Source organism: Microbulbifer maximicatervae (SeqCode), from assembly GCF_052467955.1.
On sequence record NZ_CP174329.1, the window covers coordinates 4,855,001 to 4,912,671 of the forward strand.

The 57,671-nt window shown below is 50.9% G+C and carries 49 protein-coding genes (2 of these 49 running past the window's edge); 15 read left to right on the plus strand and 34 right to left on the minus strand.

The annotated features are described in order from the left end of the window. The 4 genes from pssA to ACJJI5_RS20895 form a co-directional block, all read right to left on the minus strand. Positions 1–617, minus strand: the 5' portion of a protein-coding gene (gene pssA, locus ACJJI5_RS20880) for a CDP-diacylglycerol--serine O-phosphatidyltransferase (RefSeq protein ID WP_282934338.1). 259 nt of this gene lie to the left of the window's left edge; the window shows 617 of its 876 coding nt (coding positions 1–617); it begins with the start codon at positions 615–617; its stop codon lies beyond the left edge, outside the window. Positions 618–730: 113 nt separating this feature from the next. Next, positions 731–1,756, minus strand: a complete 1,026-nt coding sequence (gene ilvC / locus ACJJI5_RS20885) for a ketol-acid reductoisomerase (RefSeq protein WP_282934339.1) — start codon at positions 1,754–1,756, stop codon at positions 731–733. A gap of 22 nt (positions 1,757–1,778) precedes the next feature. Next, entirely contained in the window at positions 1,779–2,270 is a 492-nt protein-coding gene (gene ilvN, locus ACJJI5_RS20890; protein WP_282934340.1) for an acetolactate synthase small subunit, read from the minus strand. Between the two features lie 11 nt (positions 2,271–2,281). Further along, complete coding sequence (locus tag ACJJI5_RS20895; RefSeq protein ID WP_413664326.1) at positions 2,282–4,018, minus strand: acetolactate synthase 3 large subunit; 1,737 nt, start codon at positions 4,016–4,018, stop codon at positions 2,282–2,284. Positions 4,019–4,469: 451 nt separating this feature from the next. Here ACJJI5_RS20895 and ACJJI5_RS20900 point away from each other — a divergent pair, with 451 nt between their 5' ends. Next, a complete protein-coding gene (locus ACJJI5_RS20900) occupies positions 4,470–4,943 on the plus strand; it encodes a DUF4124 domain-containing protein (protein ID WP_444934846.1) in 474 nt (157 codons plus the stop codon). Positions 4,944–4,967: 24 nt separating this feature from the next. Here the strand turns inward: ACJJI5_RS20900 and ACJJI5_RS20905 are convergent, their stop codons facing one another. Together ACJJI5_RS20905 and ACJJI5_RS20910 are read right to left on the minus strand one after the other, a co-directional pair. Next, entirely contained in the window at positions 4,968–6,047 is a 1,080-nt protein-coding gene (locus tag ACJJI5_RS20905; protein ID WP_445355096.1) for a DUF4785 family immunoglobulin-like domain-containing protein, read from the minus strand. 30 nt (positions 6,048–6,077) lie between these two features. Further along, positions 6,078–7,295 (minus strand): hypothetical protein, encoded by a 1,218-nt coding sequence (locus ACJJI5_RS20910; RefSeq protein WP_413664323.1) that lies wholly within the window; start codon positions 7,293–7,295, stop codon positions 6,078–6,080. A gap of 255 nt (positions 7,296–7,550) precedes the next feature. Here ACJJI5_RS20910 and ACJJI5_RS20915 point away from each other — a divergent pair, with 255 nt between their 5' ends. After that, on the plus strand, positions 7,551–8,615 hold the full coding sequence (locus ACJJI5_RS20915; RefSeq protein WP_444895245.1) for a helix-turn-helix domain-containing protein: 1,065 nt from the start codon (positions 7,551–7,553) through the stop codon (positions 8,613–8,615). Positions 8,616–8,631: 16 nt separating this feature from the next. On the opposite strand, the gene ACJJI5_RS20920 is transcribed toward ACJJI5_RS20915, so the two are convergent. From ACJJI5_RS20920 to rluD, 5 genes are all read right to left on the minus strand, one after another. Next, on the minus strand, positions 8,632–11,697 hold the full coding sequence (locus ACJJI5_RS20920) for an efflux RND transporter permease subunit (RefSeq protein ID WP_445355097.1): 3,066 nt from the start codon (positions 11,695–11,697) through the stop codon (positions 8,632–8,634). An 18-nt stretch (positions 11,698–11,715) separates the two neighbouring features. Beyond that, entirely contained in the window at positions 11,716–12,822 is a 1,107-nt protein-coding gene (locus ACJJI5_RS20925) for an efflux RND transporter periplasmic adaptor subunit (protein WP_444895247.1), read from the minus strand. Positions 12,823–13,029: 207 nt separating this feature from the next. Then, entirely contained in the window at positions 13,030–15,633 is a 2,604-nt protein-coding gene (gene clpB, locus ACJJI5_RS20930) for an ATP-dependent chaperone ClpB (RefSeq protein WP_413664319.1), read from the minus strand. A 283-nt stretch (positions 15,634–15,916) separates the two neighbouring features. Then, positions 15,917–16,684: a peptidoglycan editing factor PgeF gene (gene pgeF / locus ACJJI5_RS20935; RefSeq protein WP_444895248.1), complete on the minus strand. Its 768-nt coding sequence runs from the start codon at positions 16,682–16,684 to the stop codon at positions 15,917–15,919. A gap of 75 nt (positions 16,685–16,759) precedes the next feature. Continuing rightward, a complete protein-coding gene (gene rluD, locus ACJJI5_RS20940) occupies positions 16,760–17,713 on the minus strand; it encodes a 23S rRNA pseudouridine(1911/1915/1917) synthase RluD (protein ID WP_445355098.1) in 954 nt (317 codons plus the stop codon). Between the two features lie 100 nt (positions 17,714–17,813). Here rluD and ACJJI5_RS20945 point away from each other — a divergent pair, with 100 nt between their 5' ends. Continuing rightward, a complete protein-coding gene (locus ACJJI5_RS20945; RefSeq protein WP_444906458.1) occupies positions 17,814–18,764 on the plus strand; it encodes an outer membrane protein assembly factor BamD in 951 nt (316 codons plus the stop codon). Positions 18,765–18,821: 57 nt separating this feature from the next. On the opposite strand, the gene ACJJI5_RS20950 is transcribed toward ACJJI5_RS20945, so the two are convergent. Continuing rightward, positions 18,822–20,450 (minus strand): NAD+ synthase, encoded by a 1,629-nt coding sequence (locus ACJJI5_RS20950; protein ID WP_445355099.1) that lies wholly within the window; start codon positions 20,448–20,450, stop codon positions 18,822–18,824. 92 nt (positions 20,451–20,542) lie between these two features. Between ACJJI5_RS20950 and ACJJI5_RS20955 the strand changes: the two genes are divergently transcribed. After that, positions 20,543–22,123 carry a sensor histidine kinase gene (locus ACJJI5_RS20955; RefSeq protein WP_444895252.1) on the plus strand — a complete coding sequence of 527 codons (1,581 nt, stop codon included), beginning with the start codon at positions 20,543–20,545 and terminating at the stop codon, positions 22,121–22,123. 116 nt (positions 22,124–22,239) lie between these two features. After that, a complete protein-coding gene (locus tag ACJJI5_RS20960; RefSeq protein ID WP_444898262.1) occupies positions 22,240–23,631 on the plus strand; it encodes a sigma-54-dependent transcriptional regulator in 1,392 nt (463 codons plus the stop codon). Positions 23,632–23,697: 66 nt separating this feature from the next. On the opposite strand, the gene ACJJI5_RS20965 is transcribed toward ACJJI5_RS20960, so the two are convergent. The 6 genes from ACJJI5_RS20965 to ACJJI5_RS20990 are packed head-to-tail and all read right to left on the minus strand — an operon-like array spanning position 23,698 to position 30,330. Next, a complete protein-coding gene (locus ACJJI5_RS20965; RefSeq protein WP_445355100.1) occupies positions 23,698–24,120 on the minus strand; it encodes a type IV pilin protein in 423 nt (140 codons plus the stop codon). A gap of 13 nt (positions 24,121–24,133) precedes the next feature. Beyond that, complete coding sequence (locus ACJJI5_RS20970) at positions 24,134–27,673, minus strand: pilus assembly protein (RefSeq protein ID WP_445355101.1); 3,540 nt, start codon at positions 27,671–27,673, stop codon at positions 24,134–24,136. A gap of 24 nt (positions 27,674–27,697) precedes the next feature. After that, positions 27,698–28,246 carry a pilus assembly PilX family protein gene (locus ACJJI5_RS20975; RefSeq protein WP_445355102.1) on the minus strand — a complete coding sequence of 183 codons (549 nt, stop codon included), beginning with the start codon at positions 28,244–28,246 and terminating at the stop codon, positions 27,698–27,700. Positions 28,247–28,260: 14 nt separating this feature from the next. Continuing rightward, a complete protein-coding gene (locus ACJJI5_RS20980) occupies positions 28,261–29,310 on the minus strand; it encodes a PilW family protein (RefSeq protein WP_445355103.1) in 1,050 nt (349 codons plus the stop codon). 11 nt (positions 29,311–29,321) lie between these two features. Then, complete coding sequence (pilV, locus tag ACJJI5_RS20985; RefSeq protein WP_445355104.1) at positions 29,322–29,759, minus strand: type IV pilus modification protein PilV; 438 nt, start codon at positions 29,757–29,759, stop codon at positions 29,322–29,324. Positions 29,760–29,769: 10 nt separating this feature from the next. Beyond that, positions 29,770–30,330, minus strand: a complete 561-nt coding sequence (locus ACJJI5_RS20990) for a GspH/FimT family pseudopilin (protein WP_445355105.1) — start codon at positions 30,328–30,330, stop codon at positions 29,770–29,772. A gap of 198 nt (positions 30,331–30,528) precedes the next feature. Between ACJJI5_RS20990 and ACJJI5_RS20995 the strand changes: the two genes are divergently transcribed. Next, positions 30,529–31,041, plus strand: coding sequence for a GspH/FimT family pseudopilin (locus ACJJI5_RS20995; protein ID WP_445355106.1), 513 nt, complete (start codon positions 30,529–30,531; stop codon positions 31,039–31,041). Positions 31,042–31,082: 41 nt separating this feature from the next. Here ACJJI5_RS20995 and ispH read toward each other — a convergent pair whose 3' ends face one another. The 6 genes from ispH to murJ form a co-directional block, all read right to left on the minus strand. Further along, positions 31,083–32,015, minus strand: coding sequence for a 4-hydroxy-3-methylbut-2-enyl diphosphate reductase (gene ispH, locus ACJJI5_RS21000; protein ID WP_445355107.1), 933 nt, complete (start codon positions 32,013–32,015; stop codon positions 31,083–31,085). Positions 32,016–32,058: 43 nt separating this feature from the next. After that, positions 32,059–32,499, minus strand: a complete 441-nt coding sequence (locus ACJJI5_RS21005) for an FKBP-type peptidyl-prolyl cis-trans isomerase (protein WP_282934364.1) — start codon at positions 32,497–32,499, stop codon at positions 32,059–32,061. A 6-nt stretch (positions 32,500–32,505) separates the two neighbouring features. Further along, entirely contained in the window at positions 32,506–33,033 is a 528-nt protein-coding gene (lspA, locus tag ACJJI5_RS21010; protein WP_444895261.1) for a signal peptidase II, read from the minus strand. Continuing rightward, entirely contained in the window at positions 33,026–35,830 is a 2,805-nt protein-coding gene (gene ileS, locus ACJJI5_RS21015; protein WP_445355108.1) for an isoleucine--tRNA ligase, read from the minus strand. The genes lspA and ileS overlap by 8 nt, the downstream gene beginning before the upstream one ends. Before the next feature lie 51 nt (positions 35,831–35,881). Further along, positions 35,882–36,862, minus strand: coding sequence for a bifunctional riboflavin kinase/FAD synthetase (ribF, locus tag ACJJI5_RS21020; RefSeq protein WP_238152115.1), 981 nt, complete (start codon positions 36,860–36,862; stop codon positions 35,882–35,884). Positions 36,863–36,961: 99 nt separating this feature from the next. Then, entirely contained in the window at positions 36,962–38,572 is a 1,611-nt protein-coding gene (murJ, locus tag ACJJI5_RS21025) for a murein biosynthesis integral membrane protein MurJ (protein ID WP_445355109.1), read from the minus strand. A gap of 468 nt (positions 38,573–39,040) precedes the next feature. Between murJ and ACJJI5_RS21030 the strand changes: the two genes are divergently transcribed. The 4 genes from ACJJI5_RS21030 (at position 39,041) to rpsT (ending at position 43,098) form a co-directional block, all read left to right on the plus strand. Continuing rightward, a complete protein-coding gene (locus tag ACJJI5_RS21030; protein WP_108731695.1) occupies positions 39,041–39,727 on the plus strand; it encodes an OmpA family protein in 687 nt (228 codons plus the stop codon). 211 nt (positions 39,728–39,938) lie between these two features. Beyond that, on the plus strand, positions 39,939–40,628 hold the full coding sequence (gene pdsR, locus ACJJI5_RS21035; RefSeq protein ID WP_108735148.1) for a proteobacterial dedicated sortase system response regulator: 690 nt from the start codon (positions 39,939–39,941) through the stop codon (positions 40,626–40,628). A 35-nt stretch (positions 40,629–40,663) separates the two neighbouring features. Beyond that, positions 40,664–42,688: an ATP-binding protein gene (locus ACJJI5_RS21040; protein WP_445355110.1), complete on the plus strand. Its 2,025-nt coding sequence runs from the start codon at positions 40,664–40,666 to the stop codon at positions 42,686–42,688. Positions 42,689–42,831: 143 nt separating this feature from the next. Then, on the plus strand, positions 42,832–43,098 hold the full coding sequence (rpsT, locus tag ACJJI5_RS21045; protein WP_108731693.1) for a 30S ribosomal protein S20: 267 nt from the start codon (positions 42,832–42,834) through the stop codon (positions 43,096–43,098). Positions 43,099–43,165: 67 nt separating this feature from the next. Here rpsT and proB read toward each other — a convergent pair whose 3' ends face one another. The 4 genes from proB to rplU all read right to left on the minus strand — a co-directional run bounded on the left by proB (position 43,166) and on the right by rplU (position 46,357). Continuing rightward, positions 43,166–44,302: a glutamate 5-kinase gene (proB, locus tag ACJJI5_RS21050; protein ID WP_444895267.1), complete on the minus strand. Its 1,137-nt coding sequence runs from the start codon at positions 44,300–44,302 to the stop codon at positions 43,166–43,168. A 70-nt stretch (positions 44,303–44,372) separates the two neighbouring features. Continuing rightward, entirely contained in the window at positions 44,373–45,581 is a 1,209-nt protein-coding gene (cgtA, locus tag ACJJI5_RS21055; RefSeq protein WP_108731691.1) for an Obg family GTPase CgtA, read from the minus strand. Positions 45,582–45,770: 189 nt separating this feature from the next. After that, positions 45,771–46,028, minus strand: coding sequence for a 50S ribosomal protein L27 (gene rpmA / locus ACJJI5_RS21060; protein WP_073277572.1), 258 nt, complete (start codon positions 46,026–46,028; stop codon positions 45,771–45,773). Positions 46,029–46,045: 17 nt separating this feature from the next. Then, a complete protein-coding gene (gene rplU / locus ACJJI5_RS21065; RefSeq protein ID WP_444936710.1) occupies positions 46,046–46,357 on the minus strand; it encodes a 50S ribosomal protein L21 in 312 nt (103 codons plus the stop codon). A gap of 249 nt (positions 46,358–46,606) precedes the next feature. On the opposite strand from rplU, the gene ispB reads away from it, so the two are divergent. Both ispB and ACJJI5_RS21075 read left to right on the plus strand, forming a co-directional pair. Then, on the plus strand, positions 46,607–47,569 hold the full coding sequence (gene ispB / locus ACJJI5_RS21070) for an octaprenyl diphosphate synthase (RefSeq protein ID WP_445355111.1): 963 nt from the start codon (positions 46,607–46,609) through the stop codon (positions 47,567–47,569). 253 nt (positions 47,570–47,822) lie between these two features. Next, complete coding sequence (locus ACJJI5_RS21075) at positions 47,823–48,452, plus strand: hypothetical protein (protein ID WP_445355112.1); 630 nt, start codon at positions 47,823–47,825, stop codon at positions 48,450–48,452. Positions 48,453–48,543: 91 nt separating this feature from the next. Here the strand turns inward: ACJJI5_RS21075 and ACJJI5_RS21080 are convergent, their stop codons facing one another. Together ACJJI5_RS21080 and galU are read right to left on the minus strand one after the other, a co-directional pair. Beyond that, positions 48,544–49,890: a phosphohexomutase domain-containing protein gene (locus tag ACJJI5_RS21080; protein WP_444912068.1), complete on the minus strand. Its 1,347-nt coding sequence runs from the start codon at positions 49,888–49,890 to the stop codon at positions 48,544–48,546. Next, positions 49,887–50,738: a UTP--glucose-1-phosphate uridylyltransferase GalU gene (galU, locus tag ACJJI5_RS21085; protein ID WP_444895271.1), complete on the minus strand. Its 852-nt coding sequence runs from the start codon at positions 50,736–50,738 to the stop codon at positions 49,887–49,889. The genes ACJJI5_RS21080 and galU overlap by 4 nt, the downstream gene beginning before the upstream one ends. 317 nt (positions 50,739–51,055) lie before the next feature. On the opposite strand from galU, the gene fabA reads away from it, so the two are divergent. Then, a complete protein-coding gene (gene fabA / locus ACJJI5_RS21090; protein WP_108731685.1) occupies positions 51,056–51,580 on the plus strand; it encodes a 3-hydroxyacyl-[acyl-carrier-protein] dehydratase FabA in 525 nt (174 codons plus the stop codon). A gap of 67 nt (positions 51,581–51,647) precedes the next feature. Continuing rightward, positions 51,648–52,871: a beta-ketoacyl-ACP synthase I gene (gene fabB, locus ACJJI5_RS21095; RefSeq protein WP_444895272.1), complete on the plus strand. Its 1,224-nt coding sequence runs from the start codon at positions 51,648–51,650 to the stop codon at positions 52,869–52,871. A gap of 59 nt (positions 52,872–52,930) precedes the next feature. Here fabB and ACJJI5_RS21100 read toward each other — a convergent pair whose 3' ends face one another. The 4 genes from ACJJI5_RS21100 to ACJJI5_RS21115 all read right to left on the minus strand — a co-directional run bounded on the left by ACJJI5_RS21100 (position 52,931) and on the right by ACJJI5_RS21115 (position 57,239). Next, complete coding sequence (locus ACJJI5_RS21100; RefSeq protein ID WP_445355113.1) at positions 52,931–53,779, minus strand: sugar nucleotide-binding protein; 849 nt, start codon at positions 53,777–53,779, stop codon at positions 52,931–52,933. 15 nt (positions 53,780–53,794) lie between these two features. Then, positions 53,795–54,418 carry a single-stranded DNA-binding protein gene (gene ssb / locus ACJJI5_RS21105; protein ID WP_282934376.1) on the minus strand — a complete coding sequence of 208 codons (624 nt, stop codon included), beginning with the start codon at positions 54,416–54,418 and terminating at the stop codon, positions 53,795–53,797. A gap of 172 nt (positions 54,419–54,590) precedes the next feature. Then, positions 54,591–55,742: an MFS transporter gene (locus ACJJI5_RS21110; protein ID WP_444934820.1), complete on the minus strand. Its 1,152-nt coding sequence runs from the start codon at positions 55,740–55,742 to the stop codon at positions 54,591–54,593. A gap of 90 nt (positions 55,743–55,832) precedes the next feature. Further along, entirely contained in the window at positions 55,833–57,239 is a 1,407-nt protein-coding gene (locus ACJJI5_RS21115; protein WP_445355114.1) for a mannose-1-phosphate guanylyltransferase/mannose-6-phosphate isomerase, read from the minus strand. A 159-nt stretch (positions 57,240–57,398) separates the two neighbouring features. Here ACJJI5_RS21115 and uvrA point away from each other — a divergent pair, with 159 nt between their 5' ends. Then, on the plus strand, positions 57,399–57,671 hold the beginning of the coding sequence (gene uvrA / locus ACJJI5_RS21120) for an excinuclease ABC subunit UvrA (protein WP_445355115.1). It continues 2,553 nt past the right edge of the window; 273 of the gene's 2,826 nt are visible here — the first part of the coding sequence; its start codon is at positions 57,399–57,401; its stop codon lies off the right edge, out of view.

The following is a 57,671-nucleotide window of genomic DNA, read 5'->3' on the forward strand; positions in this document are numbered from 1 at the left end:
AGACCCGAAACCGCAGTAACCAGTGCCGCCACTATAGCCAAGCCTGGTCCTACTTCAGCATTGTGGCCTGCCCACACCATGCTCGCGACGATCGCAGCAGCTGTTGGGCTCGCCAATCCAATAAAGACCCCTTTATCAACGGTATCTACCTGTGTATTGAAACGCGCAAGCCTCAATGCCGCACAAGCTGCATATAAAAATGCTATAGCCCAACCAAATTTACCCAGGTTTCCCAGCGCCCAACTGAAAACGACCAAGGCAGGAGCCAGGCCGAATGAAACCATGTCTGAAAGCGAGTCATATTGAACACCAAAGGCACTTTGGGTATCTGTCAGGCGAGCGACGCGCCCATCCAATCCATCCAGTACCATCGCGACAAAAATCGCTATCGCAGCCGATTCAAAATGCCCACTCATACCTGCGACAATGGCATAAAAGCCGCTAAACAGTGCACCTGTTGTCACAAGATTGGGCAGCAGGTAGATACCTCGTGCGCGCACTCTTTTACCACTGGAAGAAACCTCTTCCTCAACATGCTCATCGACAGGCAAACGAATTTCCTCAGTAGCCTCACTACTTGAGTCTATGGGCTGTTTTTCGCCCCCTTGACCGCTCATATACTCTCCATTGATGCATTGTGCAGTCAGCGAGTTTAACGCCAATTTACCACCCGAGCCCAGAGCAAAAAAAAAACGGCAGGGTCGCCCCTGCCGTTTTTGCCAACCTTAAGTCAGCTATTACCTTCGGTGCGATCAATAATTTTATTCGCTTTGATCCACGGCATCATGGCGCGGAGTTTTGCCCCCACTTGCTCAATCTCGTGTTCACTACCAATGCGACGCTCTGCTTTCAGACGCGGCTGCCCCGCCAGGGACTCGAGCATAAAGTCTTTGGCAAACTTACCGGTTTGAATATCTTTAAGAACCCGTTTCATTTCTGCCTTGGTTTCTTCCGTAACAATACGCGGGCCAGTTACGTAGTCACCATACTCTGCGGTATTGGAGATAGAGTAGCGCATATCGGCAATGCCCCCCTGGTACATCAGGTCGACAATCAGCTTCAACTCATGCAGACATTCAAAATACGCCATTTCCGGAGCATAGCCGGCTTCTACCAGAGTCTCAAAACCAGCCGTTACAAGCGCAGAAACACCCCCACACAGAACAGCCTGCTCACCGAAGAGATCTGTTTCAGTCTCTTCTCGGAAATTGGTTTCAATAATACCTGAGCGGCCACCACCATTAGCTGAAGCATAAGACAGCGCCAAGTCTTTTGCTTTACCTGTCGCATCCTGATAAACCGCAATCAAGGTAGGGACACCGCCTCCCTCAAGGTAGGTCGATCGAACGGTATGGCCGGGCCCCTTGGGAGCAACCATAATGACATCGACATCCGCTGGTGGCTCAATCAATTCAAAGTGCACATTAAAACCATGTGCGAAAGCCAGTGCTGCACCAGACTTTAAATTTGGAGCAACTTGCTCTTTGTAAATATTCGCCTGGTATTCATCCGGAGCGAGTATCATAACCACGTCGGCATCTTTCACCGCATCGACAACTTCAGCTACCTTCAAGCCCGCGCCTTCAGCCTTTTTCCAGGAAGCAGACCCCTCGCGCAACCCAACAACAACATTCGCTACGCCAGAGTCTTTCAGGTTATTGGCATGGGCATGACCTTGAGATCCATAACCAATAATGGCTACTGTTTTTCCCTGAATTAAAGAAAGGTCACAATCTTTGTCGTAATAAACTTGCATCGCTCAATTCCTGCTTTTTGCTCTATACACTTAATACTTTTTCACCGCGGGCAATCCCGGAAACTCCGGATCGCACCACTTCCATAATTGTGTGCTCCCCCAGCGCCTGGAGGAACGCATCGAGTTTTTCGCCGGTTCCTGCCACCTGTACCGTGTACATACTGCTGGTGACATCAACGATCTGCCCGCGAAAAATATCGACACTACGCTTCACCTCATCGCGCTGGGCACCATTGGCTCGCACTTTCACCAATAGCAGCTCCCGCTCGATATGAGAGCCTTCAGTGAGGTCCACCAATTTCACAACATCGATAAGCTTGTTTAGGTTCTTGGTAATTTGCTCAATCTTGTGATCGTCACCAATCGTCACCAAAGTGAGACGCGATAAAGTCGCATCCTCAGTAGGCGCCACGGTGAGGCTTTCAATGTTGTAGCCACGCTGGGAAAATAAGCCAACAACACGAGACAAAGCCCCTGGTTCGTTCTCCATCAGAACCGAAATTATTCTACGCATCGCCCTACCCTTTAAGTTCTCTCAGTTTTGCTCAGCCACATGTCACGCATGGAGCCATTTGGTAGCACTTGCATGGGATAGACATGCTCAGATGGGTCGACGTATACGTCGATAAATACAGTGCGATCCTTAATTGCAAAAGCTTCTTGTAACTTGTTGTGTAGGTCTTCACGACGCTCCACTTTCACTCCGACGTGACCGTATGCCTCGGCGAGTTTCACAAAATCAGGCAGCGATTCCTCGTAAACACTATTGGAAAGCCTTCCTTCATATTGCATCTCCTGCCACTGCTTCACCATCCCCAGAGCCTGGTTGTTAAGGCAGAGGATTTTTACTGGCAGATGATATTGGGTAGCCGTAGAAAGCTCCTGAATACACATCTGGATACTTCCCTCGCCAGTTACGCACACAACCTCTTTATCCGGGTGAGCTATTTTCACCCCCAAGGCTGCCGGTAAGCCGAAACCCATAGTCCCCAGCCCACCGGAGTTAATCCAGCGGCGCGGCTTATCAAACAGGTAATATTGCGCAGCAAACATCTGGTGTTGCCCTACATCGGATGTCACAAAAGCATCACCCTCAGTAATGTCATACACCGCCTTGATCACATCCTGCGGCATTATCAGAGCACCATTAGTCTGATAACGAGGAGCCGTGTAGAGCCCGTGACGCTCACGCCAATCATCGATTTGGCGCCACCAGTCAACTATCGCGGAGTGATCCGGCTGCTCATCGTTGGCTTTCAACGCTTCGAGCATCTCCCGAAGGACAGCCTGGACCGTGCCAACAATCGGGATATCGGCAACAATCGTTTTAGAGATCGAAGCCGGATCGACGTCGATATGAATAATTTTGGCACCCGGGCAGAATTTGCCTGGAGTATTAGTCACCCGGTCATCAAAGCGTGCACCTACAGCCAGAATAACGTCGGCGTGATGCATGGCTGTATTTGCCTCGAAAGTGCCGTGCATACCGAGCATTCCCAAGAAACGCCTGTCACTTCCAGGAAATGCTCCGAGCCCCATCAAGGTATTAGTCACCGGGTAGTTCAACTTTCTAGCCAGCTCGGTGAGAAGCTCGGCGCCGCCACCCTGCACCACTCCCCCGCCGGCATAAATCACCGGGCGGCGAGCTGATAGCAACATAGCAATCGCTTTGCGAATCTGGCCGCTATGCCCCTTACCTGCTGGGGTATAGGAGCGCATCCGCAATTTTTCAGGGTAGTGGTAGGGGAATCTCTCCGCCGGGTTGGTTACATCCTTTGGAACATCGATCACTACGGGACCGGGACGGCCAGTATTGGCGATAAAAAATGCCTTTTTGACGATCGTAGGAATATCTTCAGCATTTTTTACCAAAAAGCTGTGCTTCACGATCGGTCGCGAGCAACCGACCATATCTGTTTCCTGAAACGCATCCTCACCGATCTTATCCCTGGGTACCTGGCCAGATATCACCACCATAGGGATAGAATCCATATAGGCCGTTGCGATGCCAGTAATCGCGTTCGTAGCACCGGGACCAGACGTCACCAGTACCACACCCGCCTTACCAGTAGACCGTGCATAGCCATCGGCAGCATGGGTCGCACCCTGCTCGTGACGCACGAGAATATGCTTTATCGACTTCTGCCGAAAAATAGCATCATAGATATGTAACGCTGAGCCGCCCGGGTATCCAAAAATCAGATCCACCCCTTCATCCTGCAGCGCGCGAACCAACATATCGCCGCCGGAAAGTAATTCCACTTGAGTCTCCTCAATTTTCCTGTTTTATAGGATAGCCATCACCGAAAACGTATAAAACGCCTACCAGCAAGAATGCCAGGCAGCAATTATAGGGGAAAATGGTGACAAATATCAGCCTGTTGCGTGTTTAGCTGCCGATTTTTAGGATGAACTGATCGCGCATAAACACCCAACCCCAAGTAAATCTACAAAGGTTCACTACGGGGTTAGCAGGCCTCCAGGGGTGGGGAGGGCCACTCAGTGGAATTTCGATGGAGGATGTTCCACCAGGGTTAGACTCAAAACCACGGGTTTGCGGTGAAATCTAGTCACTGAGTAAACCCCCGATTTTGCCAATTGAGTCCTAGCTGTCAATAGGTGTCTGCGAAAGTGTTAAGACAGTTACAGGAAAACCCGCCAGTACCGGTACAATAAGGGGACGGAAGGAACATCAACACAAGGGGTAAGCACCATGCGCATCTTACTGGCGCTATTGATTGCAGTAACAGCTACGACCACTCAAGCCGATGGCATCTATAAATGGGTAGATGAGAATGGTGTTGTCCACTTCGGTGAGCAACCTCCAGGAGACGCTCAAGTGGACGTGATCAAAAAGCCCAAGTCAGAGCGCTATAAGAAATGGGAAGCTGAACAAAATGCGATAGCCGCACGTGAAGCACAGAAAAATGCACCTCAAGTGCCTCAACAGTCAAAGGAAGAACAGCTGCCCGACGCTGAGCAACAGAGACAACTGGAGGCCAGAGCTAAAGAAGAGGCAGCAAAACGAGCAGAGCTCTGTGTCGCGTACCAAAAGAACCTTAAGAGCCTGACCACACACGCGAGAGTGCGCGAAAAAGATAAAGATGGAAACTATCGCAGGCTCGGAGAAGATGAGCGGCAAGAACGCATTACCAAAGCCCGCGAGCAAATCAAGAAAAACTGCTAGTCGCCCTTCTAGCGATACCGATCCCTAAGGCTCACGGTAGGGACTATCAGTAAATTGATCCAGGCTATAGCGTTCAGTGTAATAGCCTGGTTCAAAAGCACTATCCCTGGCCATAGGTACCGTCACCCTGGCAATACTCAATTGCTTCACCAGGTAGGGGCCGTCCTGCCCGGCATCGCGAATTAAGAGCCCGTAAAACTCCAGGGGAACCCAGTGCCGCCCCGCCGTTAACTCAAGAGCATTTTGCGTTGTGCCTATCGGGGATTGCTCATCGTTATACAGGGAGCCCTGAAAATAGTAGCGCCCCTCTCTGCTGATATCGACTTCCGCCTCAATTAATAAATTGCCATCGGCGGTAACGGAATCCCGCAACGAGCCCGTATAACTTCCCGTATCCTCAGATAGGGTGAATGCTGCCGCATCTCGAAGACCATCAATATCCGTATCCACAATGACCTTAAAAATGCCCGCCTCCAGCACCTGGCTATTAAAGGAGCCCGCCTCCATCAATACTTCGTAGACTAAGTCTCCATCCGAATCACCGAAAGCCAAGGTACCCACGACTTCTTGGTCTTCGTAAACCAACAGCGCAGTCAAGTCAGCACTGACCCGATCTCCATCACTATCGGCCTGATAGGCAAAAACCCGAATAGTATCCCCACGCAAATAAAACTTTTCATCTGTCCATATAGTCAGAGAATCCCCTTCCTCACTGTGAGTGGTTCTTTCATCCACCGCGAATGTCTGAGTAATCGGGTCTTGCTCAGGAGTTTTAATTGCTCGGTTTTCTGGCGGATAGCGATGAAAGCGGGCTAGATCCGAGAGAAGGGATTCGTGTAACTCAGTCTTGTTGGGCAGGGACTGAATTCCCTTCCATAGTTTTACAGACTGATCCTCTTCCTCTTGCTCCAGTTCCGCCGGCTTAACGTTATCAGGCTTGCGGCTTCGGATAGATTGCTCTTCAGCTTTTGCTTTAGCTACAACAGAGGGCGTCGCCTCTTCACTACCAGCCAGGGCCCAGTAACCCACCAACCCAGTAACTACGGCCAGTACACCCCAGCCTGCCAGCCGGGCCTTTGAGCGATCTTTGCTTGATGTGGACATCAATACCTCCGAAGCCTTTTATTTTTTTAGTTAATTTGTGCAGGCTGAGATTCTACCCGCGCTGTTCTTTCCTGAGCCACAGTCCAGTCCATCGGGAATAGAATCATAATCAGGGGATAGAATACCACCGTTACGCTGCGCATCATGATCTGTATAGATACTGGCCAAATTGTAAGATCGAGCAGTGCCTTTACTGTCGTTATCACAAGAGAAAATCGCGCTGCCGTAAGCTACGCCAAACAGGGTTTCATATTCTTTGAGATTCGACCACAGGTTGCGCTTGGCAGATCCGGAACAGTTCATTTGCGAAGCCAAATTAATGTAACCGTCATCCTCACCATTCAGCAGCATGGAGGTAGCACTTTCCACACCAGGGAAGCCCGCATAACCCCCAATGGTGTACACCGGCGCACCGAGATTAGTCCCTACATAATTTCTCACAGTGTAAACATCATTAGTCTGCATATAGCGAACCGCCGAACACTCACGCCCAAGAAATAGTGCATTGACCAAATCGTCATACCAGCTTCCATTACATATCCGATCAACGCCTTCAGTACCGGTAATTGCACCTCCTGTGGTGAATATTGCAGCAACACCGCTGATAGCCGCATCAAAATCAACGCTCACTGCATAGCTCTCGTTAAGCCCGGCAACTCGAACTTCTTCTTCAACCGTTTTACAGGATTTACTGCCATACCAAGTCGTGGAACATTTTTTTACTTCTTGAATTTCTGTATTGCTATCGAACTGGTTGTAGGCGCGATTGTAGTATGGGGATCCTTCAACAGCGTTACCCGCGATATACATCATTTGGGCTGCACCCTGGCTGTGGGAAATAATCCAGAAAGTGTCCTCTGCTGAGCACTGGTTTTCGTGTTCAAACCGATCTCCCTGGCCAGAGCGGATCTCTATAATTTGACGAGCAATTTCACCCGCAGTCTCATCATGCCAATAGGGGAATTCACCTTCATCAGTTGAGTTATAACCGACAACGCCGTAATTGCCGCCATCAACTAACAATTGCTCAATAAAATCACTGCTAGAATATTCGTCGAAAACCGCCTCACTCCAATAGTCCAGTGCTGGCTGCACTAAACTCCCATCATTACTTTCACTTGTAGTGTGTCCTTCGACTCCGTGTCCATGAACCAGGATATAGCAGTTTTCCGCTACCGCTGATGAAGCTCCAATTATCGCCGAGAAAAAAATAGACAGGCTTGTACCCAGCCTTTTAGACAGTGCCATTGTTATTTTCCTTTATTGTTTTAGTAAGTGGTAACTCTCGTGACTGAAGAGTTTTAAAAAATCTGAATAACGCAATGTACAGCAGACGACTAAAACTTATCCTTAACGCTCTATTTCGGAATAGGATTAAAGGCGCCAGAGGGGGGTCGAATCCGCCACGCGAAGCGACCAATTCGTCATATTCCTCAATTTATACTCGTGCTTTGAGGCGCCTTTGCTATGATGCCGGCAACGCCACCCGGACGGCAGTAAGTCATGAGAGACCAAAATAAAAATATGTCCGGCCATGCCGGCGTGCCCAAGATATTTGCGCCTTACTTTGTGGTTGCCGCCGCCAGGCTCGGCATCCCCACCGAGACGCTAATTGAACGATTGCCATTCTCATTTAGCTGGAATCCAGGAGAGAGTGAATGGCTTAATTACAGTGAATTCAATGCTCTAATTGAAAGCATACTGGCGCTATCCCCTGTTACTTCACCAGGTCTCAGCTTTAGTCGCTTCCCAATTATGCTTTGGCTTGAAGAAACTATTATCGAAGCTCAGCCCTCCTTGAGACGGCCGAGGGAGATCTTTCGCCCTGCAGAAATTGTACTCTCACAAACTCTGGCCCCCCTCCTGCGGTTCCAGACTTACCAGGAAGCCGATGCGGAAGTACTCACACTCAACTGGCAGCAGGAACTCTTTAGCGCTCCGGTCAATCATTTTATTGCTGAAATGCTGATGAGTCGTGGAGTAGACCTATTGCGCACTCTTAACCCCAGGTTTCCCGAGGTCCGGGGATTAAAGTTACGCAGTGAAAAGCCAGAAGATGACTCTATCCACAAGAGGATTTTCCAGTGCCCGATTGAATTTTCCGCTGATGAAAATGCGATTATCCTGGGATCCCAGATACTGGACTTCCCTATACCCAGTTACCATAAAATCATTCGCAGCCAGAGCAGAAATATTTTAAAGGCAGTTTTGCACAATACTTTGACCAGCTATAACCTGGCAGCCAGTTTGCGAGCTTGGCTCGAAAAGCACTTGCTCAGTGAAGAAATTACTATCAAACAAGCCGCAGCCCACTTCCGCACCAGCGGCCGTACTTTACAGCGCAGACTGAGAGAACAGGGAGTAACATTCCAGCAGCTTAAAGACAGTGTTACGCTATCTCTGACCAAGAAACTCCTTCTCTCAACCAATGATTCCGTAGAAAGTATTGCGGTACAACTTCATTTTGCCGAACGAGCAGTATTTACTCGCTTCTTTAAAAAACATGAGGGAGTCACCCCTTCTGAGTTCCGTCGCAGCAATGTCGACAGAGATATTTTCGAAGCGTAAATAAGTGTAAAGAAACTCAGGAGGCCGCTACAGCCTCCGCCTCAAAATTCCGCCCAAGATACATATACATCGCCGGCACGACAAATAAAGTAAATAACGTTCCAATTGTCATACCGGTCGCCACTACCAAGCCCATTGCAAACCTTGCTCCTCCTCCTGGCCCCGACGCTATTAACAATGGAACCATCGCCAAAACCAGAGATGCGGTAGTCATTAAAATCGGTCGCAAACGGATTGAAGTGGCCTGCTCAATCGCTGATCGCTTATCAAGCCCTGAGAGCTGTAACTTATTGGCAAACTCCACTATCAGAATGCCGTGTTTGGAAATAACCCCAATCAGGGTAACCAGGCCCACTTGTGTGTAAATATTGAGAGTCGTCAATCCTAGACTGACAAAAATCATCGCTCCGCAAACACTCATCGGTACGGTGACCAACATAATCAAGGGATCACGCCATGATTCAAATTGAGCAGCCAGCACCAAATAAATTACTATCAAGGCAAAGAAAAAGGTAACCACCAAATCTGATCCTTCAGTTTTGAACTGTCTGGACTGCCCCGAGTAGTCCACAGAATACTCGACCGGTAAGATTTCTTTTGCCGCATTATCCAACACCATCAGTGCTTCACCCAACGTAATTCCAGGGCGTGGCACACCCGAAATAGTGACGGCATTTAACTGTTGAAATCGCTTTAGTTGCTGTGGTTCAACGGTTTCCGTGAGCCTTATCAAAGTACTCACAGGAACCAACTTGTCGTTTACCGCCCGAATATAATATTGCTCCAACTGATCAGGGGTTAGGCGGTCAACTCTCTCGACTTGAGGGATAACTTTATAACTGCGATTATCCAGGGAAAAACGGTTAACATAAGCTCCGGATAACATCGTACCTAAGTCACGACTCAAGTCCACCATTTCCACACCCATACTGGCCGCTTTATCACGATCAATTTCTATTACAATTTTTGGTTTATCAATTTTCAGATCAGAATCGAGAAAAATAAATTTTCGACTCTCAAGAGCTCGGGTCATAATATCGCTTGCCACCGATGCCAGATTCTCCATGGGCTCTGTAGAACCGATAACAAATTCAACCGGAAGCTGCCCTCCCGCAGTTGGCAGACTTGGTGGCACCACTACAGCTATTTTTAGCCCGGCTATTTGCTGAACATCACTGCTGATCAACTCCTGCATCTTTTCCGTATCACGGTCTCTCCCTTCCCAGGGAGCCAAAACAAACCCGGCCACCGCATTATTAACACCACTACTGAAGGTGCCCGCCCCATTAAGCAGAAAAAGATTTTCTACCTCAGTAAATCTCTCAGCAATGACATTAAGTTCACCACTGTACTGTTCAACATAATCTAAAGTTGCGTAAGCATCGGCAGTAGAAATTGTAAGAACAAGCCCCCTATCCTCTGTAGGTTCAAGCTCTTGAGGGGACGTCACAAATAAGAAGTAACAACTTATCAATACAATTAAGCCGAAAACCAAAATAACTCGGCGCTCATCAAGAGAAGAATGGAGCGATTTTTCAAATCTCGTCTGAAGTCGATTAAATTGGCGTTCCAGCCAAATTTCAAACCGGGTACCTCCACTATCGCGAGGCTTTAATATTTTCGAGGCCATCATGGGGGATAAAGTAAGAGCGACCACTCCAGACAGTAATACGGCGCCAGCTAGGGAGAATGCAAACTCTATGAATAGGGTCCCGGTTAAACCACCGAGAAAACCAATAGGAATATACACTGCAATTAGCGTCGTAGTCATAGCCACTACAGGCCATGCCAACTCTCGAGCCCCTACGATCGCAGCCTCTTTTGGAGGCAAGCCCTCTTCTATATGTCGATGGACATTTTCCAAAACAATGATGGCATCATCAACAACAATTCCGATAGCCAGAACCATGCTTAGCAATGTGAGTAAATTGATGGAAAATCCCATTAAAAACATTAAAAAGAATGCACCGACGAGAGAAAGAGGCAGTGCAATTGCTGGAATCAATACGCTGCGAACTGACCCCAGAAACAAATAAATCACCAAAATTACTATAAATACTGCTTCAACAATTGTTTTGACGACTTCTTCAATGGAGTCCTGAATATATTCAGTACTGTCGTAAGGAATCTCGCCTAGCATACCCTCTGGCAACTGTGGAAAAATTTTCTGCTCCAACTCCTCGCGTACTTTTTTAATAACATCAAGGGAGTTCGCATCGGGTGCCACCTCAATAGCAATAAAAGTGGCCGATTGTCCGTTAAAAGTCACAGAGCTGTCATAGGATTCAGCTCCTAACTCTATCTCCGCCACTTCACCTAGACGAACCAACTTATCCCCATCGGCTCTAACCACTAGCTTGCGGAAATCCAATTGACGTGCAATATCTGTATCCGCACGTATTTCCAGTGCCACACGGGTTCCCTTTGTCGAACCAACTGCCGACAGAATATTATTATCCCTAAGCGCATCAGAAATATCTGCAGGTGTGACTTCCAATGCCGCCATCTCTGTCGGCTTTAACCAGACTCTCATTGCAAAAGTACTGTCACCCAAAAGGCGAGCTCGCTGCACACCAGCTATAGTCGCCAATTTAGGTTGAACAACGCGTGTCAGATAATCCGTAATTTGATTATTAGCGAGAATATTTGAGGAAAAAGAAAGGTACATTGCAGCAGTGGTTTCTCCCTGCTGCATTTCCACGCTGGAATCCTCTGATTCATCAGGCAATTCACTGCGCAGCTTATTTACCTTGGCAACGACCTGAGTTAACACTTCATTTGGATCGTAATCAAAACGTACATAAACGTTTATCGTCGAGAGACCTTGCACGCTGGTGGAGACCATGTAATCGATACCATCTGCAGTAGCAATCTCTTGCTCAAGCGGCGTAGTAATAAACCCCTGTACTAGATCTGAGTCGGCACCAACATAAACGGTGGTTACTGTAATAACTGCATTTTCAAGTTCCGGGTACTGCCTGACATTTAATTCCGTTAGCGACCTTAAACCCAATAGAAAAATAAATAGGCTGACTACGCAGGCCAACACTGGCTTTCGAATGAAAATCTCTGTGAAATTCACAACCTATAAATTCCAGGTTTAACTATTTTCCGGTGTGGGGTCTGCGCTTTCTGGGGGTTGATTCTGATTATTGATAACCGCTTTCTCTCCATTGCGAAGTTTGAGTAGTCCGCTGCTAGCCACTATGTCCCCCACCAAAAGTCCTTGTGTAATTTCAACTAGATCCCCACGCTCCTCACCAGTTTTCACAAACCGTTTAACTGCGATCATATGCTCGCCATCTTTATCGGGCTCCAACACAAAAACCGCCACCCCATAGGGAGCAAAAGCCAATGCGGTTCTGGGAATAACGAGCACTTTTCGCTGTGCACTTATCTTTACGGATACCTGGGCAAACATCCCAGGACGTAAATCGTGTTGGGGGTTTTTCAGAGTAGCTTGAATCAGAAAGTTCCTACTTGCACTATCCACCTGAGGGTCAACAGCAGTAATTCTTCCTTCGTAGGTATTTTTAGGGAAGGCATCTGTTGTCAACTGAATAGCAAGCCCAGCCTTAACCAAGGCATATTTTTGTTCAGGGAGGGAAAAATCAACAAAAATAGGATCAAGTTGCTGTAGAGAAACAACAGACTCCCCCGGGCTTACATTCTGCCCAAGATCGATTTGTCGAATTCCCAGTACTCCACTAAAAGGCGCCACGATAACTCGCTGATCCACCCTGGCCCGCTGCACTTCTATATTGGCAACCACCTGGTCCAAAGTACTGCGAGCGCTATCCAAATCTGCTTCGGTTGTTACACCTCGCCCCAGCAGAGTCTTGATCCGCACGTAATTACGACGGGCCAAGCGAAGCTCTGCATCCAACACCTGCAACTGCGCCTTTTCCGGTTCAGCAAAAATTTCCGCCAATAAATCGCCCTTCCTAACATGCTGGCCCGACTTGAAGTGAATAGCGCTGATAACCCCCTGAGCTTCGGTAGTAACCTCTACACCATTAACAGCTCGAATGGTGCCTATTCCTCTCAGGTCTTCCTTCCAATATTGAAACTGGGCGGTTGCTGAAGTCACTGTGGCCGCAGGCAGGGCTAAGTTGTCTATGAACTGATTCACCATATGCCTGCCAATTAATTTATAAGCAAAAATTCCGCCGAAGAGCAAAAGGCATCCCAGCAGCATTAGCAACATACGCTTACTGATATCAGGCCCCCGTAAGGTGTCGTCAATAAAAACTATAAACTGATACTTGCAAGGGAAACTATGCGCTACGGAGGGGTGCCCCTCTACGTAAATATCCGAACAAACGGATTAGCGCACCTGTGAGTATAGATATGGAGAGAGTGAGGAATCGGTGGGAGTTTAGGGGTGCACTATATGGCACCCCCAAGTGCTTTTTTATCGGAATACGGCTTTATCGCCTTCAACATCCGCGTGGATCGTTGCTCCAGGGGAAAACTTACCGGCGAGAACATCTTGCGCCAGCGGGTTTTCCAGCCATACCTGAATAGCACGCTTTAATGGCCGTGCACCATAAACGGGATCGAACCCAACTTCTGCTAATTTATCCAGCAGACTTTCAGATACCTCTAATTTCAGGTCCCTCTCTGTCAGTCGACGGCAAAGTTGTTGCAACTGAATTTCGGCAATAGAGCGTACTTCTGCCTTATCCAGTGGATGGAAAACAACCACTTCGTCAATACGATTTATGAACTCTGGCCTGAAATGGTTCCCCACCACTTCCATCACCGCACTTTTCATCTGTCGATAACGAATTTCAGCGTCCAGGTCATCACCATTTTCAGCTGTGGCGTATTTTTGAATTAAATCTGAGCCAAGGTTTGAAGTCATTACGACAACGGTATTACGAAAGTCTACCGTGCGCCCCTGGCCGTCGGTCAGGCGGCCATCATCAAGAACCTGTAAAAGAATATTGAATACATCGGGATGCGCTTTCTCCACTTCGTCTAATAGCACAACAGAATAGGGTTTTCTCCGCACCGCTTCAGTCAGGTATCCCCCTTCTTCATAACCTACATATCCGGGAGGTGCGCCAATCAGTCGGGCCACAGAGTGCTTCTCCATAAATTCCGACATATCGATACGCACCATGGCGTCTTCTGTGTCAAACAAGAACTGAGCCAATGCCTTGCATAATTCCGTCTTACCCACACCGGTTGGGCCGAGGAACAAGAATGAGCCATTGGGTCGGTTGGGATCAGCTAGCCCCGCCCTCGAGCGGCGTACGGCATTAGCAACCGCTTCCACCGCTTCCCCCTGTCCGATGACCCGCTTGTGCAACTCATCTTCCATTCGCAGTAGCTTTTCACGCTCACCTTCGAGCATCTTAGATACAGGAATACCCGTCCAGCGGGATACCACTTCAGCCACCTCTTCATCGGTAACCCGATTGCGCAGCAGGCGGGGTTCTTCAGAAGCTTCAGCGGTAGCGGCACTTTTAAGCTGTTGTTCAAGTTGTGGAATTACACCGTACTGTAATTCAGACATTCTATTGAGATCACCTGCACGCCGTGCAGACTCCATATCGAGCTTGGCCTGCTCGAGCTTTTCCTTGAGGTCGTGGCTGCCGGCAAGCTGTGCCTTCTCCGCCTTCCAAACCTCTTCAAGGTCGGAGTATTCCCGCTCCAGTTGTAGAATCTCTTCTTCCAGTTTCGACAGGCGTTTTTTAGTCGCCTCGTCATCCGTATCCTTTTTAACCGCCTCACGTTCAATCTTTAATTGAATTAAACGGCGCTCCAATTTATCCATGGATTCCGGTTTGGAGTCGATCTCCATGCGTATCCGGCTGGCGGCCTCATCAATAAGATCAATCGCTTTATCTGGTAATTGACGATCAGTGATGTAACGCTGCGATAATTTTGTCGCCGCAATAATTGCAGAGTCGGTAATATCAACACCGTGGTGTACTTCGTAGCGTTCTTTTAATCCGCGCAGAATCGCAACCGTATCCTCTTCCGTTGGTTCATCAACCAGCACTTTTTGGAAACGCCGCTCAAGCGCTGCATCTTTTTCAATATATTGCCGATACTCATCCAGAGTGGTTGCACCGACACAATGTAATTCCCCGCGGGCCAAAGCGGGCTTCAGCATATTTCCCGCATCCATGGCCCCCTCAGCTTTACCGGCACCCACCATCGTGTGGATCTCATCGATAAAGAGAATAATGCGACCTTCCTGTTTGGATAATTCGTTGAGTACCGCTTTTAATCGCTCTTCAAATTCTCCACGAAATTTTGCGCCCGCCAACAATGCCCCCAAATCCAGGGAAAGAAGTCGTTTGTCCTTTAACCCTTCCGGCACTTCACCATTGACGATACGTTGAGCGAGCCCTTCAACAATGGCAGTTTTACCAACACCCGGCTCACCAATTAGTACAGGGTTATTCTTGGTACGCCGCTGTAAGACTTGAATCGTCCGCCGTATTTCATCATCGCGGCCGATCACCGGGTCAAGCTTGCCGGCCAGAGCCCTCTCGGTCAGGTCGAGAGTATATTTATCCAGCGCCTGGCGCGCTTCTTCCGCATTGGGGTCATCCACTTTTTCGTCGCCACGCACTTTTTGAATTGCCGCCTCTAATTGTTTAATGTCGCCGTTGGCATTTAGGATTTTGGAAATCTCTCCCGCCGCAGAGTCGAAAGCCGCCAGTAATACAGTTTCACTGGAAATAAAACTGTCACCATTTTGTTGGGCTCGCTTGTCCGTGAGATTCATTAAGCGCATTAATTCCTGGGACATCCCCACATCACCCGTGGGGGAAGTCACCCGCGGCAGGCTATCCAACCGCTTGGCAAGGTCATTGCGCAACCCGTTTAGGTTAAATCCCGCCTGTGACAGGAATGCGGGTACGCTTCCGTTGTTCTGGTTAAGCAGTGCCAGAATCAAGTGCTCGGGATAAATCTGGTTGTGGTCGCGCCCTACCGCCAGGGATTGCGCATCAGCAAATGCCGCCTGTAGCGGGTTTGTCATTCGGTCAATTCGCATGAACGAAACCTCTTTTACTCGATTTTTTCAGAAGCGCTGCAATAGTGGCACTAATTTGCCTTTTACATTCGCTATGGTACTGACAAGTAAAATAGGGGCGCAGGAAGGGTTTTCAATGATTTAAATCAATAGCGGCATTTATTCTATGCAAAGTGGTTTTGCGGCAAATCTATCTCTTATAATTTTTTACAGCCCAGTCAACGCCCAGCCTTGTAATTGCCCAAGCTGCCCCAATATTATCGAATGGCTTACATAGAAAAAATAAGCCATCTAGAAATTCAGTTCAGTCTTTATCCCGCCATATCAAAGTTGCCATACGACCGGTTTCAGACTCCCTGCGGTAGGAAAAAAACTTCTCAGGTTCTGACATTGTGCAGAGTCCCCCACCGTATACCCCGCCAATCCCCAGCTCTGCCAACTCCGCGCGAGCCAGGGCGTAGATATCTGTTAAAAAGTGCAGTGGTTTCTTAGTGTGTGGGCGGAAACAGCTAGCGATTTTTTCTGTGTGTCGACTGCTAATTGCATTTTCAAAGAATGCCTCGAGGACATCGATTCCAGTTTCAAAGGCCTCCGGGCCAATCGCTGGACCCAACCAAACCATCAACTCCTCAGGATCACACTTCATCGCCCGTACGGTATTGCGCAATATACCACCGGCCAATCCGCGCCACCCGGCATGGGCTGCTGCTACACGGGCACCACTCTTATCGCATAGCAAAACAGGCAAACAGTCTGCGGTTAGCACGGCACAGACAACACCTCTTTTCATACTAAAGCAGGCATCTGCGGTTCGAACTAAGGCGTCATCACTTGCCTCGACTACTTTGTCGCTATGGATCTGCTCCAGCCACTGCGGTTCTGAGGGCAACTCAAGCTCCTCCCTCAACTGTTGGCGATTGGCAGTAACAGCTGACTCCTTGTCCCCCACGTGAGCAGCCAGATTAAAGGAGGAGAAATGGCCACAACTTTGGCCCCCAGTGCGTAGCGTCGCCGCCGCCCTCACCCCTGCGGGTGCGGGCCAATCGGGTATCAGGTAGTGGTTACTTGGCATTGAGATATCTTGCTTTGCGAAATTGTCCTTTCGAGAACCGGCGATAGGTGCCCAGGCGAATTTATAACCGGTACTTCAGGGCTCATCAGCGCGCAACTGATCGAGCAGTGCTTGCATGTCAGCAGGCATTGGCGCACACCAATGCATGTCCTGTCCACTAGTGGGATGTACTAGAGCTAGTTCAGCCGCATGCAGAGCCTGCCGAGGGAAGCTCTGGAGAGCTTCAACAAGGTCTGCCGAGGCCTCTGGAGGCAACTTTGGGCGGCCTCCGTAGAGTGGATCTCCCACGAGCGGGTGCCTGATATGGGCCATGTGTACCCGAATCTGATGAGTACGACCGGTTTCCAGCTTGCAGCGTAAGAGCGTGTAAGCGCTGTAACGCTCCTGTACACGATAATGAGTGATCGCCTCTTTGCCGCCAAAGTCCAAAACAGCCATCTTGAGACGATTTTGACGATGCCGACCGATGGGCGCATCAACACGACCCGCAATGGTGATATATCCTTGGACCAAGGCATCATACTGTCGACTCACCGTTCTCTGCTTTAATTGATCCACGAGATGGGTCTGAGCGGCCAAAGTCTTAGCCACAACCATCAGGCCACTGGTGTCCTTATCCAGCCGGTGAACAATACCGGCTCGGGGTATCAGCTCCTGTGCTGGATTGTGGTAAAGCAGGCCATTGAGCAGAGTGCCGTCGGGGTTACCGGCAGCGGGGTGGACTACGAGGCCCGCGGGCTTATTGACCACCATCAGGCTGTCATCTTCGTACATAATATTGAGGTCGAGGTCCTGGGCAGCCCAGCTACCTTGGGGTTCCAGCTCTGCGCGAAGCTGGATAAGCTCGCCGCCAAAGAGCTTTTCCTTGGCCTTAGCTGGGGCTCCGTTTAAGGTGAGCTGACCGCCTTTGATCCACGATTGGAGGCGCGCGCGCGAAAAATCGGGAATTAATTCGGCTGCGGCCTGGTCTAAGCGTCGACCAGCCATATTGGCAGGAACTTGGATATCTAGTTTTAGGTGTTCAATCATCAATCAATTGCAAATACTTTGGGCAGCTCCGCGACTGTGGTTAAATGTCCGACGCGCCAGGTTAATACTGGTGGGTAGTTTAATAAGGTAGAGTGTAAGAATGATAGAGCGAGGGGCTATGCAGACCTGGAAAATGCTGTGGCTGGCCTTGGTGTCCGCAATATTGGTTGCCTGCGCCAACACAGATGATTCGGAAGTGGGCCTACCCACAGGTTCACGTACAGAGCAGGCATACTACGAGATGGCCCAGCGACAGCTGCGAACCAGCCAGTGGGATCTTGCCATCAGAAACCTGCGAGCCCTGGAAGACAACTTCCCATTCGGCAACTACGCGGAACAGGCTCAGCTTGAGCTGATCTATGCCTACTACCGCAACTATGAAAACGATGCTGCTATCGCCGCTGCAGACCGCTTTATCCGCCTACACCCCCAGCACCGCAATGTCGACTACGCCTACTATATGAAGGGCCTGTCCTCCTTTACTGAGGGCACAGGCCTGTTCGAGCGCTTTATGCCTACCGACTTGACCAGTCGCGACCCAGGATCGGCTCGAGAGTCATTCGCTTATTTCTCCCAGTTAATGGCCCGCTACCCTGAGAGCCGCTACGCTCCAGACGCGCAAAAGCGCATGATCCATTTGCGTAACCTGCTGGCTCGCTATGAAGTTCACGTGGCTAACTACTACTTTAAGCGCGGCGCCTACCTCGCAGCAGCCAATCGTGGCCGCTACATTGTGGAAAACTTCCAGCAGACACCCGCAATTCCCGATGCCCTGGCAGTTATGGTTCAAGGTTACCATTTGATGGAAATGCAAGATCTCGAGGCTAATGCCCTGGATGTACTGCGCAATAACTATCCAAAGCACCCCGCTTTTAACGAAGACGGCACTTTCAACTACGACTTTTACAAAGGTCCGAGCGGCCGCAGTCTGGTGCACAGGGTTACCCTGGGCCTGTTTGAAAAATCTGACCCGCGGGGCTTTGACAGCCGGGAACTCTATAATCCCGAATACAACCGGGACGAGACTCCCCTGCCTCCAGAGCTTCTGTAACTTATCACTTGAAAATAGAAACGGCGCCATTCGGCGCCGTTTCTATTTTCAGGATAGCTAGTCTCCCAGCTTCCAGCCATTGGTGATGGGATAACGACGATCCCTTCCAAATCCGCGTTCAGAAATACGCACCCCGATGGCTGCTTGGCGCCTCTTGTACTCATTGCGTCCCACTAACCTGACCACACGCTCTACATCCTCTCTCTGGAAGCCACGCTGAATGATTTCCTCAGCGCTGTGGTCTTGATCAACATAGAGATTGAGAATTTGATCCAGGATCTCGTAAGGCGGAAGGCTGTCAGAATCCACCTGGTCCGGGGCCAGCTCAGCACTGGGGGGGCGAGTAATGACCGTTTCAGGAATCACTTCAGAAATTGTGTTGCGGTAACGGGCCAGCTCGAATACCAATACTTTGGGAACATCCTTCAGGGCATTAAATCCGCCTACCATATCCCCGTATAAGGTTGCGTAACCAACGGCCATCTCACTCTTGTTACCGGTGGTCAGGACCATCGCGCCCTTCTTATTGGAGATAGCCATCAAAAGGACACCACGAGAGCGGGCCTGCAGGTTCTCCTCAGTGGTATCCCTCTCACTGCCAGCAAATTCTTCAGCGAGAGCGCCCATAAACGAATCAAAGATGGGCTCGATACTAATTTCCCGATAGTGAACCCCCATTCTTTCCGCTTGATCGGCCGCATCGCCTTTACTCAGATCCGAGGTATAGCGAAACGGCATCATTACCGCCTCAACACGCTCTTTGCCCAACGCATCGACCGCAACTGCCAATGTCAGAGCTGAGTCGATTCCACCCGACAACCCCAGTACAACACCATTAAAACCATTTTTATTAACGTAGTCGCGCACCCCGAGTACCAAGGCTTGGTACACGGAAGCCAAATCGCTGCGAGGAGGAGCAATTTTCCCAGGGAGTACCGTCAAATCCTGTCCCTGCAAAGATATGGAAGCTGGCAACAACTGCTCTGTAAACTCCTCAGCCCTGGCACATACCTCTCCCTCGGCGTCAACAACGATTGAGCCACCGTCAAAAACCAGCTCGTCCTGACCACCGCACCAGTTTACATAGGCAATGGGGACCCCGGCATTCTTTGCCTGCCTGGAAACCAATTCCAACCTCTGTTGAGCCTTGCCCCGATGGAAAGGTGATGCATTGATGTTGAGAATCAACTTGGCTCCAGCATCGACTGACTGCTTGATAGGCTCTGGAAACCAAATATCCTCACAAACACTCAGTCCAACAGGAACTCCCTTGATATGCACTACACAGGGAGATTTACCCGGTTTGAAGTAACGCTTTTCATCAAAGACCTGATAGTTAGGCAGCTTCTGTTTGGAATATTCTGCGATTAACTCTCCCTCAACTATTACCCCCGCCATATTGAACATAACGCCATCGAGCAACTTGGGGTAACCCACAACAATGGCGCAGGGCAGTTCTGCAGCTTTGAGCTGATCCAATGCCGCATCAATACGAATCTGCATACTGGGGCGCAACAACAAGTCTTCAGGAGAGTAGCCGCACAGGGTCAGCTCCGGGAAAAGTACCAAGTCAGCACCCAGTTCCTGGTACGCTCGGCGCGCAATTTCTATCACCTGCTTGGTATTCCCTGGAATATCTCCCACCAGGGAATTGATTTGTGCCAGCACTAACTGCAAAGTAGACATCGTTGAACCTCGGACAAGACAGGCCGCTATTGTAACCCCATCGGGGTAACAACAGCAGCGGCTCACCACTACAAGAATACCGGGCATCTACAGTGAGCAGTTCCCAGACATCCCCCCAACAACACCATGAGCTTTTGCGCATAAGCGCAATTTACCGAGTAGCAATAGCCCTAGTTCTGCTGGGAGTATTCTACTCCGACATAGGTGGAGGCTCACTTGGCACGTACTTGCCAACACTATTTATATATACAACGTCTTCCTATGCCCTTCTGAATGTGGCGTGGTTACTATTTTTGCGCCAGAAGGCTTACCAGACAAATAGCAGCCAAGTCGGGATTATTTTGGGCTGTGACATTCTGGTTTTCTTGTTGTTGATCGAGGCTAGTGGAGGGCTAAACTCTGGACTCGGTTATTTACTGCTTATCAGTTGTTCAATCGGTGCCATCCTACTTGATAAGCGCCTCAGTGCATTTTTTGCGGCCATTGCTAGCTTGGGTGTTATCGCGCTCCAGCTTTACCATTTACTAACTGAATCGGGTTCTAGCCAGGAGATTGTGTCTGCAGGCGGACTAGGTTTACTACTATTTGTAACCGTAAGTGCCATCCAGTACCTATCGGAACGTATTCGTAAAGCTAATATTCGCGCAGACAAACAAAGCCGCCAGGCTGCGCACCTTCAACGCCTGGCTCAAGAAATCATTGAAAGAATGAATACCGGTGTATTGGTTTTAGGCCCTTCTTTCAAGCCAGAACTGATCAATAAATCAGCAAGAAGATTGCTAGAAAACCAAATTGATACAGCGCATGACTACCATGCAGAGCTGAGACAAAAGGTTAGGGAGTGGCGCAGTCATAAGAGTCAAAATAATGTGCTTATCCCCGCAAAAAATGGGGACGAGCTTCATGCAAATTTTTCAGAATTACAGCATGACACGGGTCATAGCACATTAGTTTTTGTGGAGGACAACCGGAAGCTGGCAGAGGCAGCCCAAAAGCTCAAACTCGCCTCCCTGGGCCAACTAACAGCTTCAATTGCTCACGAAATACGTAACCCCTTAGCGGCAATCAAGCACGCCGCACAGCTACTATCGGAGTCCCCAGAATTAAAAGAAGAGGACCACCAATTAACAGACATAATTTGTCGCCAAAGCCAGCGCATCAATCAGATTGTTGAAAACGTAATGCAGCTTTCACGAAAGCGCGCCCACTCAGCCCAAAAATATGAGCTGGGGGCTTGGCTCAAGCAATTCTTAGTAGACTTCAATGCCGGGAAAGCGGATGACCTCGTCGAGTTGGACGCTATAGGGCAGGTGCCACTGGTATATTTTGACTCCGCACAATTGTCACAAGTAGTCACCAACTTAACAGAGAACGCCTTGGAACACTCAAAACTAGCTACAGGAGTGGGCCATGCCTCTATTAGTGCTTACTACAATATGGAGCGCAGGAATACAGTTTTAGAGATCAAAGATCTTGGTAAGGGTGTACCTGAAGAGGTTCTCAATAAAATATTTGAGCCATTTTTCACAACAGAAAAAAACGGCAGTGGACTGGGCCTATATATCGCGCGCGAGCTATGTGAAGCCAACAACCTTACCCTCTATCACTGCCGGAGTAGTGATAACAAAAGTTGTTTTAGGATTGAATTTTCCAACTGTGAAGAAGTTACTTGATCTGGCTCATAGATTTTTTTCGACCTATGAGCCATTATGCTATAGAGATTTCTGACATAATTTCAGTTAGTAAGCCGCCAAATAATTTCACCGCAACAAGAAAAGACAAAGAAATAATGCGACCTCTGGCACTGGTTGTTGACGACGAACCAGATATTTGTAACTTAATTAGCCTAACACTTAAGCGAATGGATGTGGACTGTCACAGTGCAGGCACGCTCGCACAAGCAAAGGAACTGCTACACAACCATAGCTATCAATTTTGCCTCACAGATTTACGACTTCCTGATGGCGATGGCTTACAACTGGTTGAATACATTCAGCAAGTTGTCGAGACACATCTGCCTATAGCGGTCATAACCGCTCACGGGAATATGGATAGTGCAATCAAAGCATTGAAGCTGGGCGCATTTGACTTTGTTAGTAAACCTGTTGATTTAGAGCGCTTAAGGAATCTTGCTCAACTGGCCCTCCGGTTGAATCATCAACAAAGCGACGAGTTAACCCAAAGTGACACAGAGTTGTTATTGGGTGATGCTGGTAACATGCGTATACTAAGGAATCAACTGGCAAAAGTTGCACGCAGTGATGCACCTATATTTATCAGCGGTGAATCCGGATCGGGGAAAGAGCTTGCAGCTCGATCCATCCATCAGCACGGAGCCAGAGCTGATAAGCCTTTTGTCCCGATTAATTGCGGAGCGATTCCAAAAGAATTAGTAGAAAGTGAGTTTTTTGGGCATCGAAAAGGTAGCTTTACTGGCGCTTATAAGGACAAGGTCGGCTTACTTCAAAGTGCAGAGGGAGGAAGTCTGTTTCTCGATGAAATCGCTGACCTTCCCCTGGATATGCAAGTCAAGCTACTTAGGGTTATACAAGAAAAATCTGTTCGTCCTATTGGCGCAAACCAGGAAATCCCTATTGACATTCGTATTCTGAGCGCGACTCATAAAAATCTAGCTACTGAAGTGGCAGAAGGGCGCTTTCGTAGCGACCTCTACTATCGAATCAATGTTATAGAGATCTCTATACCTCCACTACGTGATCGTGTTGAAGATATTCCTGTTCTTGCACAAGCTTTCATGCAAAGAATTGCACGGAAGTCCGGCCTACCCCGGCCGAAAATACATCCTCAAGCAATGTTAGCCCTTCAAAAATTTCATTTTCCAGGAAATGTTAGGCAGCTAGAAAATATTCTCGAAAGGGCTTTCACTTTATGCGAAAAGAGAGAAATTAAAGAGTCAGACCTTAAGCTTGATCAAAATACGGCATCAACAAAAGAGCTCTCTGAGCTTAGCCAGTTCCCCGTCATGCCTGCTCCTTCACGACAGTTATTTGAGTCCTCTCAATACACAACGATTGATGAATATCTACAAGAGATAGAAAAAGAAGTTATAGAGAGCGCACTAAGCAAGACAAGATGGAATAGAACTGCGGCAGCAGAGCGCCTTGGAATCAGCTTTCGCTCACTTCGATATCGACTAAAGAAATTAGGTCTAGAAACCTAACCTGCTAGATTGAGTAGCTCCATAAAAAAGAGCTACTCAATATTTATCTTATAATTTCACAAAAAATTACCAACAGTCTCCACTACTAGCACTTTTTACACCTGCCTGAGTTAAAGTAAAACTAGCACAGCTACTGTCACCCGCTTGAACCGAGCCCGACTGAGGCGCTGCCGTCAATGTATAGGTTGTCGCCGTTAGAACACCCGAAATAGAATAAAGGTCATTTTCCGTTGATAGGGTATTCCCATTAGATATTTCACCGGCAACAGAACAGTTAGCATCATCATAAGCGCTAAAAGCCGTAAAGCAACGTTGTAAACGCTGCGCCACATCATTTAGTTCAGTTTTAGCCTCTGCACGATTACTTTTCCTAACAGAATCCATATAGGAGGGGTAAGCAATTGCCCCTAAGATTCCAATTATTGCAACAACCACCAAAACTTCTATTAAAGTAAACCCGCAATTCATACGAAAACTAAAGTTCTTCATAAAATACTACTCTTTATGGTTGCCGCCAAGATAAACGATCATTAGGTCGAGAAAGCTCGCCATTAGGTCCTCCCACAGCGCCTGACGTATCTGATGAAGGGATAAATATTTTTTTCCCTGCAATAATAACATCAGAAAAAGCGATGGTAGCGCTATCTTCTTTCGTATTGGGCTCATCCAAGATACTCTCATTTGCAAACCTGGGATCGCCTAAGCCAATAAGCTCCATAGTCCAGCCTGTTGCACCGTAAGCACAGGGATCCTCAGATGGAATAAGAGTCGGAAAAATTAAGCGATCTCGAATTAATAGTGGCTTACTGATAACTCTTTCACCTGTTACATTTGCTGTAGATCCAGAAACCGCCCCAAAATCTAAATACCATCCCTTTTTAGTATCCCACCAAGAGGTATCGCTATCCCCGTTAATGGTTCTCGAACCAGAAGACTCTGAGATAGTTTTCTCAAATAATTCTGACCTATTTGTAGATGTGATATTAGTATCGTTATCAACAATGCCATAAAAAGTATGGACCACATCCCCTTCCCCATCATCAGCTGAAGATAAATAACTACCTGTACCAAAGTACACCATAATAGCATTATCCACCTTCGAGTTGGCTCCTAGCACTGGTGCTGCGGTGATAGGCTGTGAACGGCCATTAATATCATTTGCAGTGAATAGGGGCTCGGGGGATGATTCGCTTCCAAATGCAACCTTCCAACTGCTCTCAGATTCACTACTCAGATCAAACTTCCACATATTGCCGTAAATATCACCAGCATATGCGGCTCTAACTATCCCGTAGATATCAGGTAATAGTGATGGCCCGGCCAAACCATTATCGGTTGAGCTACCGGCCTCTAATACTTCAATATCGCTGGGATCAGCCAAGTCGACAATCACTAATGAGGCAGCATCATTATTGGAGTTGTATCCATTTCCAAAAATTAACTTCCAACCTGCTGGTGTAGGTGCAATAAGCGGTTGTCCAATAACATTCCCTATACTGTCATTATCTGAACTATCCAGCTCGAACAAAACCTCTGGACTCGATGGATTAGTTACATCAAGAACAAACAGACCCTCTGATCCAGCACCGTAAGTACCCACTAAAATATTCCGCCATGACTCACTGGCGCCCTTCTTAAAGTAGGCATCACTTACATATAAGGGACCATCCACAATATACTCATGGGGGTTAGATTCAGTGCCATAATCAGTCTTTGTTAAATCAGCCAACTTTTCATAAGCGCCCGATGGAATATAAGCAAATTCCTCGACACCAGTGGCAGAGTTTAGCCCATGCAACATTCCATCGTTGGCACTCACATAGAGAATTTCTTTTGAGCGAGTTTCTTTGGTATCTGATAAGTAAGAAGCGTATTTGTCACCACCAAGATAAGCGGGTAGAGACGAATAATACATATCCTTATTATTCGCTAATGCTGGACTGCTATTAACAACATCACCCAACAAATAAGTTCGGCTGCGCATCCCTGAGATCGATTTACCCCACAACCACTCCAAACGCTCCTCACCGACAGAATCACTATCAGGTCCAATCAGGGCTGACTTTTGTTTGTTCGTTAAATTATTCCAAGTAAAACTCACTGTGTCGGAGCCATCATAAGTGAGTATCGTTCGACCCGACGTGGGTATTTTCCCTGAGGACGAGGTACTCCACTTAGGGGTATCGCTCAAGCCTCCATCTGTATCCATCGCAAAAGCTTTGACTTCACCACTCCAGTCGTTTGAATCAAATAGCGCTTGGAAAACCAATGTATCAGTTCCCAAGCGAGTGGAGTTGGCCGCAACCGCTGATGAGGATCCAGCGCGCCCGCTGATATTACTTAATACAGCTTTTAGTTGATCGGCGAACGTTTTGGAATCACTTGCGCTGTAGAAACCTCCACGACTATTCAGAGAAGCATGTAATAGATCGTCTAATTTATTTGCATTAATATTGGGGTCTGAATAACTGGGGTCTGGATCCCCCCAAGAAATAGCGGTGCTGGTATCAATCGCATTAAATGCGGTAGTCGGGTCAACGTTACCTGTAACTCCAAGCGCAACCCCAAAAGTCACCATATGTTGCCAGGTTGCCGTATCAATACTGCCTTCAGCTTGACTTACATTATTTGATAGATTGGTATTTAAATCGGTTTTCCAATAATCCATGGCAATATCTGCCAGTGTATTACTATACGAATCGGAGAATGGCGCTCCATAAGTTCCATCCGCATTGCCGTAGTTATCAATCTTACTACTGCCATAATCATTGCCATAACCATCTGTCATTAAAATGGTATAGCTCGATCTACAGGCAACATCAGAGCTAGTGCTACCGCTTTCTCCAGGTGTTGAAGACCAAGGCCCCCTGCTATCCATGCGACTGTAGTATTTACCCGCTGCTTCCAGAGCGTTTAATAAAGGGGTCCCTTGTGAAGGAATCGTTGTTCCATACAGCCTCTCAAAGAAATTCTCTCTATCGGTATCCTTAAAAGCGCGCACCCCCTCAAGGATCACATCAGTGCTAACATTATCAATAGTTTTACTACCAGTATTAAGTGTACCAAAACCTACGCGTAACCCCTCCCCTTGGGCTGAAAAAGCATGTCCGATCCCTGCCCGAGACATCAATACACGGGAGCGATGGTAGCTATACCAGTTAGCAAAATTCTGAATTTCCTCTGCATAGGTACAAGCACTTGAATCTGCGCAGTCCGTTCGCGCACTGCCCCCTGCATAGGTACTTCCATCATTCTTAATTTGGACACGATCATAGCTACTAGAAAAATAAACATCTGATGAAGCTGTTCCTTTATAATTAAAATAGGTGGCGGGATAGAATGTAAGGTCGCCACTCTCACACAATTCATCGGATGAATTACTCGAATCCTTGGTAGCGGTGCCTTTTATCCAACAATTTGCACTCTGTGTATTATTTACTGTGAGGTTGCGCCAGCCTTTAGAGATATCATAAGGGTTGTGATATGCCTTTTGAGGATTTGCATTTAAAAATGCATTGCCATATTCATCCTCCTCGGCCCAAGGAAGATACAGAACGGCTGGATTATAATAAGACTTGTTATTGTATGAGGAACGGTAATAAGCAGCCCATTTATTATCACTATCGAATTTCGCTATGGTCTGTCTATCATCGGACCCATTCCAGTAGTCACAATCATAAGACGAAGAGCTATTATAAGGACAGGGGGTTAATCGCACAGCAGCATTATGACTATCCGCTTCAGTTTGCGGGAAAACATACTCTACTGAATAGGTTTCATACCTATACACCCACTTCTTTTTTTTATTATTCCATATCTCTGTCCGTACAGAAAAATACTCAGTAATTTCCGAGGGAGTAACTTCAAACTGCATTGACCCAGAATCATCCAAAATAAACATAATATTTGGATCAACCGAAGTACTTAAAAACAGTGGCTGTTGAGCAAAATCAAGGGATGCCGCACTATGTGATATCCCTAAACTTAAAAATGCGGCCGTAATTGCCGAGGCGCTTTTTAATTTTTTTACAAGACTAATCATAATCATTATTCCAAGCGCAAATTATTAACGAGCAGTAGTAGACTGGAGAATTACTACAGTACTATCGCTGCCGCCGACACCGCGGCTGGTAATTCGGTAGTACTCGGGCGCCTTATCGTTAGCTTTGCAAACCTGATCAATACAGCCACCGTTATTGGCATTCCATTGTGCCCCAGTAAATTTCTCGACGACATAAACCGGCTGGCTGGCAACCCCGCTGAGTTCGAGATCGGTCGAAACCGAGACGCTGTCCCAGTCATAATCCAGCCAAAACTCAGTCGCAGAAGAGCCGTCCATTTCTTCAACATATCCAACATTAGTTCCATCGTAAAGCTGGCTTATCGAACGGTCAAAGTCCTCTACCAGCCTAACTTCAGCAACCCGCAATGCAGCTTCAGCCGCCTGGAATGCAAGCTGGCGATCGCGCATATTACCGGCCATTAACTCCTGCATACCACTTCCGCGAATCGCCGCCAGCCCGATAAAAGTCATCAGTAGTAAAATAATCAGCCCAACAAGCAATGTTGCCCCACCTTGCTGTTGCAGGCTTTTAACATAAGGTCTTTCTTTCATTTCCCTACCTCCAATTACGGCAAACTACGGCTACGGAGAGATACAATACTCGTGAAGACCTGGCGCAGGCGCCTATCGCCTGGATCGAGATCCTCCTCTCCATTGAAACTGTATAGCTGCGTGTCCTGAAGTACATTATCGTCGTCGGAGGAAACCAATAATTCCACCCTAATACTGACTAATCTTTCCCAGTCTTTACTGGAAATCTCTTTTGCGGTCTTAAACTCATCTGGGTTATTAGTATCCAAGCCGTAAGTGATCTGCATTTGTTCAACTCCAGTTAAGAGTTCTTGAGATTCACCATTTATCTCTCGAAACAAACTTGGGCGACCAGAGGTACCATTGTCGATATAATAAAATGTACTGGTTGTTACAAAAACCTGCGCATCTTGATCGAAGTAATGGCCTTGGTTTTTTTCACTTTCGTTAAAGACTCCATAGCCCTTTTTATTTCCCGGTGTAAAGCCATCGGCATCTGAGTGGTATAGCCCAACCTCCCCAGACCTACTTCCACTATCAAACCCAGTCACTTGGAAAGCTAGCGCTTTTGTACAATCGGCAATTATCGCAATATCACTGGCACAAATACCGCTGTATTTATCTTTACCTTCATCGCAGCCATCTTTTTCGACTTCGGTATTTTCAATATAAAATCGATCTCTCAATGTTGCGCCAGTTACTGCCACAGCCGCCTCATTTGCGCTTCGCAACAACAAAACATCCGAATCTCCGGAATGGTTTGGATAGCTTGGATCGATTTGGTCGTGATCGATTCCCTCTGCGGGATCAGCAAAATTATAAAGCGTTGTTTCGCTATCATTTAATATGTTTTCAAACTCACCGGTCGCGGCATTCATACAGCCGAGAAAACCGGCCATACGTATATCTTCACTCATAAAATCAATTGCAAGGCGTCCAGTTTCCTGCACCCTAGCGATGGCCTGCTGGGTAGTGAATGTGACTTTACTCGACAAAAAAAGCTGTACCACTCCAGCCATCAATATCAAACCAACGGTAATAGATACCATGAGTTCAACAAGTGAGATTCCTCGCTGCTTAAACATTACAATTTCCACTAAATTATTGTCATATATTGAAAGCTACTGGTACCTTCATCATCACCAGTGCCAGTGGAATCCTCCTCCCCCCACTGGACAATTACCGTACACACATCATTTACATCACAACTAATTCCCCCCCTACCCGCCGGGAGGAGATCTGACAACAAGTTTCTCCACTCACCTAAATCAATATCAGCGCGGTTTGAACTCGAACTTGGCGTGGGATCATCAACATCTATCTCATAGTCTGATAAATTCTCACGATTAGCCCTTAAACGCTCAAATACATCTTGAGCCAGAATATTCGCCTGTGAGCGCATGTAGGCACTGTGATTGTATTGCAGCGCTTTGTTTTGCAGCGCTGCCAAGCCAAGCAGTGATGTGGAAAGAATTAATACGGTTACTAGAACTTCGATTAATCCAACTCCACGCTGGGAATTTAATAATTTCACCTCATCTCCTTTAGCAGTCTGCTCTTGCTACTGTTATCAAGCCGGCTGCACCAACTGTCATGCTTCTAGCGTTACTGCTAATACATTTAGAGTTTTTCGCAACTATAGTAATATCAGTAAAGCGCCCTAGAGTACCCAGGCTTGTGTAGCGGATAAAATTTGTAGCTGCACCCTGATCAACCGTAATAGAAGCATCTGGATCATCAATATCCCACACTCTTAAAACTGTATCGACAACGGGCGTACCAGCCTTATCGGTAGCCGCGCTGTCAACAAATACTATCCATCCCTGGTCCCAAGTATTTGCAGCTCCACAGCTAGCCCCATTTGTACTCGCACAGATAGAAACCCTCCCCCCACGTCTAATGGCCTCCGAGCGCGAGTAATTAAGGGCCCCTATAAAGTCCTCAGCCAAAGCCACTGAACGGCTGTTGTTGATCATATCTGTGAACTTTGGGACTGCAATACCAATGAGTACAGATAAAACCACCAGTGTGATCATCATCTCTATCAGAGTAAATCCATATTGCTTCCGGGGAAGATTTCCCAGATCTGTGTTTTTAAACTGCATCTATTTCAAACGCCTGTGCCAATAATTCAGAGTTCACTTTACCGCCAAACATCTAGAAAGAGAAAAAGACCGTGGATATAGTCGGGAAAGTAGCATTTCAATTCGTTATCAAACCAGATCAAACCGACTAGCGGCCTTTCCAGCAGATTCAATGGTCATTTAAATGAGACCTACGTCTAATAATCCCGGGAGGGAACCATGACTCAGCGGGGATTTACGTTACTTGAGCTACTAATCACTCTTTGTATTTTATCCATACTTCTATTTATCGGTCTGCCAAGCTTTACGCAGATTATTGAAAAAACACAGCTAGAGCTTGCGGGTGAGGAGCTAATTAGCGCTATACAGCTAACAAGAAATACGGCTGTTGTGAAGAATCAACGCGTCACTATGCGCAACTCAGGAAGCTGGGATCTTGGGTGGGAGATTTTTATCGATGCCGACAATGACGGTTCCCGCGGTGAAAGAGACACTCTAGTAATGTCTGGGGCTAGATTAGATAAAGTGCAGGTTCTATCTAACTCTCCACTTAGAGATTACATTTCCTTTATTGGAACCGGTGAAAGTCGCAAGGCAGGCTCTCCTCAAGGCGCATTACAAATGGGAAGTCTCTATGTTTGCAGCCTTGATGGATCACAGGGCCTAGCCCTGATATTGTTTCACAGCGGTCGCCTAAGAGTCGAGCAGGCGAATCAAAGCCAATGCTCCTAGCCTCCTAAAACCAAAGGGAAAGGAGGCGCGAGAAGTTTTGATTATTTGAGTTCTTTAGGCAGGGAGAATCGTATATTTTCAGCTCGCCCATCCATTTCTTCTGGAAGGCTTGCACCAAGTTGTTGCAATCGGCTAACGACTCCCTGCACCAAAATTTCTGGTGCTGAGGCCCCGGCTGTGATCCCTATAGCCGCCTTACCCTGGAGCCAATCCGCATCGATATCATCCGCACCATCGATCAATTTGGCAGCAGCACCACAGCGTTCAGCGAGTTCACGCAGGCGATTAGAGTTAGAACTATTCGGGCTACCAACAACAAGGACCAGGTCACTTTCCAGAGCCAGCTGCTTTACAGCATCCTGGCGATTCTGGGTTGCGTAACAGATATCATCTTTTCGAGGCCCACGGATTTCAGGGAAACGCACTCTCAGGGCATCAATGACTCGAGCGGTATCATCCATGGATAGTGTTGTTTGGGTAACATAGGCGAGATTACTCTCGTCTTTAACGGTTAACTTCGCAACATCCTCTTCGTCTTCAACCAGGTAGATGGCACCACCAGCAGAGTTGTCATACTGCCCCATTGTGCCCTCCACTTCCGGGTGCCCGGCGTGGCCGATTAGTATGCACTCAGCACCGTCGGTGCTGAACTTACTCACTTCAATATGCACCTTGGTAACGAGTGGGCAAGTAGCATCGAATACACGCAGGCCGCGCTCTTCAGCTTCGCGCTGCACAGCTTTTGAAACACCGTGAGCACTGAAGATAACGATAACATCATCGGGTACTTCATCGAGTTCATCGACAAAGACCGCACCGCGCTCTTTCAGGCTCTCCACCACAAACTTATTGTGCACCACTTCATGGCGGACATAGATCGGCGCACCAAATACATCCAGGGCGCGATTCACAATATCAATTGCCCGATCAACACCGGCACAAAAGCCCCGGGGGTTAGCCATTCGGATTTGCATGTCTACTTCAGTACCCTACTTGCTACAAAGAGGGAACCCGACCCTATTGGATCGAATCCACCGCAATAATTTTCACATGGAAATTTAAGGTTTGACCGGCCAATGGATGATTAAAGTCGACGGTAACATCGTCCTCACCAATCTCACTGATTACTCCGGGGAGTTCGCCGCTGCCGTTGTCAAAAGAGACTACCAACCCGCGCTCCAGCTCCATATCGGGAGAAAAGGTATCCCGGCGTACCTTTTGCAGGTTTTCCGGGTTGCGCTGACCAAATCCTATCTCCGGCGGTATCTCGATCTCGGCTTCATCCCCCGCTTTTAAACCAAAAAGCGCTTTTTCAAAGCCCGGCAGCAAACTACCATCGCCAACACTGAAAGAGGCTGGATCACCTTTGAAGGTTGAATCCACCTCAGTGCCGTCGTCCAATTTCAGGCTAAAGTGCAGTGTCACCCGGCAGTGTTCACCGATAACGGCATTACTCATAGTTCGTTAAACTTCCACGTTATTTTTTGCTTTGCCACTCTCTTTTTCTGCAAAAAAAAGTAGCTCAATAACCAGCATTGCAGCGCCGATACTAATTCCCATATCCGCAACATTGAATACCGGGAAGTGCCAGTTGCCGTAATAGACCGAAATAAAATCCCTTACGTAACCCAGCAGCACTCGATCCCAAAGGTTGCCCAAGGCTCCCCCCAAAATCAGCGCCAGGGCGCAGGGTTCCCAGCGCTTTGTTGCCGGCAAGCGCCATAGCCAAACACTGACAACAACGCTAAATACAAAGGCAATAATTCCGAAAAACCACCGCTGCCATCCCCCAGCATCAGACAGGAAGCTAAAGGCAGCACCGTAGTTTTCGGCATAAGTAAATTGCAGCAAGCCGGGAATAATTTGCATTGAAGGGCCGTGCATAAACATATCCACGGCCCAGACTTTGCTGGCGATATCGAGGACAACCACCACCAGCGCCAGCCAGTACCAGCGCCATGGATGCCCCCAAACAGGGTTGGAACTAGGCATAATGCCTCACTTCTCCTTCACCAGAAACGTTTTCCACGCAGCGCTCACAAATGTCTGGATACTCTGCTGATACACCCACATCGGCACGGTAATGCCAACAGCGCGCACACTTGGGGTGATCCACTTTGCTTACGCTGACTTTCAATCCTTCCAGCTCTGTGGACTGTGCACCGGCAGCATCGCTGAGTGGCTGTACAGAAGTGGAGGAGCAAATCAAAACAAAGCGCAACTCGTCTTCGAGCTCCAAGAGCTTTTCACGCAGGTCATCCTCGGCGAACAGAGTCACCGCCGCTTGCAGGGAGCCGCCAATAGCACCAGCTCCACGCTGCTCTTCAAGCACTTTGTTTACCGCAGTTTTTACTTCGGCGATGGCGGCCCAATAGTCCGCACCTTTAACCGAGTCTGCGGGCAGCTTCGGCAGTGAATACCATTCTTCAATAAAGATGCTGTCCGCTTTGGCACCGGGAATAAACTGCCACAGCTCTTCTGCGGTAAAGCTCAGGATAGGCGCAATCCAGCGAACAAATGCCTGAACAATATGATAGAGGGCAGTTTGCGCAGAGCGGCGTGCAGTACTGTCCTCTTTAGTGGTGTACTGGCGATCTTTGATGATATCCAGGTAGAAGCCACCCATTTCCACGACGCAGAAGTTATGTAACTTCTGATAGATCTGGTGGAACTGGTAGTTATCGTAAGCCGCGATAATTTCATCCTGTAGACGCGCAGCCTTATCCAGCGCCCAGCGATCCAGCGCCAGAAGTTCACTCTCCGGCAACAAATCTTTTTCTGGGTCAAACCCAGCCAGATTGGACAGGAAGAAGCGAGCCGTATTGCGCAAGCGACGGTAAGAGTCCGCTGTGCGTTTCAGGATCTCATCGGAAACCGCCATTTCACCACTGAAGTCTGTAGCGGAAACCCAAAGGCGCAATACATCTGCACCCAACTTGTTGATTACATCCAGTGGTGCAACGGTATTGCCGATGGACTTGGACATTTTCCGTCCCTGTGCATCTACCGTGAAACCGTGGGTCAACACTTGCTTATAAGGGGCACAATCGTTGATGGCGATGGAGGTCTTCAGTGAAGACTGGAACCAGCCACGGTGCTGATCAGAGCCCTCAAGGTACAGATCTGCCGGGAAGCGCAGGCCGTTGCGGCGCTCCAGTACGGCGTAGTGAGTCACACCTGAATCGAACCAGACATCCAGGGTGTCGGTAACCTTTTGATATTGGTCTGCCTCATCTCCCAGGAGCTCCTGCGGGTCCAGGTCAAACCAAACATCCATACCCTCGGCGTCGACCTTTTCAGCCACTTTGTCCATCAAAGCGGGAGTGTCCGGATGGATTTCATGGGTCTCTTTGTGAACAAACAAAGCGATGGGCACGCCCCAGGTGCGCTGGCGGGAAATACACCAATCCGGGCTGCCGTCGAGCATGGCATCGATACGAGCCTTGCCCCAACCGGGGATCCACTGAACTTCATCCGCTGCCTTCTGTGCATTCTCCAGAAGGTCATTCTGCTGCATGCTCACAAACCACTGCGGAGTTGCGCGGTAAATAAGCGGCGTCTTGGTGCGCCAACAGTGGGGGTAGCTGTGCTCCATCTTACCCTGGTGCAGAAGTACTCCGCGCTCCTGTAACAGGGCCACGATTTTGTCGTCCACCTTGTAGACGTGTTCACCGGCAAACAGCGGTACCATATCGCGGTATACGCCATTGTCATCGATATAGTTCAGGGTATCGATGCCGTAGCGCTTGCCCACCTGGAAGTCATCGGGACCATGGTCCGGCGCAGTGTGTACACAGCCTGTACCTGCATCAGTGGTGACATGGTCGCCGAGGATCATCGGCAATTGCTTCTCGTAAAAAGGGTGGTTTAGCTTCAGGTGCTCCAATGCGGCACCGCGAATACGGCCTACCACTTCACCTTCGAGCCCCGCCTTCTCCAATACGGCATCCTTGAGTGCTTCGGCAACGAGCAATCGGCGCTCAGCCGTTTGCACCACAACATATTCCAGCTCAGCATTGACAGAAACCGCTTGGCTGGAAGGAAGCGTCCAGGGGGTTGTGGTCCAGATAACAACGGATAGGGGGCCTTCACCCGCGTGTCCACCTGCCGCATCGGCGATAGCCAGGGATGTCTCTTCCGTCGCCGGATAGCAAACGTAAATGGAGTAGGAGGTTTTATCCTGATACTCCACTTCCGCTTCCGCCAGAGCTGATCCGCCCACAACGCTCCAGTACACGGGCTTGAAACCCCGTGCCAAATGGCCATTTTTGACCACTCGCCCAAGCGCTCGGATGATATCGCCTTCAAATTGGAAATCCATGGTGCGGTAGGGATTGTCCCATTCACCGAACACCCCTAGGCGAATAAAGTCTTTCTTCTGTCCGTCCACCTGCTTGGCTGCGTATTCGCGGCACTTCTGGCGGAAAGTTTTGTGATCCACCTTTGCGCCAGCCTTGCCAATCTTTTTCTCGACGCGGTGCTCAATCGGCAGGCCGTGGCAGTCCCAGCCAGGCACATAGGGAGCGTCAAAACCGCTCAGGGTTTTCGACTTGATAATTATATCTTTGAGAATCTTGTTGACCGAATGACCTATGTGAATATCCCCGTTGGCGTAGGGAGGGCCGTCGTGCAGGATAAACTGCTCGCGCCCCGCCCGCGCTTCGCGGATTTTTTCGTAGAGCTTGGTTTCCTGCCACTTCTTTAAAATAGCCGGCTCGCGCTGGGGCAGATTGCCGCGCATAGGAAAGTCGGTCTCAGGCAGGTTTAAGGTCACTTTATAATCAGTCATTGGATGTCTACTTCAGCTCTAGTAGAGAATAATTCATCGTCTATACGCCGGTTAGTGTCCCTTGGGGTTTTGCACAAACCAGTCTTTAGCATCGTCAATATCCTGAGCGATGCGGGCTTTGAGGATTTCCAGGGAGGCAAACTTCTCTTCATTGCGAAGTTTGTGGCAAAACTCTACCGCTAGTTCTTTCCCGTAGAGGTTGCCATCAAAATCAAACAAGTTGACTTCCAGCAGTGGCCGGGCGCCCTCTCCCTCAACTGTCGGGCGAAACCCCACATTGGCAACACCGTCAATTTCCGGCCGCCCAGCTGCGAGTTCACTTCCATTCGCGGCTTTGGTGCGAACGGTGTAAACACCAACCAGCGGGGAGCGGTAGCGGTGCAAACGCACATTGGCTGTGGGAGCACCAAGTTGCCGGCCCAAGGCGCGGCCGGGGGCAACCCGTCCGGTAATACTGTAAGGGCGCCCGAGTAAGGCCTCGGCCAACTCAAACTCGCCCCGCTGCAACGCTTCGCGAATGCGGGTGCTGCTCACCCGGGCTCCGCGAATCTCAAGCGTAGCTGTGTCTTCCACCGTGAATCCATTTTCGGCCCCGGCGCCCTGAAGGAATTGATAATCGCCACTGCGATCACAGCCGAAGCGAAAATCATCTCCCACCACTAAATGGCGGATTCCAAGGCCGTCCACCAGAATACGGCGCACAAAGGCATCGGCACTCAGGTTGCGTAACTTCTCGTTAAACTGCAAACACAGCACCCGGTCGGCACCAGCATCAAATAGCGCCAATACCTTCTCTTTAAAGCGCATCAGACGCGCGGGCGCCCTTTCCCCAGAGAAGAACTCATGTGGCTGGGGCTCAAAGATAATCGCCACCGAGGGCAGATCATGTTCCTGCGCGCGTTGCTTGAGCTGCGCAATAATCGCCTGGTGACCGAGGTGTACACCATCGAACGAGCCGATTGTCGCCACGCTTCCCCGGTGGCGGGGGCGCAGGTTGTGCAACCCGCGAATTAGTTCGCGCTCCTGGGCCAAAGCGATTTTCCCATCCTCATAAAATCGAGCCGCACAGTATAGCGGATTCCCACTGGGCGGCCAGAGGCCATATTTATCCAGATATACCCACTTAATAAACTAACTTGTGGCGCGGAAGTGGCGGGGGCGCAATCCTGAAACCAGTAAAACCGACATATAGGTCGCTCCCCCAACAGCTACGATTAGCCCCATACGCCAGGCGCGGTCATACCAGGCCCATTCACTCCACTGTGACCACAGGTGCAGAGCCCCGAGCAAAATCGCAACCATCGCCAAATTCGCCAGAAGCAACCTTACCAGGTAAGTGCCCCAACCAGCCTCAGGTTTATAGACATCATCTCGACGCAAGCCTTTATAGAGGAGCCAGGCGTTAATAGCGGCCTGGCAGGCCGTAGCCAGTGCCAGGCCCATATGGCCGAGCTTGAAGTAGTAGTTAAGCGGTATCACAAACAGCAGGCTCAACACCATTTTGGCCGAGATAGCAATTAAGCCAAAGCGCACTGGGGTATAGGTATCCTGGCGGGCAAAATAGCCCGGCGCCAGCACTTTAATCAGCATAAACGCCAACAGCCCCATGGCATAAGCGCGCAGGGACCAAGCAGCCATTTGCATATCGCGCGGCTGCATCTGCCCATACTGAAAAAGGGTTGTCAGGAGCGGCTCAGCCAGTACCACCAAGGCTACAGAGGCGGGCAGGGAAATTAGCGTGACACTGCGCAAAGCCCAGTCGAGGGTATGACGGAACCGGCGGGGATCTCCATCGGTGTGCTGACGCGACAGGCTCGGCAGAATTACCGTGGCCACTGCAACCCCAAACACCCCCAAGGGCAGCTCGGTGAGGCGGTCGGAAAAATAGAGCCAGGAAACGCTGCCGCTGGGCAGGAATGAAGCAAGCAGAGTGTCCATCACCAGGCTGATCTGGGTCACTGACACACCAAAAATCGCCGGCGCCATCAGGCGTAAAATTTTACGCACTCCTTTGTGCTGCCAATCCCACTTAGGGCTAGGCAGCAAACCTTCACGGGCGAGAAAAGGCAGTTGAAACAGCAGCTGCACCACCCCCGCAACAAAAACGCCCCAAGCCAGCGCCATAATTTGCGGATCAAACCAGCTGGTAGCAACAGTCGCCGCAGCAATCAAAACCAGGTTGAGCATCACCGGGGTTAGCGCCGGAATCGCAAAACGATCGAAAGTATTGAGTATCGCCCCGGTAAATCCCGCCAGGGAAATCAGCATTAAATAGGGAAAGGTGATCTGCAACATATCGGTAGCAAGATCGAACTTCTCCCGCTCACTGCCGTCCCACCACCAACCAAAAGCAAAAATACCCGTAACTAGTGGAGCGCAGAGAACACCAAACAGAGTAACCAACAAAAGTACGCCGCCAAGGGCGCCCGCAACCCGGTCATTTAACTCGCGCGCAGCCGCTTTACCGCCCTTTTGGCGGTATTCGGCCAGTACCGGCACAAAGGCCTGTGCAAATGCACCTTCGGCAAATAAGCGGCGGAAAAAGTTGGGAATCTTGAATGCGACAAAAAAGGCATCGGCAGCATCGCCCGCACCGGCAAAGCGGGCCAGTGCCACGTCGCGAACCAGCCCGGCCACTCGCGACAGCATAGTGGCAGCACCGACAACGGAACTGCCCCGCAGCAATCTGGAAGCACCAGATTTTTCGACTGCCTGTTCCTGAGCTGGGGATGACTGCGACAAAACTCGGACTCCTGGCGAAAGTTGAAACTTGTTGGCCGGCAAGTCTACCCCAAAACCTGGGGATATATGGGCTCCTCTACAGAGCTGAGGCCCTGCGACTGCGGGACCGCGAGCCTATACTAAGAGCGAGCTAGTCGCGCCACCCATGGAGCTGGTGGTGCGGGGAGAGAAGGGATGACCATTAGTGCTTTGATTATTGCCCTGGTTCTGGCAATTGTGCGGTACATAGCAGCTGTTGATGGCCCCAGCCCCGTCTGTCCATCCACCCCCTGCTATAACTGCGGTCGCCCAGCCCCTACCAGCTTCTGAGCTGGGTTTCGGAGCGATCGCCATATTTCGCCACAATTGAGCCGCAGTTGGTCATAGCTGCGCCACGCCAGCGCCTCCTTAGAGCTTTTTAATAACACTCAAACGGGCCACAACAGAACAGGCCCACACGAGTAAGAAAAGCCGCTAAGGAGCAGAACAATGAAAAAAGTAGTGATGGCCGTCGCCCTGGGTTCTCTAATTGCCACCGGAGCCCACGCTAAGGAACAAAACGAATCCAATTTGACTCCGGCCAAGCAGGCCTCAGTCTTTACCGGCTCTGCAATTGCCGGTGCAGCATTGGGTGGGCCCGTTGGCTTTATCGCCGGAGCACTCGGCGGAGCCTGGCTCGGAGAGCAGATCAAGCAAGCAGACGAGGCAGATATGCTGGCAACACAACTGACAGAGAGCCGTGCAGAGCTCAGCAACCTGGCACAGCAATTGGATGCGGCTCAACTGTCCGCGAACGACGCCAGCCAACTGGCCCTGGATTCACTGCAATTCCAAATGCTGTTTACCACTGGGGAGGACGAGCTTCAGGAGGGCCAAATGCATCAGCTGAGTGCCATGGCTGACTTCCTCAAGCGCCACCCCCACCTGCAAATTCACCTGGAGGGACACGCAGATCCTCGCGGCAGCGACGGCTACAACAATGTACTGTCCGATCAACGCGCCCTGAGTGTGGAAGAAGCTTTGGTATCGCTGGGAGTTGATGCCTCAAGAATCAGCCGCAGCGCACTCGGCTCCACCTATTCCCAGGCAGCCCGAGGCGATGTAGACGCCTACGCCATGGAGCGCCGCGTCGACATCCGCTTCTCCCTTCCGGAGTCCATGGCGGGAAACTTCTGAGTCAAAGGGGCACGGCGGACAACAAATCCGCATATCCCTTCGCCTTCAAGCCGCACTACATAAGCGTGAGTGGATCGCAAATCCACTCACGCAACTCCAAGCTGATAGAAACCCTGTTGTATTTGCGGGCGCCTTGCGCCCGCCTTTTTGCCTAACCCCTGCAACTTCGTGCATGATTCTCCGCCAGAAAGGAATTAAGTCGGGATTTGTCATGAGTGCAACCATCGCCATTGTCGAAGATGAACGCGCTATCGCAGAAAACTACCGCGATGCTCTGCGCCGCCACGGTTACCGGGTCGATTTATACAGCGCCAGGATTGAGGCCATGGATGCTTTTCGCCAGCGGCTGCCGGACCTGGCCGTGATCGATGTTGGCCTGGGCAGCGAGGTGGAGGGCGGTTTTGAGCTCTGCCGGGAATTGCGCGCTATGGCGCCGAGCCTGCCAATATTATTTCTCACCGCCAGGGACTCAGAGCTGGATATTATTTCCGGACTGCGCCTGGGGGCTGATGATTACCTCACCAAGGATATCTCCCTACCCCATATGCAGGCGCGAATTAACGCCCTACTGCGCCGCGTTAGCGTGCTGCGAGATCAAAACGATGAAGGCGAGAGCTTAACTCAGGGAAAGCTATGGCTGGATATTTCCAGGCTCCATTGCCACTGGGATGAGCAACCCGTGGACCTGACCGTGACCGAATTCTGGATTGTCCACGCCCTGGCCAAAAGGCCCGGTCACGTTAAATCCCGCAGCCAACTTATGGAAGCGGCCCGCGTAGTGCTGGATGACAACACCATCACCTCTCACGTCAAAAGAATCAGGCGCAAGTTCCAGGCGCTGGACACCGAGTTTAATGCCATAGGAACCGCCTACGGCATGGGGTATCGCTGGCAGCTGTAAACCGCCATCGGGCGAACAATTTCAAAAATTTAAGTATGAACCTACGCCGCCAACTCTTGCTCGTCAGCCTTGTCGCACTCACCCTGCCCTGGGCCGGCTGCCAGTACCTCCGCCAGGTGGACGCCGCCCTAGCACAAGGCCAGATCCAGGCAATCGAGGCAACTGCGGCGGCAATTGCCGCGCGCTTGGCCAGTACCCCCCAACTTATCGCTCCAGATCCTCAGCGCCTTTCACGCCCACCAGGGGCTCAGCTCTACCTGAATCCCCTATCTCAAGCTCCGAGAGTCGACGGCTATGGCGATGAGTGGCGAGCGCAGCAACTGGAGCCCAGAGCCCTTGAGGACGGGCAGCTATCCCCTATGGCCCAGGTGACGCTGGGGCAACTGGATAAGCAAGTCTACCTGCTTCTCACTGTTTCGGACTCAACTCCCGCCTACCGGGACCCCCGCACAGGCCTGATCGCTGGTGGTGACACCGTAGAGCTGTTTACCGCTGACCGGCACTACATCCTGCCCGTCGCCAGCCAGGGGACCGCCAGCGCCTTGTGGCACAACCCGAGAGAGGGCCGCTACGAGCGTGAGCTGCGCTTAAGGGGCCGCTGGACAACTTCTGGTGCCGGTTACCAATTGGAGCTGGCTCTACCACAAACCCTAACCGGTGGAGCCCTCGCTATCCGTATTCACGACAGGGCAAACAGCAGTGGTTCCTCACCGACTCGAAGCGCCAGCACACTTCCGGCAGATGGTCACCCAGGGCGCTTGGTAAGCCCTCTGCCAGACCTTCAAAGAGAACTCGACCACTTTGCGCGCCCTGGACTTCGCCTCGCAGTAGTGGACAGCGAGGGATTTCTTCTTGCCAGCAACGGACAACTACAGCTGGCAGATTCCGAGAGCAATTCGTGGCTGAGAGACTGGGCTTATCGCAAATTGCTTTCCAGAGAGGATTTGCCACAGCTGCCGGAAAATAGCTTGCCTCTTGCGACGCCTGACAGCCGTGGCACCCGGGAGCAATGGTATTCAGGACCGCTGCAATCCCGAATTGGTGCGGTGAGTGTGCCCGTTATCACCCGGGTCGACGAAGTGGTTGAGCGGCCACTTCTGGGGCAAGTCGTCGTCCTGCAATCTGGCGAAGCGATGCAATCAGTCACCGAGGGAGCAGCCCACCGGTTGTGGTTGATCAGCTGCGCCGCGGCCGCTATCGCCCTGCTCTTCCTTTTGGGCTATGCCAGCTGGCTTTCCTGGCGCGTGCGCAAGCTTCACCAGGCCGCCCGCAACGCGGTAGATTCCAGCGGCAAGCTGCGCGGTAACTTTCCCCGCTCGAAAGCCGGCGATGAGCTGGGGGAGCTAAACCGGGCCTTCGCCAGCCTGCTCGGCGAGCTGGACCAATACCACCAGTACCTGCGCACTCTCGCCAGTAAGTTGTCACACGAGCTACGCACACCGCTGGCAGTGGTTCGCTCATCCCTGGATAACCTCGCCGCCGGAGAACTCGACGACCACAGCCGCCGCTATGCAGGGCGGGCTATGGATGGCAGTGCAAGGCTGTCGGGGATTCTCAACAGTCTCTCCGCAGCCAGCAATCTTGAAACCAGCATCCACCAAGCGGAGCGGGAGCCTTTCGACCTGGCAGACCTGCTTGAAGTCATGACACAGTGCTATGGCGATGCTCACAGCGAACACCAATTTACTCTGAACAAACCCACTGGGGAGCTAGCCTGCCACGGCGCACCGGAGTTATTGGCTCAACTACTGGACAAGCTGGTGGATAACGCTTGCAGCTTCGCCCCCCAAGGCAGTGAAATTTGCCTGTCAGTAGCAAAAAACAGAGATATGTACCTGATCACAGTAGGCAATGACGGCCCTCTGCTCCCGGAAGGTTACGCTCACAAGCTGTTCGACTCTCTCGTTTCTGTGCGCAATCAAGGCGATAATGCCGGCCACCTGGGGCTGGGACTGCATATCGCCAAACTGATCGCAGACTTCCACGGAGGCTCCCTAAAAGCCCGAAACCGCAGCGACGGCAGCGGTGTAGAGTTCAGCCTGGAGTTGCCGACCGGGTAACCGCCGTTGTGGATTGACAACATATCTGCACCGAGACGCCCGCTATGGTTGACAAACAACCAACTGTGGGGATAATGTCGCGTCCCGATCGGGCCCCAGGGCCTGTTAGTTACAGATTTATAGATTCCAGACAGGAGCAACCGGTGGCCAACTCACCTCAAGCGAAGAAACGCGCGCGCCAGAACGACAAGCGCCGCATGCACAACGCCAGTCTGCGCTCCATGGTGCGCACCTACATCAAGAAGGTAGTTGCGGCCATCGATGCCGGCGATGCGGAAAAAGCAAAAACTGCGTACGCAGAAGCAGTTCCCGTTATTGACCGTATGGCAGACAAAGGCATTATTCACAAGAATAAAGCCGCTCGTCATAAGAGCCGTCTGAACGCTCAGATCAAAGCTCTGGCCGCCTAATCCCTTAGGCAGCAGACACAAAAAAGCCCCGCATTGCGGGGCTTTTTTGTGTTCGACACCTGCCAATTTAGAGCAGGATCAGGTTATCGCGGTGAATCAATTCATCGTCATCCCGATACCCTAAAAGGTCGGCAAACTTCTCCGATGACTGCCCCAGAATCCGACCACTCTCACTACTGTCATAATTAACCAGGCCCCGCGCTATCTCGCGACCTTCAGCATTCCTGCAAGACACCAGATCCCCGCGCCTGAAATGCCCTTCAACAGCGGTAACCCCCACCGGCAACAAACTGCTACCACTCCCAGTCATAGCTGCCTCGGCACCGGCATCCACTAACAGGGTTCCGCGCACCTGTAACTGTCCCGCGAGCCAGCGCTTACGCGCCGCCAGGGGATCTGCCTCTGGCAGCAACAGGGTACCCAACTGCTCGCCGGCACAGACTTTATCTATCACCGCCTCCAGGGCCCCGCCAGCGATCACTGTGCGAGCTCCTGAGCGCGCTGCCAACTGCGCTGCGCGCACCTTGGTGGTCATACCACCACGACCCAGACCGCTGCGGGAATCCCCCGCCATCTCGAGCAGCCTGGGATCAAGCGCAGATGCCTCACTAATTAATTCTGCTTCGGGGTTATCGCGGGGATCTTCAGTAAACAGCCCATCCGCATCGGTCAAAATCAGCAGCGCATCTGCCTCAACCAGATTTGCAACCAGGGCCGCCAGGGTATCGTTGTCGCCGAAACGTATTTCGTCAGTCACTACCGTGTCATTTTCATTCACGATAGGCACAGCCCCCAGTGACAGGAGCGTGCGCAAAGTGCTGCGAGCATTCAGGTAGCGGGTGCGATTGGAGAGATCGTCGTGATCCAGCAGGATCTGAGCGCTGCGAATATCAAAGCGGTTAAAGGCCTGCTCATAAACCTGTACCAGATGACTCTGTCCCACAGCAGCGGCCGCCTGCAACTGGTGGATAGACTCGGGCCGGCGACACCAGCCCAATCGATCCATTCCGGCCGCAACAGCGCCGGATGACACCAGAACGACTTCGATTCCTCGACGGCGCAAATCAGCCATCTGCGCCACCCAGGCAGAAATGGCAGCGGTATTCACACCTCGACCATTATCTGTCAGAAGGGCGCTACCAATTTTTACCACCCACCGCTGGGCCTTGGTCAACGCCTGCCGGGACACTGTTGCGGAGTCCATGCTTCCCCCTCAGGACAAGATAACTATTGAGCGAGCCAAGCTACTTCAGCAACTGCTCGCTCCATGCCATTTAAGAGCGATACTCGACATCCACATCGTGGTCGTCGTCATCATCCCAATCCTCGTCGTCATCCACCTGCCCCTTGGCAGCTTTGCGCTTGGCGCGATGACTCTCTCTCAACTCTTCGATTCGCTCGCGAGCTTCGCGCTGCATTTGACGCTGCGCTTCCAGCTCCGCCACAGCCAAGTCGGGATCTCGCTCCTCAATTTCCTGACGCTCTTCCAGGTAGTCCATCAGGCGCCCACCGAGGGCATCGGTACCCTCTTTGCGAATAGCTGCCACACGGAACACAGGCCCTTCCCAGCCCAGAGCATCCACTACCGCCTGGCAGCGCTCTTCCAGTTCCGCAGCGGGAACCAGGTCGGTCTTGTTCAATACCAGCCAGCGCTCACGCCCAGCCAGAGTCGGGCTAAAAGTGGACAGCTCGCGCTCAATGGCTCGGGCATTCTCCACCGGATCAGAGCCATCGAAGGGAGCCAGGTCAACCAGGTGCAACAAAACACGACAGCGGGTTAAGTGCTTGAGGAAGCGAATACCCAGGCCCGCCCCTTCGGCTGCACCTTCAATCAGGCCGGGAATATCTGCAATCACAAAGCTGCGATGCTTCTGAACCTGCACTACCCCCAAATTTGGTACCAAGGTGGTAAAGGGGTAGTTGGCCACTTTCGGTTTGGCCGCAGAGACGGCGCGAATAAACGTGGATTTACCCGCATTGGGCAGCCCCAACATGCCTACATCTGCCAGAACTTTTAGCTCGAGCTTGAGGCTGCGCATCTCACCCTCAGTGCCGTGCGTGGTCTGACGCGGCGCACGGTTAGTACTGGATTTGAATCGGGTATTACCCAGGCCGTGGAAGCCCCCCTGGGCCACCAGCTGACGCTCACCGGCTTCGGTCATATCGCCGATAGTCTCGCCGGTATCCGCATCAATGATCGTGGTGCCCACCGGCACCTTAAGGACCAGGTCCTCACCCTTGGCGCCAGTACAGTTGCGCCCTCGACCCGGCTGGCCACTCTCAGCGGCGTAGCGGGGCTGGTAGCGATAATCCACCAGGGTGTTCAGGGAATCATCAGCTTCCAGGTACACGGAGCCGCCATCGCCGCCGTCACCGCCATCCGGACCACCCTTCTCAACAAATTTTTCCCGGCGAAAGCTCAGGCAGCCATTGCCGCCCTTGCCTGCCTGCACAGAGATGGGCGCCTCATCGACAAACTTCATAATCACTCCACCGCCACAGCGGTTGTCTCATCCGGTGCGCAGATGCGCGCACTATCATCATACCAGCCGACAAGCCGCCTCCTGTGGGCAACTGCCACCCTAACTTCCCGTCGCGGCCTTTTTGCGACTTTTCCAACAAAAAAGCCCCGCAATAGCGGGGCTTTTTATGAAGCTTGGGCTAATGACCGCTTAAGCTGTTTCGATAGAAACGAACTTGCGGTTGTTGGGGCCCTTAACTTCAAACTTCACAACGCCGTCCGCAGTGGCGAACAGGGTGTGGTCTTTGCCCATACCAACGTTAACACCGGCGTGGAACTTGGTGCCACGCTGACGAACGATGATGTTGCCTGCTGCTACAGACTGGCCGCCAAAGCGCTTCACGCCCAGGCGTTTACTCTCGGAATCGCGACCATTTCGCGTACTACCGCCAGCTTTCTTATGTGCCATGAGTCGTTACTCCTCTCTTATGCCTTGATGCCAGTGATTTTAACTTCGGTGTACCACTGACGGTGGCCCTGGCGCTTCATGGAGTGCTTACGACGACGGAACTTGATGATTTTCACCTTCTCGCCGCGGCCGTGGCTTACCACTTCAGCAGTTACTTTAGCGCCATCTACAATAGGAGCGCCAATGCTGATCTTGTCGCCATCGACAACCATGAACACTTTATCAAAATCAATGGATTCGCCAGTTGCTACTTCCAGCTTCTCCAGGCGAAGAACTTCGCCTTCCTCTACACGGTGTTGCTTGCCACCGCTCTCAAAAACAGCGTACATATTTCTATGCTCCGGTATGGACGACACGAAGCAGCGGGAGGACCAGTAAGTCACTGCTCCGCATTTCGGGAGCTTGCGCCGTGTGTTTAACATCTATTCGCCAAAAGGCCCGCAGACGACCCAATAGCCGCAAAGAGCCCGCGATTGGCGGGGCGCAGATTCTAATCAATTCGCCGGGTTGATACAATAGCGCCCCTTCGCCTTCCGGCCCCCGGGAGGCCTATGTCTAGTCGTATAAGGAACTCTCACATGCTGCCTTTTCACCGGGTCGCCGCCGAAGACTTTGCTGCGGTTAACCAGCGCATTCTCGATCAACTGCACTCGGACGTTCCCCTGGTGGAAAATATAGGTCACTACCTGGTCGAAGCCGGGGGGAAGCGCCTGCGCCCACTACTGGTACTGCTTTGTGCCAAAGCTTGCGGCTATCAGGGTGAGAACCATATCGATCTCGCCACAATTATCGAGTTTATTCACACCGCTACCTTACTGCACGACGACGTCGTAGACACCTCTGATATGCGCCGCGGCCGCCTTACCGCCAATGCCAAGTGGGGCAATGCGCCCAGCGTACTCGTGGGAGATTTCCTCTATTCCCGCGCCTTCCAAATGATGGTTGCTCTGGAAGACATGAGCATCATGGCAATACTCTCAGAAACCACCAACACCATCGCAGAGGGTGAAGTACAGCAGCTGGTCAACGCCGGTGATCCCGAAGTAAGCGAAGAGAATTACTTCACCGTTATCCACAAAAAGACCGGCGCACTGTTTGAAGCCGCCTGTGAAACTGCGGCCGTATTAGCCAACTGCTCAAGTGAAGAACAAACTGCACTGAAACTCTACGGCCGGCACCTGGGACTCGCCTTCCAGCTGGTTGATGACGCTCTTGATTATCGCGGTAATTCGGAAGAACTGGGTAAAAATGTTGGGGATGACCTGGCGGAGGGCAAGCCGACCCTGCCCTTGATCTACACCATGGCCAACGGCAGCAAGGACCAGGCACTGCTGGTAAAAACTGCAATTGAACAGCGCAGTGCGGAAAAGCTCAGTGAAATAGTAGAGGCCATTGAAGCCTGCGGTGCTCTGGACTACACCATGGATCGTGCCCGGGCCGCTGTAGAAGACGCCAAAAAGCAATTGACCTTTATGCCCGAGAGCGAACAAAAAACCGCCCTGCAGCAATTGGCGAGTTTTGCTATAGAGAGAAACGTCTAGAAGTAAATGCTGCTCGGGCTATATCGATAGCACGGGCAGCGCCGCTACCTTAAGTACAATGCGAAGCAACGCAGTTCCCACCCCCTCGAACAGCTACCAACCCTGACCGGGCTCCAAGATTTATTCGTATCTATTTTCCTCTGCCCCTTCAACATTGGGTACGATTGTTCCTCTTGTTATTTCAAGCGCCAACACCAATTCCTCAGGAGCAAAAATAACGAGAAAAATATAATTAGTATAGAGAGATCAGCACATGAGAAGCTCTACTGCGCTTTATCAGCTTAGAAATTACCCGGAAATGTTCTTAAAAAATAACCTGGTGAGAATTTCCGGTACAAAAGATACTGGAGTCATGGATTATCAATTCGGGACCTACACCATGGGCATGGGCGCACCTGGTATCGATAGCGCCAATGAAATTTTTGCTTTCCACCGCCAAGGGGTCTTTATCGAAGATCCACAAATAATCAAAGTCCACCATATTCGCATGATCGATTGGGATGAAGACCTTGCCCTAGATCGCCTTGAGCCCTACCAAATGCGCAGCGGTGCCGACATTATGATTACCGGGCAACTCAGTGACTGCTGTTTCTGTATTGGCGGGCGCAATGCGAATATGCCGGCCGTTGCTCATGTTCGCCCAAGGAAAAAGCAGGGACTCAATGGCAAGGCCACACACAATGAAATTATCAACCGGGGAAAGTTCAGGTTTTTAGGTAACGTCACAAAATCCCTTGGGCGCTCAACTCTAAAGCCCCACCATCACATCTACACAGACTACGCCTATGTTATTGGAGTACGGGTTAAGAACCAGTGGCAAATCTTCGCTCAACACGTAAAGACCCCCAAAGGCCCCATCCAAGCTGTCACCCGACTCTTATAATTTCTTCTATAAAACCAGATAAATAACTTTTAGCACCCCCAAACCAAAAAGCCCCACAGTTGCGAGGCTTTTTAATATTAAAAAACGAGTATTAACCGATAAGCTTAAGCAGCTCCTCTGTTTTCTCCCGCATTAATTCCTCACTTCCCCGGGATTCAACATTCAAGCGAACAACCGGTTCAGTATTTGACATACGCAAATTAAAACGCCACTCGGGGTAAGCGATACTCAACCCATCCACGTGCTCAACGCTGTCAGCTGCAGGTCCATACTTTTCCTCTGCCGCCTTTAACAGTGCTGCAGCATCCTGAACCTTAGAGTTAATCTCTCCCGAACAGGGGAAAGCAGCCATGCGCTCACCAACAAGCTGTGACAGCGATTTACCACTGCGACTTACCAACTCAGCAACCAATAACCATGGAATCATACCGCTATCGCAGTAGGCAAAATCCCGGAAATAATGATGCGCACTCATTTCACCGCCATAAATGGCATCTTCCTTGCGCATGCGCTCTTTAATAAAGGCATGACCGGTTTTACTCTGTACCGGCTCTCCACCAGCAGCGCGGACAATATCCTCGGTATTCCAGAGCAGGCGTGGATCATGAACAACTTTGGCACCGTTGTTTTTTGCCAGGAAAGCTTCTGCCAGCAAGCCAACAACATAGTAACCTTCAATAAAATCACCACTTTCATCGAAGAAAAAGCAGCGATCAAAATCACCATCCCAGGCTATACCAAAATCAGCACCGCTTGCCCGCACTGCCTCGGCAGTAGAATTGCGGTTTTCTGGCAAAATTGGGTTGGGAATACCGTTGGGAAAGTTGCCGTCGGGCTCGTGGTGAACTCGCACAAACTCAAATGGCAGGTGTGGAGCCAGCGCATCAACAACCGCCCCCGCACCACCATTACCGGCATTAACCACCAATTTTAATGGTTTCAATGCAGTATTATCGATATACCCCAATAAGTGCTGCACAAAATCAGCGCGGTGTTCAAAGCGCTGCAAAGTGCCTCTTTGCTCAACCGGAGCAAAGTTGTTTTCTTCTGCCAAGCGCTTGATATCCAGTAGACCGGTATCACCACTGATTGGACTACTGCCTGCACGGACAAACTTCATGCCGTTGTAGTCCATAGGATTGTGACTAGCAGTAACACAAATACCGCCGTCAAAGTCCCCGTGGAAATTGGCAAAGTAGACCTCTTCTGTACCGCACTCGCCGATATGGAAAACATCGGCACCCGCATCTCGCAATCCATTGACCAGCGCATCTGTCAGCTCGCCACTGGTAAGCCGAATATCATGCCCAACAACTACTCGACGAGCATTCAGGAACTGGGCAAAGGCACGCCCCACTCGATATGCAACATCGGTATTAAGTTCATCGGGTACACGGCCGCGAAGGTCATAAGCTTTGAAACAAGTCAACTCACTCACTTACCTTTCTCCTCAGCAGCCTGCTCTGGCAAATACACATTTTCGTAAACGTGGTTAGTAGCATCAATAAAGCCTTCTACAGAACCACAGTCAAAGCGTCGACCTTTGAAGGCATAGGCTAATACGCAGCCCTGCTGAGCTTGCGCCATCAGCGCATCGGTAATTTGAACCTCACCATTTTTGCCTGGAGGAGTATCACGGATCAGATCAAAGATATCCGGTGTCAGGATATAACGACCAATAATCGCCATATTACTTGGGGCATCTTCCGCTGCAGGCTTCTCCACCATATTGGTGACTTGATACAGACCAGGTTTAATCTCATTGCCACCGATCACACCAAATTTATGAATCTGCTCCTTCGGTACTTCCTCTACCGCAACAATACTGCAGCGGAATTGCTTATAAAGCTGAACCATTTGCCCCAAAACTCCCATATCTTCATTTAGACACAGGTCATCAGCCAACACCACGGCAAACGGCTCATCGCCAACCAGGCGATGTCCTTGCAAAATAGCGTCACCCAGGCCTCTCATTTCGCCCTGACGCGTATAAGAAAAGCTCGCTCTATCAATCACTTTGCGCACGGAGTCCAGGTAACGTTCTTTGCCGGTACCCGCGATCTGGTGTTCCAGCTCAAAATTGGTATCAAAGTGATCCTCAATCGCGCGCTTGCCTCGCCCAGTGACAAAACCAATCTCGGTCAGTCCCGCCTCTATAGCCTCCTCAACGCCATACTGAACCAGTGGCTTATTCACCAGCGGCAACATTTCTTTCGGCATTGCCTTGGTGGCAGGAAGAAAACGAGTGCCATAGCCGGCAACAGGAAATAGGCATTTCTTGAGCATTCTGCTCCCCCAATCAATTTAAAACAGCGCACCCCCGCGCAGTGCCGGCAACTTATCATAGCGTCGCTGTGCAAGCACTTACACTCGATAACGTTAAGCTTGGCCCAATATGTGAATTCCCTGAGGATAAACACCAAAACTATATGAGTAAGATGAGGAATTAACACGCTAAATAGGCGGTATTTGTGAAGACAATTCTCACGCCAGTCACAAAAACCCCCTTGACCGACTGGACAAGCGACACAGACCCCTTAGAATGCCCGCTCTTGCAAAAGTGTCCAATCTCAATTGCATAACCACCCACTAACGGGGAAATGATGAGTAATTTTGTACAAAAAAGTGAGTATACCAGAGAGGAGCTCCTGACCTGCTCCCGTGGCGAGATGTTCGGCCCAGGCAACGCCCAGTTGCCGGCTCCCAATATGTTGATGCTCGATCGTATCACCCATATATCCAAGGAAGGTGGTGCTTTCGGCAAGGGAGAGCTGATCGCTGAGCTCGACATTCACCCCGACCTATGGTTCTTCGACTGCCATTTTCCCGGCGATCCCGTAATGCCCGGCTGCCTCGGCCTGGATGCTATGTGGCAATTATTGGGTTATTTCCTGGCCTGGAAAGGCAACCCCGGCCGCGGTCGAGCACTGGGCTGTGGTGAAGTTAAATTTACCGGCCAAATTCTCCCCACCAGCAAGAAGGTGACTTACCATATTCAGATGAGCCGGATTGTTGAGCGCAGGCTTGTTATGGGTATTGGCGACGGCAGTGTCTCTGTGGATGGAAGAGAAATTTACACAGCAAAGGATCTTCGCGTAGGCTTATTTACCCGTACGGACAATTTTTAAACTCGTTTAAGACTAATACCGGTAGAAACCATCAGTCCTCTGCCGACAAGCTATGCTGGAGATCACTATGCGTCGGGTCGTCATTACCGGAATGGGTATCACTTCCTGTATCGGTACCAACACTAAAGAAGTCACCGAGTCACTGAAAACTGGTCGAAGCGGCATCCGCTTCCAAGAAGAGTATAAGGAGCTCGGCCTGCGCAGCCATGTGGCTGGGCCTGTGGACATCGATTTCAAAGAGCATATCGATCGCAAGCAACTTCGCTTTATGGGCGACGCTGCAGCCTATGCGTACATTGCCATGCGTGAAGCAATCGAGATGTCGGGCCTGCAGGAGGAGCAGATATCTAATCCGCGCACGGGTATCGTGATGGGCTCTGGCGGCACATCCACTCAGCAGATTATTGACGCTGCACATACTCTGAAGGAAAAAGGTGTTCGCCGTGTAGGCGCCTACCGCGTGCCCCAGGTAATGAACAGTACCGTTTCCGCATGCTTAGCCACTCCATTCAAAATCAAAGGGGTGAACTACAGTATTTCTTCCGCTTGCGCTACCAGTGCCCACTGTATAGGAAACGGAGCTGAGCTTATCCAGATGGGTAAGCAGGATGTAGTGTTTGCTGGCGGTGGTGAGGAACTTGCCTGGAGTTTGACTCACTTGTTTGACGCTATGGGCGCCCTCTCAAGCAAATATAACGATACTCCGACAAAAGCATCACGCCCCTACGATGCCGATCGCGATGGCTTTGTGATCGCCGGTGGTGGTGGCTGTCTGGTACTCGAAGAAATGGAGCACGCCGTGGCTCGCGGTGCGACCATCTATGCGGAGCTAACCGGTTACGGCGCAACTTCCGATGGTTACGATATGGTTGCCCCAAGCGGTGAAGGCGCCACCCGCTGTATGCAGCAGGCTCTGGCCGGTATGGACGGCAAAGGCCTGCAGGGTAGCGTGGACTATATCAACACCCACGGCACCTCTACACCCGTAGGCGATGTCGCCGAATTGAAAGCCATGCGCGAAGCCTTCGGGGATACAGTTCCGGCATTCGCCTCTACCAAATCTCTGACAGGCCACTCTCTGGGAGCTGCAGGGGTTCAGGAGGCCATTTACAGCCTGCTGATGATGCAGAATAACTTTATTGCTGCATCAGCCAATGTAGAGAACCTCGACCCCGCTGCGGAAGGCATGGACCTTGTCCGCCAGCTGCGTGAGACTGAAGTCAAACGGGCTATGTCCAATAGCTTTGGCTTTGGCGGAACTAATGCCTGCCTGATATTCGATAAAATCTAATCGAAATAAAAAGGGCGCCGCGAGGCGCCCTTTTTATTGACTGCACAACAGAAACCAAACTATTCCGGAGTCGCGTGCAAGCGCTCCAACCACAGCTCAACCTGGCGTGTCAGTCCCTGTCTCCAGCTCCGCTGCTGAACACCAAAGACATCCCGCAACTTGCCACATGAAAGTACTATGCTGCGATCCCGCTTCTCAGCCTCATCCCCTAATGAAGTAAATTGCGCAAAGCGCTCTTCATCGTAAAAAGCCTGGGCGCGCTCGACCACCTCCAGGGCAAACTCCATCGCTGTGCAGCTATCAGAACTACCGTAGTGATAAACGCCTCCTGCCTTGGCCCCGCTAGCGAGCTGCTGGGCAACCGCCACTGCGACACGAGCCAGATCCACCACTGTTACTGGGTTGCCGCTGTTCCTTCCATCCAGGGCTAAAGGCTCTCCAGACACAAAGTTGCGTAAAATACGCCCTAACAAGGCATCCGGACCACTATCCACCATCCAGCCAAAACGCAAAATCGTCAGGTTTTGCAGCCCATTAAAGGCATCTTCGCAGGCCAGCCATTCGCGCCCACTCGAGGACTGTGGTTCTGCGGGCTCATCTTCGTCATAGCGGCGGCGCTCACCGCCAGAAAAAACTTGGTAGGATGAGAGATGAATAATATGTTCACAGGGTGCAGCACAAAGCCGCTTACTCACCAGCAGTGACTCCGGCATGCCTCGATTGTCGGCACAGGCGGAGGCATTAATCACAATTGAGCCCGGTCTCAATTGATCGATTTCCCCGGGGGTCAACTGCTGTATGCGAAAGCCTGCGCGCTGCAGTCTTTTTTGCAGCGCACCATCAATCTCATTACCAGCTGTGATAATGGCGACGGTATCCGGCATATAACCTGTATTCAATTCAGACACTGGTAAATCCAGTTCTTAGAACGGGATATCGTCATCAAAGCTATTATCGAAACCACCGGCAGGACCTTGGTTCGGCTGTTGCTGGGGCTGCTGGTTAGCTGGTGCCATCGGTGAGGGAGCGGTACGCCCCTGCCCGTATGCCTCCTGGCCGCCCTGCTGCTGGTAGCCACCCTGGAAACCGCCGCCCTGTTGGTCAAAACCGCTGGAACCACCCATCGGCTGGCCGCCACCCATTTGGCCACCTGCGGCTGCGCCCATTCCAGCGCCACCCATACCCTGACCAAAGCCGCCCTGCTCACCGCGACCGTCCAGCATCTGCATTTCGCTGGCAACGATTTCAGTGGTGTAGCGGTCCTGGCCGGAATTCTTATCCTGCCACTTACGGGTGCGTAGAGAGCCCTCTACATAAACTTTGGCCCCCTTGCGCAGGTACTCACCGGCGATCTCAGCCAGGCGGTTAAAAAATACTACGCGATGCCACTCAGTGCGCTCCTGCTGCTGGCCAGTCTGCTTGTCTTTCCAGCTCTCACTGGTAGCCAGGCTGATGTTGGTAACAGCACCGCCACTCGGCATATATTTGGTTTCCGGGTCATTCCCCAGATTACCGATCAGAATTACTTTATTAATACCCCTGGCCATGGCCCTCTCCTCTCGTCAACCCGGGCTCCACCCGGGGCAATAAACTATTTAAACAATCAATTAATCTATCAAGTGTTATGAAATACCGTCAGTGCTGCATTGCACCATCGGTAAATATTGTATTTTTATCCAGTAGGATACAATAGCGGCTCAGTGTTAGTAAGCGCTACCTTCACGCTCTCTCGCGCAAACCCCACCACAGCAACATCCATAGCAGCAGCACCGCCAAACCCAGAGCAGCAACTGCGGAAGCGCCCCCCAGACCGAACAGCAGGCCACCCAGGCTACCGCCGACAAAGGTGCCAAAGAACTGTAAAGTCGCGTAGAGCCCCGTAGCTGCGCCCCTCGCTTCCGCCGGAGCCTTCCTGGTTAGCTGCGCTGGCAACAGGGCTTCAAGCAGGTTGAAACCGGTGAAGAACACTGCCAGCAAGACTACCAGCACCCAGGTGCTTGCAGACAACAAGGCCGCACTGCCACCGATCAAAGCCAAACAAGCAAAATTAAGCGCGAACGGCACCCGATCACTTTTCTCTGCCGCCCTCATCATTGGCAACATCACCAGGAAGGTGCCGAGCATTAGCGGCCCATACAGTTTCCAGTGTTCGCTCGCCGGCCAATCCAATCTATCGACTAGCACCAATGGCAAGGCGACAAACAATGCCGTGAGCAACAAGTGGGAGAAAAAGGCCCCAGAAACCAAGCGCCAAACAAGACCGCTTTTAACTACCGTACGAAAACCACTGCCATAAACGGCCGGCCGCCTAGCCGCCTCTGGAGTTGGCACCAAGCGCCAAACCAATAATCCACCCAGCAGTGCTAATCCAGCAGTGACCCAGAAAATTGCCGGCAAGCCGCCCACACCGGCCAGCGCCGGCCCCAGGATCACCGCCAGCATAAATGCGACGCCAATAGACGCTCCGATAATCGCCATCGCAATACCGCGCTTTTCATCGCGGGTTAAGTCGGCGACCAGCGCCATCACAGCCGCGGCAATGGCACCACAACCCTGCAGTACCCGCCCCACAATAAGGCCGTAAACCGAATCCGTCAGTGCAGCGATGACACTGCCCAGGGCAAACAGTGCAAGGCCGGTATAAATAACCGGCTTGCGCCCCCAGCGATCGGACAGGAGCCCCAGAGGAATTTGGAGTATCGCCTGACTCAGGCCATAGGCACCCATTGCCAGCCCCAGCAGCATGGGCGTGCTATCGCGATAGCCCTCGCCGTACACAGTGAGAACCGGCAAGACCATAAACAGGCCCAGCATACGAAAGACATACAGGGAAGCCAGCCCACCCAGGGCGCGGCGCTCAATGGAATTCATGCAAATCCCGGAACAGCATCAAATAGGGCGCGCATTGTACAGTGAGCCGCCTCCCGGCTGTAGGGGAAACAGCACAACTTTTATCCACAACTAGTTACGACCGTACTCATCATCGAGGCGGACAATGTCATCCTCTCCGAGATAACTGCCGGATTGCACCTCAATCAACTCCAAGGGAATCGTACCGGGGTTCTCCAAACGGTGGACCACCCCCAGGGGGATATAAGTCGATTGGTTCTCGGTGATCAGGACCTCTTCTTCACCCCGGGTAACCTTCGCAGTTCCCTGCACCACAACCCAGTGTTCAGCGCGGTGGTGATGCATCTGCAGGGATAGCTGCTGACCCGGCTTCACCACAATACGCTTCACTTGAAAGCGTGGACCCGCATCAATCGAGTCGTAGTAGCCCCAGGGCCTATATACCTTGCGGTGCCTTTGGGCCTCACTGCGGCCAGTGCTCTTGAGGTTACTGACCAGTTTTTTGACTTCCTGGACCCGTTGCCGGTCAGCGATCAGAAGCGCATCGTCAGTATCGACAACCACCAGGTCGGATACACCGAGAAGGCTGACCAAGCGGCTCTCACCACGCACCAGGCAGCGCTGGGAGTCTTCTAGCAACACATCACCCTGAAGCAAATTGTCATTGGCATCACGTTTTACTAACTCCCACAACCCCTGCCAGGAGCCCACATCGCTCCAACCCGCATCCATAGGTACAACTGCCGCGGATTCCGTCGGCTCCATTACTGCATAATCCACAGACTCATCTGCGCAGGCTGCAAAAGCCTCTCTATCCACCCGGGTAAAATCCAGATCCCTCGCGGCACTCTTATAGGCACTGCCGCAGGCTGTGAGAATATCTGCACGGTACCGCTCCAACTCCTCCAGATAGCGGGAAGCGCGGAACAGGAACATGCCACTGTTCCAGGAGTAATCCCCGGAGGCCAGGTAAGCTTCAGCGGTTTCAGTGTCCGGCTTTTCGACGAACTCCGCCACTTTCCAAGCAGTTTCCGCCAATTTATCCCCGCGCCGAATGTAGCCGTAGCCGGTCTCCGCCCGGGTCGGCACAATACCAAAGGTGACCAGATACCCCTGCTCAGCCAGGGCTCGGGCCGACTCTACAGACTCCTGAAAATTTGCCTCGTCGGAAACGGCGTGGTCTGCCGGTAATACCAGCAGTAAAGGGTCAGCTCCTGACTCCAGTGCTGCCAGGGCAGCCAGGGCAATAGCCGGTGCAGTATTGCGCGCGCAGGGCTCCAGTAAAATGGACTGGGCTCCGTGGCCGATTTCCTGCAATTGCTCGGCAGCGGCAAAACGATGCTCTTCGTTGCATACCAGGATCGGCGCCTGTAATGGCTCAATGCCCTCCAGGCGCCTTACGGTTGTCTGTAACATCGTTTCACCCCCGATAAGGGGTAAGAACTGTTTGGGGTAGGCCTCGCGAGAGAGTGGCCACAGGCGCGAGCCGGTGCCACCACAGAGAATCACAGGAATCATCGAATGCTATCTGCCTGAATGTCGGGTATTGCGAAAGACAATTTTCGCACATCAGGTGGCGAGTTTATACTTGACTGTTTTTCCGGCACCGCAGTTGTGATCGCCCCGCGCGGAGCAAGTCCGAGGCCCGGCCCAGTATTAGCAGCATATAGGTAGAGCGTGGACACGATTTATGTAAGGGGTGCTCGCACCCACAACCTGAAGAATATCGACCTGGACATTCCCCGCGATAAACTGATCGTTATCACCGGCCTGTCCGGTTCCGGCAAATCTTCCCTGGCCTTTGACACCCTTTACGCAGAGGGACAGCGCCGCTACGTGGAATCACTCTCCACCTACGCCCGTCAATTCCTGTCGATGATGGAAAAGCCGGATGTGGATACCGTCGAGGGGCTATCACCGGCAATTTCAATCGAGCAGAAGTCCACCTCT

Excerpts from the sequence above, each read along its gene's own strand:
- ilvC (WP_282934339.1), bottom strand. The coding sequence starts at position 1,756 with ATGCAAGTTTATTACGACAAAGATTGTGACCTTTCTTTAATTCAGGGA.
- ilvN (WP_282934340.1), bottom strand. The coding sequence starts at position 2,270 with ATGCGTAGAATAATTTCGGTTCTGATGGAGAACGAACCAGGGGCTTTG.
- ACJJI5_RS20900 (WP_444934846.1), top strand. The coding sequence starts at position 4,470 with ATGCGCATCTTACTGGCGCTATTGATTGCAGTAACAGCTACGACCACT.
- ACJJI5_RS20905 (WP_445355096.1), bottom strand. The coding sequence starts at position 6,047 with ATGTCCACATCAAGCAAAGATCGCTCAAAGGCCCGGCTGGCAGGCTGG.
- ACJJI5_RS20910 (WP_413664323.1), bottom strand. The coding sequence starts at position 7,295 with ATGGCACTGTCTAAAAGGCTGGGTACAAGCCTGTCTATTTTTTTCTCG.
- ACJJI5_RS20915 (WP_444895245.1), top strand. The coding sequence starts at position 7,551 with ATGAGAGACCAAAATAAAAATATGTCCGGCCATGCCGGCGTGCCCAAG.
- ACJJI5_RS20925 (WP_444895247.1), bottom strand. The coding sequence starts at position 12,822 with ATGTTGCTAATGCTGCTGGGATGCCTTTTGCTCTTCGGCGGAATTTTT.
- clpB (WP_413664319.1), bottom strand. The coding sequence starts at position 15,633 with ATGCGAATTGACCGAATGACAAACCCGCTACAGGCGGCATTTGCTGAT.
- pgeF (WP_444895248.1), bottom strand. The coding sequence starts at position 16,684 with ATGCCAAGTAACCACTACCTGATACCCGATTGGCCCGCACCCGCAGGG.
- rluD (WP_445355098.1), bottom strand. The coding sequence starts at position 17,713 with ATGATTGAACACCTAAAACTAGATATCCAAGTTCCTGCCAATATGGCT.
- ACJJI5_RS20945 (WP_444906458.1), top strand. The coding sequence starts at position 17,814 with ATGATAGAGCGAGGGGCTATGCAGACCTGGAAAATGCTGTGGCTGGCC.
- ACJJI5_RS20950 (WP_445355099.1), bottom strand. The coding sequence starts at position 20,450 with ATGTCTACTTTGCAGTTAGTGCTGGCACAAATCAATTCCCTGGTGGGA.
- ACJJI5_RS20960 (WP_444898262.1), top strand. The coding sequence starts at position 22,240 with ATGCGACCTCTGGCACTGGTTGTTGACGACGAACCAGATATTTGTAAC.
- ACJJI5_RS20965 (WP_445355100.1), bottom strand. The coding sequence starts at position 24,120 with ATGAAGAACTTTAGTTTTCGTATGAATTGCGGGTTTACTTTAATAGAA.
- ACJJI5_RS20970 (WP_445355101.1), bottom strand. The coding sequence starts at position 27,673 with ATGATTAGTCTTGTAAAAAAATTAAAAAGCGCCTCGGCAATTACGGCC.
- ACJJI5_RS20975 (WP_445355102.1), bottom strand. The coding sequence starts at position 28,246 with ATGAAAGAAAGACCTTATGTTAAAAGCCTGCAACAGCAAGGTGGGGCA.
- ACJJI5_RS20980 (WP_445355103.1), bottom strand. The coding sequence starts at position 29,310 with ATGTTTAAGCAGCGAGGAATCTCACTTGTTGAACTCATGGTATCTATT.
- ACJJI5_RS20990 (WP_445355105.1), bottom strand. The coding sequence starts at position 30,330 with ATGCAGTTTAAAAACACAGATCTGGGAAATCTTCCCCGGAAGCAATAT.
- ACJJI5_RS20995 (WP_445355106.1), top strand. The coding sequence starts at position 30,529 with ATGACTCAGCGGGGATTTACGTTACTTGAGCTACTAATCACTCTTTGT.
- ispH (WP_445355107.1), bottom strand. The coding sequence starts at position 32,015 with ATGCAAATCCGAATGGCTAACCCCCGGGGCTTTTGTGCCGGTGTTGAT.
- ACJJI5_RS21005 (WP_282934364.1), bottom strand. The coding sequence starts at position 32,499 with ATGAGTAATGCCGTTATCGGTGAACACTGCCGGGTGACACTGCACTTT.
- lspA (WP_444895261.1), bottom strand. The coding sequence starts at position 33,033 with ATGCCTAGTTCCAACCCTGTTTGGGGGCATCCATGGCGCTGGTACTGG.
- ileS (WP_445355108.1), bottom strand. The coding sequence starts at position 35,830 with ATGACTGATTATAAAGTGACCTTAAACCTGCCTGAGACCGACTTTCCT.
- ACJJI5_RS21030 (WP_108731695.1), top strand. The coding sequence starts at position 39,041 with ATGAAAAAAGTAGTGATGGCCGTCGCCCTGGGTTCTCTAATTGCCACC.
- pdsR (WP_108735148.1), top strand. The coding sequence starts at position 39,939 with ATGAGTGCAACCATCGCCATTGTCGAAGATGAACGCGCTATCGCAGAA.
- ACJJI5_RS21040 (WP_445355110.1), top strand. The coding sequence starts at position 40,664 with ATGAACCTACGCCGCCAACTCTTGCTCGTCAGCCTTGTCGCACTCACC.
- proB (WP_444895267.1), bottom strand. The coding sequence starts at position 44,302 with ATGGACTCCGCAACAGTGTCCCGGCAGGCGTTGACCAAGGCCCAGCGG.
- cgtA (WP_108731691.1), bottom strand. The coding sequence starts at position 45,581 with ATGAAGTTTGTCGATGAGGCGCCCATCTCTGTGCAGGCAGGCAAGGGC.
- rpmA (WP_073277572.1), bottom strand. The coding sequence starts at position 46,028 with ATGGCACATAAGAAAGCTGGCGGTAGTACGCGAAATGGTCGCGATTCC.
- rplU (WP_444936710.1), bottom strand. The coding sequence starts at position 46,357 with ATGTACGCTGTTTTTGAGAGCGGTGGCAAGCAACACCGTGTAGAGGAA.
- ispB (WP_445355111.1), top strand. The coding sequence starts at position 46,607 with ATGCTGCCTTTTCACCGGGTCGCCGCCGAAGACTTTGCTGCGGTTAAC.
- ACJJI5_RS21075 (WP_445355112.1), top strand. The coding sequence starts at position 47,823 with ATGAGAAGCTCTACTGCGCTTTATCAGCTTAGAAATTACCCGGAAATG.
- galU (WP_444895271.1), bottom strand. The coding sequence starts at position 50,738 with ATGCTCAAGAAATGCCTATTTCCTGTTGCCGGCTATGGCACTCGTTTT.
- fabA (WP_108731685.1), top strand. The coding sequence starts at position 51,056 with ATGAGTAATTTTGTACAAAAAAGTGAGTATACCAGAGAGGAGCTCCTG.
- fabB (WP_444895272.1), top strand. The coding sequence starts at position 51,648 with ATGCGTCGGGTCGTCATTACCGGAATGGGTATCACTTCCTGTATCGGT.
- ssb (WP_282934376.1), bottom strand. The coding sequence starts at position 54,418 with ATGGCCAGGGGTATTAATAAAGTAATTCTGATCGGTAATCTGGGGAAT.
- ACJJI5_RS21110 (WP_444934820.1), bottom strand. The coding sequence starts at position 55,742 with ATGAATTCCATTGAGCGCCGCGCCCTGGGTGGGCTGGCTTCCCTGTAT.
- ACJJI5_RS21115 (WP_445355114.1), bottom strand. The coding sequence starts at position 57,239 with ATGATTCCTGTGATTCTCTGTGGTGGCACCGGCTCGCGCCTGTGGCCA.